Annotated in this window: 49 protein-coding genes and 1 pseudogene (1 of these 50 running past the window's edge); 24 read left to right on the forward strand and 26 right to left on the reverse strand. The window is 61.2% G+C overall.

Annotated elements, in window-relative coordinates:
• The coding region (locus tag K5E37_RS08370; protein WP_221533581.1) for an ABC transporter permease at positions 1-1,290 on the reverse strand (1,290 nt) is incomplete at its 3' end.
• A gap of 303 nt (positions 1,291-1,593) precedes the next feature.
• On the opposite strand from K5E37_RS08370, the gene K5E37_RS08375 reads away from it, so the two are divergent.
• Complete coding sequence (locus K5E37_RS08375) at positions 1,594-2,607, forward strand: ABC transporter substrate-binding protein (RefSeq protein ID WP_011331920.1); 1,014 nt, start codon at positions 1,594-1,596, stop codon at positions 2,605-2,607.
• A 39-nt stretch (positions 2,608-2,646) separates the two neighbouring features.
• Here K5E37_RS08375 and K5E37_RS08380 read toward each other — a convergent pair whose 3' ends face one another.
• Positions 2,647-3,567 carry a LysR family transcriptional regulator gene (locus K5E37_RS08380; protein WP_085608580.1) on the reverse strand — a complete coding sequence of 307 codons (921 nt, stop codon included), beginning with the start codon at positions 3,565-3,567 and terminating at the stop codon, positions 2,647-2,649.
• A 180-nt stretch (positions 3,568-3,747) separates the two neighbouring features.
• Here K5E37_RS08380 and K5E37_RS08385 point away from each other — a divergent pair, with 180 nt between their 5' ends.
• A complete protein-coding gene (locus K5E37_RS08385; RefSeq protein WP_221533582.1) occupies positions 3,748-4,668 on the forward strand; it encodes a TauD/TfdA family dioxygenase in 921 nt (306 codons plus the stop codon).
• A gap of 137 nt (positions 4,669-4,805) precedes the next feature.
• Here the strand turns inward: K5E37_RS08385 and K5E37_RS08390 are convergent, their stop codons facing one another.
• Both K5E37_RS08390 and K5E37_RS08395 read right to left on the reverse strand, forming a co-directional pair.
• Positions 4,806-6,416, reverse strand: coding sequence for an alkaline phosphatase family protein (locus K5E37_RS08390; RefSeq protein ID WP_007952789.1), 1,611 nt, complete (start codon positions 6,414-6,416; stop codon positions 4,806-4,808).
• A gap of 190 nt (positions 6,417-6,606) precedes the next feature.
• Entirely contained in the window at positions 6,607-7,551 is a 945-nt protein-coding gene (locus K5E37_RS08395; RefSeq protein WP_221533583.1) for a LysR family transcriptional regulator, read from the reverse strand.
• A gap of 165 nt (positions 7,552-7,716) precedes the next feature.
• Here K5E37_RS08395 and K5E37_RS08400 point away from each other — a divergent pair, with 165 nt between their 5' ends.
• The 13 genes from K5E37_RS08400 (at position 7,717) to K5E37_RS08460 (ending at position 20,595) form a co-directional block, all read left to right on the forward strand.
• On the forward strand, positions 7,717-10,077 hold the full coding sequence (locus K5E37_RS08400; RefSeq protein WP_221533584.1) for a TonB-dependent receptor: 2,361 nt from the start codon (positions 7,717-7,719) through the stop codon (positions 10,075-10,077).
• 23 nt (positions 10,078-10,100) lie between these two features.
• Positions 10,101-11,444, forward strand: a complete 1,344-nt coding sequence (locus tag K5E37_RS08405; protein ID WP_221533585.1) for an aryl-sulfate sulfotransferase — start codon at positions 10,101-10,103, stop codon at positions 11,442-11,444.
• A 181-nt stretch (positions 11,445-11,625) separates the two neighbouring features.
• Positions 11,626-11,952, forward strand: coding sequence for a hypothetical protein (locus K5E37_RS08410; RefSeq protein ID WP_039764506.1), 327 nt, complete (start codon positions 11,626-11,628; stop codon positions 11,950-11,952).
• Between the two features lie 379 nt (positions 11,953-12,331).
• Positions 12,332-13,144, forward strand: a complete 813-nt coding sequence (locus tag K5E37_RS08415) for an energy transducer TonB (RefSeq protein WP_221533586.1) — start codon at positions 12,332-12,334, stop codon at positions 13,142-13,144.
• A 45-nt stretch (positions 13,145-13,189) separates the two neighbouring features.
• Complete coding sequence (locus tag K5E37_RS08420; protein ID WP_221533587.1) at positions 13,190-13,915, forward strand: MotA/TolQ/ExbB proton channel family protein; 726 nt, start codon at positions 13,190-13,192, stop codon at positions 13,913-13,915.
• 1 nt (position 13,916) lies between these two features.
• Positions 13,917-14,318: a biopolymer transporter ExbD gene (locus tag K5E37_RS08425; RefSeq protein WP_003220570.1), complete on the forward strand. Its 402-nt coding sequence runs from the start codon at positions 13,917-13,919 to the stop codon at positions 14,316-14,318.
• A 168-nt stretch (positions 14,319-14,486) separates the two neighbouring features.
• Positions 14,487-15,068 carry an alpha/beta hydrolase gene (locus K5E37_RS08430; RefSeq protein WP_007952774.1) on the forward strand — a complete coding sequence of 194 codons (582 nt, stop codon included), beginning with the start codon at positions 14,487-14,489 and terminating at the stop codon, positions 15,066-15,068.
• Between the two features lie 57 nt (positions 15,069-15,125).
• On the forward strand, positions 15,126-16,058 hold the full coding sequence (locus K5E37_RS08435; RefSeq protein ID WP_085608587.1) for a sigma 54-interacting transcriptional regulator: 933 nt from the start codon (positions 15,126-15,128) through the stop codon (positions 16,056-16,058).
• 166 nt (positions 16,059-16,224) lie between these two features.
• A complete protein-coding gene (locus K5E37_RS08440; RefSeq protein WP_011331930.1) occupies positions 16,225-17,022 on the forward strand; it encodes a MetQ/NlpA family ABC transporter substrate-binding protein in 798 nt (265 codons plus the stop codon).
• A gap of 598 nt (positions 17,023-17,620) precedes the next feature.
• Positions 17,621-18,286 carry an amino acid ABC transporter permease gene (locus K5E37_RS08445; protein ID WP_007918712.1) on the forward strand — a complete coding sequence of 222 codons (666 nt, stop codon included), beginning with the start codon at positions 17,621-17,623 and terminating at the stop codon, positions 18,284-18,286.
• Complete coding sequence (locus K5E37_RS08450) at positions 18,267-18,926, forward strand: amino acid ABC transporter permease (RefSeq protein WP_221533588.1); 660 nt, start codon at positions 18,267-18,269, stop codon at positions 18,924-18,926. Before K5E37_RS08445 ends, K5E37_RS08450 begins: the two co-directional genes overlap by 20 nt.
• Positions 18,923-19,720 carry an amino acid ABC transporter ATP-binding protein gene (locus tag K5E37_RS08455; protein WP_085608589.1) on the forward strand — a complete coding sequence of 266 codons (798 nt, stop codon included), beginning with the start codon at positions 18,923-18,925 and terminating at the stop codon, positions 19,718-19,720. The genes K5E37_RS08450 and K5E37_RS08455 overlap by 4 nt, the downstream gene beginning before the upstream one ends.
• Positions 19,717-20,595, forward strand: a complete 879-nt coding sequence (locus K5E37_RS08460; RefSeq protein WP_221533589.1) for a transporter substrate-binding domain-containing protein — start codon at positions 19,717-19,719, stop codon at positions 20,593-20,595. Before K5E37_RS08455 ends, K5E37_RS08460 begins: the two co-directional genes overlap by 4 nt.
• A 73-nt stretch (positions 20,596-20,668) precedes the next feature.
• Here the strand turns inward: K5E37_RS08460 and K5E37_RS08465 are convergent, their stop codons facing one another.
• Positions 20,669-21,829, reverse strand: a complete 1,161-nt coding sequence (locus K5E37_RS08465) for an AAA family ATPase (protein ID WP_085608590.1) — start codon at positions 21,827-21,829, stop codon at positions 20,669-20,671.
• A gap of 144 nt (positions 21,830-21,973) precedes the next feature.
• Here K5E37_RS08465 and K5E37_RS08470 point away from each other — a divergent pair, with 144 nt between their 5' ends.
• The 3 genes from K5E37_RS08470 to K5E37_RS08480 are packed head-to-tail and all read left to right on the forward strand — an operon-like array spanning position 21,974 to position 27,188.
• Positions 21,974-23,077 (forward strand): efflux RND transporter periplasmic adaptor subunit, encoded by a 1,104-nt coding sequence (locus tag K5E37_RS08470; protein WP_221533590.1) that lies wholly within the window; start codon positions 21,974-21,976, stop codon positions 23,075-23,077.
• Entirely contained in the window at positions 23,074-24,138 is a 1,065-nt protein-coding gene (locus K5E37_RS08475; protein ID WP_127796597.1) for an efflux RND transporter periplasmic adaptor subunit, read from the forward strand. The genes K5E37_RS08470 and K5E37_RS08475 overlap by 4 nt, the downstream gene beginning before the upstream one ends.
• Entirely contained in the window at positions 24,135-27,188 is a 3,054-nt protein-coding gene (locus K5E37_RS08480) for an efflux RND transporter permease subunit (protein ID WP_221533591.1), read from the forward strand. Before K5E37_RS08475 ends, K5E37_RS08480 begins: the two co-directional genes overlap by 4 nt.
• A gap of 26 nt (positions 27,189-27,214) precedes the next feature.
• Here the strand turns inward: K5E37_RS08480 and K5E37_RS08485 are convergent, their stop codons facing one another.
• Positions 27,215-27,844 (reverse strand): bifunctional 2-polyprenyl-6-hydroxyphenol methylase/3-demethylubiquinol 3-O-methyltransferase UbiG, encoded by a 630-nt coding sequence (locus K5E37_RS08485; RefSeq protein WP_085608594.1) that lies wholly within the window; start codon positions 27,842-27,844, stop codon positions 27,215-27,217.
• A gap of 217 nt (positions 27,845-28,061) precedes the next feature.
• Here K5E37_RS08485 and K5E37_RS08490 point away from each other — a divergent pair, with 217 nt between their 5' ends.
• A complete protein-coding gene (locus tag K5E37_RS08490; RefSeq protein WP_221533592.1) occupies positions 28,062-29,465 on the forward strand; it encodes a hypothetical protein in 1,404 nt (467 codons plus the stop codon).
• A 30-nt stretch (positions 29,466-29,495) separates the two neighbouring features.
• On the opposite strand, the gene K5E37_RS08495 is transcribed toward K5E37_RS08490, so the two are convergent.
• The 11 genes from K5E37_RS08495 to K5E37_RS08545 all read right to left on the reverse strand — a co-directional run bounded on the left by K5E37_RS08495 (position 29,496) and on the right by K5E37_RS08545 (position 41,000).
• The gene (locus K5E37_RS08495) at positions 29,496-30,140 is read right to left on the reverse strand and encodes a methionine ABC transporter permease (protein WP_007952752.1); all 645 of its coding nucleotides are present in this window, start codon (positions 30,138-30,140) and stop codon (positions 29,496-29,498) included.
• Entirely contained in the window at positions 30,130-31,254 is a 1,125-nt protein-coding gene (locus K5E37_RS08500) for a methionine ABC transporter ATP-binding protein (protein WP_221533593.1), read from the reverse strand. The genes K5E37_RS08495 and K5E37_RS08500 overlap by 11 nt, the downstream gene beginning before the upstream one ends.
• 2 nt (positions 31,255-31,256) lie before the next feature.
• Positions 31,257-32,066 carry a MetQ/NlpA family ABC transporter substrate-binding protein gene (locus K5E37_RS08505; protein ID WP_007952748.1) on the reverse strand — a complete coding sequence of 270 codons (810 nt, stop codon included), beginning with the start codon at positions 32,064-32,066 and terminating at the stop codon, positions 31,257-31,259.
• 149 nt (positions 32,067-32,215) lie between these two features.
• Positions 32,216-33,568: an LLM class flavin-dependent oxidoreductase gene (locus K5E37_RS08510; RefSeq protein ID WP_085608598.1), complete on the reverse strand. Its 1,353-nt coding sequence runs from the start codon at positions 33,566-33,568 to the stop codon at positions 32,216-32,218.
• A complete protein-coding gene (locus K5E37_RS08515) occupies positions 33,568-34,761 on the reverse strand; it encodes an SfnB family sulfur acquisition oxidoreductase (protein WP_221533594.1) in 1,194 nt (397 codons plus the stop codon). Before K5E37_RS08515 ends, K5E37_RS08510 begins: the two co-directional genes overlap by 1 nt.
• A 38-nt stretch (positions 34,762-34,799) precedes the next feature.
• Positions 34,800-36,041 carry an SfnB family sulfur acquisition oxidoreductase gene (locus tag K5E37_RS08520; protein WP_085608600.1) on the reverse strand — a complete coding sequence of 414 codons (1,242 nt, stop codon included), beginning with the start codon at positions 36,039-36,041 and terminating at the stop codon, positions 34,800-34,802.
• A 266-nt stretch (positions 36,042-36,307) separates the two neighbouring features.
• On the reverse strand, positions 36,308-37,072 hold the full coding sequence (locus K5E37_RS08525; RefSeq protein WP_221533595.1) for a hypothetical protein: 765 nt from the start codon (positions 37,070-37,072) through the stop codon (positions 36,308-36,310).
• A gap of 457 nt (positions 37,073-37,529) precedes the next feature.
• Positions 37,530-38,279 (reverse strand): L-cystine ABC transporter ATP-binding protein TcyN, encoded by a 750-nt coding sequence (tcyN, locus tag K5E37_RS08530; RefSeq protein WP_085684197.1) that lies wholly within the window; start codon positions 38,277-38,279, stop codon positions 37,530-37,532.
• Positions 38,280-38,283: 4 nt separating this feature from the next.
• A complete protein-coding gene (gene tcyL / locus K5E37_RS08535; protein ID WP_007952735.1) occupies positions 38,284-38,949 on the reverse strand; it encodes a cystine ABC transporter permease in 666 nt (221 codons plus the stop codon).
• The gene (tcyJ, locus tag K5E37_RS08540) at positions 38,949-39,749 is read right to left on the reverse strand and encodes a cystine ABC transporter substrate-binding protein (RefSeq protein WP_221533596.1); all 801 of its coding nucleotides are present in this window, start codon (positions 39,747-39,749) and stop codon (positions 38,949-38,951) included. Before tcyJ ends, tcyL begins: the two co-directional genes overlap by 1 nt.
• Before the next feature lie 246 nt (positions 39,750-39,995).
• Positions 39,996-41,000 carry a D-cysteine desulfhydrase gene (locus K5E37_RS08545; RefSeq protein WP_085608604.1) on the reverse strand — a complete coding sequence of 335 codons (1,005 nt, stop codon included), beginning with the start codon at positions 40,998-41,000 and terminating at the stop codon, positions 39,996-39,998.
• 190 nt (positions 41,001-41,190) lie between these two features.
• Here K5E37_RS08545 and epsC point away from each other — a divergent pair, with 190 nt between their 5' ends.
• Positions 41,191-42,117, forward strand: coding sequence for a serine O-acetyltransferase EpsC (epsC, locus tag K5E37_RS08550; RefSeq protein WP_221533597.1), 927 nt, complete (start codon positions 41,191-41,193; stop codon positions 42,115-42,117).
• 288 nt (positions 42,118-42,405) lie between these two features.
• Positions 42,406-44,367 (forward strand): choline transporter BetT, encoded by a 1,962-nt coding sequence (gene betT, locus K5E37_RS08555; RefSeq protein ID WP_162831787.1) that lies wholly within the window; start codon positions 42,406-42,408, stop codon positions 44,365-44,367.
• 24 nt (positions 44,368-44,391) lie between these two features.
• Here betT and K5E37_RS08560 read toward each other — a convergent pair whose 3' ends face one another.
• Both K5E37_RS08560 and K5E37_RS08565 read right to left on the reverse strand, forming a co-directional pair.
• The gene (locus K5E37_RS08560) at positions 44,392-44,652 is read right to left on the reverse strand and encodes a hypothetical protein (protein WP_221533598.1); all 261 of its coding nucleotides are present in this window, start codon (positions 44,650-44,652) and stop codon (positions 44,392-44,394) included.
• Between the two features lie 113 nt (positions 44,653-44,765).
• The gene (locus K5E37_RS08565; protein ID WP_221533599.1) at positions 44,766-45,803 is read right to left on the reverse strand and encodes a LacI family DNA-binding transcriptional regulator; all 1,038 of its coding nucleotides are present in this window, start codon (positions 45,801-45,803) and stop codon (positions 44,766-44,768) included.
• 206 nt (positions 45,804-46,009) lie between these two features.
• On the opposite strand from K5E37_RS08565, the pseudogene K5E37_RS08570 reads away from it, so the two are divergent.
• The 3 genes and pseudogenes from K5E37_RS08570 (at position 46,010) to mgrA (ending at position 50,633) form a co-directional block, all read left to right on the forward strand.
• A pseudogene (locus K5E37_RS08570) lies at positions 46,010-48,235 on the forward strand (TonB-dependent receptor).
• A 1-nt stretch (position 48,236) separates the two neighbouring features.
• Positions 48,237-49,556 (forward strand): LLM class flavin-dependent oxidoreductase, encoded by a 1,320-nt coding sequence (locus tag K5E37_RS08575; protein WP_221533600.1) that lies wholly within the window; start codon positions 48,237-48,239, stop codon positions 49,554-49,556.
• Positions 49,557-49,595: 39 nt separating this feature from the next.
• On the forward strand, positions 49,596-50,633 hold the full coding sequence (gene mgrA / locus K5E37_RS08580) for an L-glyceraldehyde 3-phosphate reductase (RefSeq protein ID WP_221533601.1): 1,038 nt from the start codon (positions 49,596-49,598) through the stop codon (positions 50,631-50,633).
• Positions 50,634-50,687: 54 nt separating this feature from the next.
• On the opposite strand, the gene tauD is transcribed toward mgrA, so the two are convergent.
• The 7 genes from tauD to K5E37_RS08615 form a co-directional block, all read right to left on the reverse strand.
• Positions 50,688-51,530 carry a taurine dioxygenase gene (gene tauD / locus K5E37_RS08585; protein WP_221533602.1) on the reverse strand — a complete coding sequence of 281 codons (843 nt, stop codon included), beginning with the start codon at positions 51,528-51,530 and terminating at the stop codon, positions 50,688-50,690.
• A 57-nt stretch (positions 51,531-51,587) separates the two neighbouring features.
• Complete coding sequence (tauC, locus tag K5E37_RS08590) at positions 51,588-52,427, reverse strand: taurine ABC transporter permease TauC (RefSeq protein ID WP_064382739.1); 840 nt, start codon at positions 52,425-52,427, stop codon at positions 51,588-51,590.
• Positions 52,424-53,218 carry a taurine ABC transporter ATP-binding subunit gene (tauB, locus tag K5E37_RS08595; RefSeq protein WP_221533603.1) on the reverse strand — a complete coding sequence of 265 codons (795 nt, stop codon included), beginning with the start codon at positions 53,216-53,218 and terminating at the stop codon, positions 52,424-52,426. Before tauB ends, tauC begins: the two co-directional genes overlap by 4 nt.
• 16 nt (positions 53,219-53,234) lie before the next feature.
• The gene (gene tauA / locus K5E37_RS08600) at positions 53,235-54,212 is read right to left on the reverse strand and encodes a taurine ABC transporter substrate-binding protein (protein ID WP_007952702.1); all 978 of its coding nucleotides are present in this window, start codon (positions 54,210-54,212) and stop codon (positions 53,235-53,237) included.
• A 299-nt stretch (positions 54,213-54,511) separates the two neighbouring features.
• On the reverse strand, positions 54,512-56,095 hold the full coding sequence (gene gshA, locus K5E37_RS08605; RefSeq protein WP_085608612.1) for a glutamate--cysteine ligase: 1,584 nt from the start codon (positions 56,093-56,095) through the stop codon (positions 54,512-54,514).
• 317 nt (positions 56,096-56,412) lie between these two features.
• Entirely contained in the window at positions 56,413-56,796 is a 384-nt protein-coding gene (locus K5E37_RS08610; protein ID WP_007952699.1) for a PaaI family thioesterase, read from the reverse strand.
• A protein-coding gene (locus tag K5E37_RS08615; protein ID WP_221533604.1) for a Tex family protein crosses the window boundary here: on the reverse strand, positions 56,796-57,344 show its 3' end. It continues 1,776 nt past the right edge of the window; the window shows 549 of its 2,325 coding nt (coding positions 1,777-2,325); its start codon lies beyond the right edge, outside the window — the gene reads right to left on this strand; the stop codon is at positions 56,796-56,798. Before K5E37_RS08615 ends, K5E37_RS08610 begins: the two co-directional genes overlap by 1 nt.

Here is a 57,344-nt window from a genome sequence, read left to right on the forward strand (position 1 = left end):
GAGTTGCGGCGAGAGGTTGGCGACGCTGCGTTGGGTCGCGACAAACAACGGAAAGAAAGCGGCGAGGGCGACGAATACCCACTTCGCCAGTTCGCCCAGCCCGAACCACGCGGTGAGCAGAGGCACCCAGGCAAAAATCGCGATCTGGCGCAGGGCGGCGAGGGTCGGGCCGAGTACGCGTTCGCTGGTGCGCGACAGACCCAGCAATAAACCCAGCACGAGGCCGAGGCCGCCGCCAATCAACAGGCCACCAAGTGTGCGGCCCAGGCTCAGGGCCATGCCGGAGATCAACGTGCCGTCGAGCAATCCGTTTTTCGTCGCCTCAAGCACCACCCACGGGCTGACCAGAATGTTGGCATCGATCCATTGCTGATCGACCGCCAGTTGCCACAATGCAAACAGCGCCAGCGGCAGCAGCCACGGCTGCACGCGTTGCCAGCCTTCGTAGCGCGGGCCGCGACGAATCTCCGCCGTGGCTGGGTGCGGCCAGTGCACCAGTTTCCTGTCCAGCAGACCGATGCCGCGATCCATCGCCACACCGATCAGGCCGATCACTACGATGCACACGAAGACGATGTCGAGCATGAACAGCTGACGCGCCCAGACCATCAGGTAACCGATGCCTTCGCTGGAGGCCAGCAGCTCGACGGCAAGCAACGACGTCCAGCCAGCGGCCAGTGCCAGACGCACGCCGGCCATGAACGCTGGCAGCGCGGCGGGCAGCACCAGTCGGCGGATCAACAAGCGTGGCGGCAGACGTAAAACCGCGGCGGCTTCACGCAGTTTGGGTTGCGCATCGCGTACGCCGACCAGTGTGTGCAAAGTCACCGGCACCACGATGGCCTTGACCAGCACCACCAGTTTCAGCGTTTCGCCGATGCCGAAAAACACCATGAACAGCGGAATCCACGCCAGCGTCGGCACCTGGGCCAGGCCGGCGAAGGTCGGGAAGATCAGGCGTTCGAGACGACGGCTGAAGCCCAGCGCCGCACCGAGTACCGCGCCGGCGGTAACGCCCGCCAGCAGGCCCCAGAACAACCGTTGCAGACTGATCCACAAATGGCTCCATAACTCGCCCTGGGACAACTCGATCGCGCTGTTCCACACCAGCGATGGCGCCGGCAGGATCTGTTCGCTCATCCATTGATTGCGCGCCGCCAGCCACCATAGGGCGAACAGTCCGAGCGGCAATATCCAGGGTAAAACGCGGTGGCTCAGGCTTGGCCAGGTTCGCCGGCTTTTCAACGGCGGTGCGGCCAGTGGCAGGCTGAGCAGGGATTCACGGGCCATGGTGACCTCCGTTGTCGGGTTGGATCGAGTCAGCGGAATTAGCTAAAAACAAATTGTTATAAGTGAGTTGGAAAATAATCATTTTGGAGATAAGCAGCGCCATTTAAGGCCTCCAGCCCGGCGCGCATCCAATGCATTTGAAGAATATTTTCGATGCTCTCCATGCATACGGCTCTGCATGTCCCGACTTTGCTGGCTTAGCTTGAAAAGCTATAAAAATGTGCTTTTTAAGTATTTAAACGCTGATACGGATTGCGCCTACTTTCGGCTCCTCAATGCCCGCCGTGATCAGGAGCCGCACCCATGAACCTTCCCTTCAAACGTGTCATCAGTCTGTTTGCCGCGCCGGCGCTGGCGGGTCTGCTGGCGTTCTCTGCCCAGGCCGACGAGCTCAAGGAAATCAGGATTGCCGTGCCTGATCTGAGCGCGGGTACTCAACACAGCGGCGGGGGCATCGTGGACGTGCTGCGCGATCAGCAGATCTTCGAAAAGGCCTTCGCCGATCAGGGCATCAAGATTCAGTGGAGCTTCTTCAAGGGCGCCGGGCCGGTGATCAACGAGGCGTTCGCCAACGGTCAGGTGGATCTGGCCTATCTCGGAGATCTGGCGGCCATCATCGGCAAGTCCAACGGTCTGGATACGCGCCTGCTCAGCGCCAGCGCCCGGGGTGTGAAGCAATACCTGGGCGTGGTGCCGGGTTCGGGGATCAAGACGCTGCAGGATCTCAAAGGCAAGCGCGTGGCGATCTTCCGGGGCACCGCGACCCAGCTGTCGTTCGATGCGGCGCTGGCCAGCGTGGGCCTGAGCGAGAAGGACGTGAAAGTGATCAACCTCGATTTCAACGCAGCGGTTGCGGCGCTGGCGGCGAAGCAGATCGATGCGTCGTGGGGCAGTTCCGGGCTGACTGCATTGCAGGCCAAAGGCCTGGCCGAGTTGCCGCTTAACACCAAAGACCTCGGTGGCGCCGGTAGTGTGCAGTCGGTGCTGGTTGGTACCGGCAAGTTTGTCGACGGGCATCCGGAAGCCGTGGCGAAGCTGCTCAAGGCGCAGCAGCAGGCGGTGGAGTGGCTGACTCAGGACAGCAACAAGGACGCTTACGTGCAGCTTGTGTCGGGACTCGCGAGCTATCCGCCAGTGATCCTGACCCAAGATCTGAAGGATCAGAATCTGAGCGAAGTGTTCCCGTCGACACTGGACCCGCTGTTCCTCGAAAACCTGCAGGGCAAGGTGGATCTGGCGGCGCAGCAGAAGCTGATTCGCAAGCCGTTCAAGGTGAACGAGTGGGTGGCGCCTGAGCTGGCGGCCGCGAAGCTCTGAGTCATGCAGTCATTCCCGCGCAAGGCGTGGGAATGACCCTCAAACCGCGACGCTGATCGCCTGTTTATCCACCGCCACCAGCGTCTCGATCATCGCCCGCGCCGCCGGTGACAGCCGGAATCCCGTGCGGCTCACTATCCCGCATCGCGCATTCATGCTCTCCAGGTTCTGCGGCAGATTGCGCCAGTGCAGCAGCGCCAGCGAGCCTTGGGCGATGTCCTCGACAAACGCCTCTTCAGTGCCCACGCCAATCGCGTCGGATTGCAGCACCACTTTCACCAGCGCTGGAAAATGCTCGGTCTCGATGGTCGGTGAGAAATCGATCCGCCCGCTGAGATTTGCCAGCAGTTTGCGAATGCCCGGCGGGATCAGCGTGGTCGCCAGCGGGTAGTCGAACATGTCGTTGGTCGACAGGCTTTCCTTGGCCAGCAGCGGATGCCCCGGCCGACAGAAAAACACCCCGCGCTTGGGTGTCAGCGGCTGGGTCTGGAAGTTCGGGTCGGACTCGAAATGGCGGATGTCGGCGATGAAGAATTCGATCTCTTCGCGGCTCAGGGCGCGGCTGAGTTTTTCCCAGTTATCCACCTGAAAACAGGTGCGCACTTTCGGGTGCGCATTGATGAATTGCGCCACCGCGTCCGGCACCAGTTTTACCGCCGGCGCCGGGCCGCAACCGAAGTGCAGTTCGCCAGCGTCGAGCTTGGTCATCTGCGTCACTTCGGCGCTGAGTAATGCGGCGCCCTGCACCAGGGTCAGGGCGTGTTGCAGAACCACCTGGCCTTCGGGCGTGGGGCGCAGATCCTTGTTGCCGCGATCCACCAGCACGCAGCCGAACTCCTGCTCCAGCCCCTGAATACTGCGGCTGAACGCCGGTTGAGTGATGCCCATGGCGTCAGCCGCACGGACAAAACTGCGGTGTTCGTTGAGGGCGATGAAGTAGCGCAACTGGCGAAGATCCATATGCTTTTCCGGCATCCTAAAAATAGCTCGAAGGCATTTGCGACGAGGTTGCTTGAGGTTTTAAATGCAAGCTCTTATTCCGTCAACGAAGCATGTGAATATCTATTAGATGTAAATGGAATATAGATAGAGCGTTGTTTCGCTGCCGTCCAACCGCAAGCAGTCGATGAGGGTCTACCCATGAGCAATGCCGCACTCGCTGTAAAACCCGCTGTCCACGCGCTGGACATTCATCCGGTGGCCGGTCGTATCGGCGCCGAAATCCGTGGCGTGCACTTGTCCGGTGAACTGGATGCCGCGACGGTTGAAGCCATTCAACAGGCGCTGATTCAGTACAAGGTCGTTTTCTTCCGCGAGCAGACCCAGCTTGACGATCAACGTCAGGAAGCCTTCGCGCATCTGCTCGGCGAGCCCGTGGCGCACCCGACCGTGCCGTCCCGCGAGGGCACCCGTTATCTGCTGGAACTGGACGGCGCCGAAGGGCAGCGCGCCAACTCCTGGCACACCGACGTGACCTTCGTCGATGCCTACCCGAAAGCCTCGATCCTGCGCTCGGTGGTGGCTCCGGCGTTCGGTGGCGACACGCTGTGGGCGAACACCGCGACCGCGTACAACGAACTGCCGACGGAATTGCGTGAGCTGGCAGACAAGCTGGTGGCCGTGCACAGCAACGAGTACGACTATGCCGCCGTGAAGCCGGACGTGTCGGCGGAGAAGCTCGAGCGTTATCGCAAGATCTTCACCTCGACCGTTTACGAGACTGAACATCCGGTGGTTCGTGTACACCCGATCAGCGGCGAAAAGAGCTTGCTGCTGGGGCACTTCGTCAAACGCATCAAGGGTCACTCCCAGGCTGATTCGGCGCACCTGTTCGGCTTGTTGCAGAGTCATGTGATTCGTCAGGAAAACACCGTGCGCTGGCGCTGGAAGGCCGGTGACGTGGCGATCTGGGATAACCGCTCGACGCAGCATTATGCGATTGATGATTACGGCACTCAGGATCGTGTGGTGCGTCGGGTGACGCTCAAAGGGGAAGTGCCGGTCGGGGCGAATGGGCAGCGTAGCCAGACCATCAAAGGCGCAGAAATCGTCGGCGTCTGACTGATCGTTCCCACGTCGAGGCGTCGAACCGTCTGCGTGGGAATGCCTCAAGGGACGCTCTGCGTCCGCTTTGGGACGCGGAGCGTCCCGGGCTGCATTCCCACGCGGAGCGTGGGAACGATCAACAACAATCTCAATCACCAGACGCCAATCTGAACGAGCTTCTCGGTCTCCGGCTCCCCATAACGAAACCGCTGCCCACGCAAATCAATCTCCTGATGACTGATGGTCGTGCGCCGCTTCAACCCGCGCACCCACTCGAACAGATACCCCGCATGCTCCTCGCGCACTGCCGCATACGCCGGATCAGCGCCCAGATCCTGCAGCTCCTGCGGGTCATTCAACAGATCGAAAAGCTGCGGCCGGAAGCCGTCGTACGCCAGGTATTTCCAGCGCTCGCTGCGCACCATGGTCATGCGGCAGCGGTCGATCGGCTGGCCCAGTCGCTCACGTGCCGGGGCCTGGAAGGCATAGTCGTATTCGCTGATCGCATAGCGGCGCCAGTCAGGACTTTCACCGTGCAGCAGCGGAATCAACGAGCGACCCTCCAGTCGATGCTCGGCGCCCCTCACACCCAGCGCTTCGAGAAAGGTCGGCACGCCGTCGATGGTTTCCGCCAGGCGTTCGTCCACCGTGCCCCGCGTGACATCCGCCGCCGCACGCGGGTCGCGCACGATCAGGGGGACGCCCACCGCCTGCTCCAGCAAAAACTCCTTCTCGCCCAGCCAGTGATCGCCCAGAAAGTCGCCGTGATCGCTGGTGAACACGATCAGCGTGTCCTCCCAGCGACCGTTGCTTTGCAGGAAATCGAACAGCCGCCCCAACTGATCATCGACCTGTTTGACCAGGCCCATGTACGTCGGGATTACGTTCAGTCGTACCGGATCTTTGGAGAAATTCAGGCTTTCCTCATGCTGGCGAAAGGCCTGATAGACCGGGTGGTCGCTTGGAGAGGCATTACGTACCGGTTCGAGAATCGATTTCGTACTGTACAAGGTGTGGTATGGCGCCGGTACGATGTAGGGCCAGTGGGGTTTGATATAGGACAGGTGTAAAAACCACGGTTTTTCACCTTGCTCACCGATGAAGTCGATGGCTCGATTTGTAGTGTAGACAGTCTCTGAATGTTGCTCGGGAATTCGCGCTGGCAAATGGGCATTGCGCATTTTCCAGCCGCTGAGGATTTCGCCGTTGTCGCCTTCGGCCGCGTTGGCCCAGTCGTGCCAGGGGTTACGCCCTTCGAAACCCTGCTCGCGCAGGTAATGGGTGTAGGGCGCGGATTCGCGCTTGTCATCGAACAGCGGGTCGTCGGGGAAGATGCCGTCGTGACGAAAGTACGGTTCGAAGCCGACTTCGTTGAGCACTTCGGCCTGGGCGCTTTCGGGGTTGATCGCCAACCGCTGCAAGGCGTCCACATTGGCCGTGGCGTGGGTCTTGCCGACCAGTGCAGTACGAATGCCGTGGGGCCGCAGGTAATCGCCGATGGTCAGTTCTTCCAGCGGCAGCGGCACCGCGTTCCACGCCACCTGATGGCTGCTGACATAGCGCCCGGTGTAGGCCGACATCCGCGACGGCCCGCAGATCGTGCCCTGTGTATAGGCGCGGCTGAAGCGCACACCGGCGGCGGCCAGGCGATCGATGTTCGGGGTGTGCAGGTGCGGGTGGCCGTAGCAGGACAGGTAATCGCGGCGCAGCTGATCGCACATGATGTACAGCACGTTGCGCACAGGGTTTTGCGGGTTGGACATGGGGTTCACCAGTCAGAAAGACAGGCGAGGTTTTTCGCTTTCGGCGAGGGTGTTCGGCAAGTGCATTCGGGGAATGTGTTTCATGCAAGAAATGCATTGGCGCCTGTACCGGCCTCTTCGCGAGCAAGCCCGCTCCCACAGGAGTACGCGTTCCAGATGTGGGAGCGGGCTTGCTCGCGAAGGCGGTGCGTCAGACGGCAAAATTGTCCAGTGAACACAGTTCTTCTTCCACCGCATCGATCGCCTTGATCTGCTCGATCATCGCCTCGGCCAACGGTGACAAGCGATACCCGGCGCGGCTGACAATTCCGTAACGGGTGTAAAGCTCCTCCAGATCATCCGCCAACCCTTCGACCTTCAAGCACACCAGTTCACCTCGGGCTTGATGCAGTGCATCCGAATAGGCGCCAACGATGCCGATCGCATCGGAGCGCAACACCACGCCGAGCAGACTGGCGCTGTTCTCGCACTCCACGTTCGGGACGAAATCCGGGCGGCCACTAAGATCGACGATGACCTTGCGCAGGTTTGGCGGACGAATGCTCACGGCCAGTGGATAACTCATCAATTGCTCGGCCGTGACCCGATCCGATGCGGCCAGCGGATGCCCGGCGCGGCAGCAGAAATGCCATTTGCGCGGTCGCAACCGGTGGGTCAGATAATCCGGATCTGCCTCGAAGTGGCGGGTGTCGGCGACGAAGAATTCGAACTCTTCGCTCAGCAGCCGTTTGCTCAGGCTCTGCCAGTCATCGACCTGGTAATGCACCCGCGCTTTCGGGTAGCGGCCGATGAAGCTGCCGATCGCTCGCGGGATCAATCCTGCCGCCGGCGCCGGGCCGCAACCGAAGCGCAATTCCCCCGCCTCCAGCCCGTTGAACTGGCTGATCTCGTTGGCCATCTGCTGCGCACCGCTGACCAGTCGCCGCGCATGTTCAAGCAGCACCTGGCCCTGTTTGGTCGGTGGCAATTCCTTGCGCCCGCGATCCACCAACTGACAACCGACGCTGTGTTCCAGCGCCTGAATGCTGCGGCTGAATGCCGACTGCGACAGGTTCACCGCCTGCGCGCCGGCGACGAAGCTGCGTTGTTCGGCGAGGGCGATGAAGTGTCTGAGCTGGCGCAAGTCGATATGCATTTTTCACATAAAAAATATCCGGGAAATGCATTGGATATGCATTAGGTCGACTCCTTATAAAGGCAATCTCTTATGCAGTAAATCTTTGTAAAAACATAAATAAATAACTTAAAAGAATATGCAGCACGGAAGATGTCTGCGTGTTTTTTGACCAGGAGCAGCCCCATGAGTCCGTTGAACCTCGCTTCACCGCCGCCGCCACGACGGCTCAAACGTCTGCCTCTGGCCCTGTTGCTGGCGGGGAGTGCCAGTTGGACTCACGGCTACGCCGCTGAGACAGAAACTCCCGCGCCGGCACCGACAGGCAAGACCGCGACCGCCACTTCGCAACTGGAAACCGTGACCGTCACCACCCGCCGTCGCGAAGAAAGTTCTCAGGACGTGCCGACGCCCATGAGCGTGGTCAGCGGCCAGACTCTGGAGACGCAGCGCGTCTACCGGATTCAGGATCTGCAGCAACTGGTGCCCAGCGTCAACGTCGCCTACATGCATGCACGCCAGTCCAGCGTGTCGATCCGGGGCCTGGGCAACAACCCGGCCAGCGACGGTCTGGAAGGCAGCGTCGGGCTGTACATCGACAACGTTTATCTGGGCCGTCCGGGGATGGCGGTGTTCGACCTGATGGACATCGAACAGCTCGAAGTCCTGCGCGGGCCGCAGGGGACTTTATTCGGCAAGAACACCACCGCCGGGGTGATCAACATCAGTACCCGCGCGCCGAGTTTCACCCCGGAGCGCAGCATCGAGACGTCGGTCGGCGAGGACGGTTACTTCCAGACCAAGGGCACGCTTTCCGGGCCGCTCAACGATCAGTTGGCCGGACGCATCTCTGCCTATCGCACCCGCAGCGACGGTGACATCAAGAACGAATTCAACGGCCATGACCTGAACGGCGGATCCCGCGACGGCTTCCGTGCGCAGCTGCTGTTCAAGCCCAACGAAAACTTCAATCTGCGCTGGATCGGTGACTACAACGAAGAGGATTCCAGCGCCGGTACGCGCGTGCTGTACAACACCGGGCCGACCATCAATGGCGTCAATCTCTACTCGGCCCGCGCCGCCGCTGCCGGTGCGACGCTGGTCAACGGCTCGCACCGCAAGGTCAATCTGGACAGCGACCAGCACGTCACCGTGCATCAGGGCGGCACGTCGGTGGAGGCCAACTGGACCCTGCCGAGCGACTTCACCCTGACCTCGGTCAGCTCGTACCGCTTCTGGAATTTCACCCCGCGCAACGACGATGGCCTCAACGTGCCGGCGACCTACAACGCCGGGGTGTCGGTGGAGGACAAACAGTATTCCCAGGAATTTCGCCTCGCGTCGCCCAAGGGCGAGTTCTTCGATTACGTCCTCGGTGCCTACTATTTCGGCTCGGACCTGGACAACAAATCCTTCGCCTATTACGGCCCGCAGGCAGACATCTGGAACGGCACGCCACGGGGTGCACTGGCCAACGTCAACAGTGTCGGCCGTGGCCATATCAAGACCGACAGCTTCGCGCTGTTCGCCCAAGGCACCTGGCACCTGACCCCGCGTCTGGATTTCACCGCCGGGGTGCGTGGCACCTATGAAGAGAAGAACGCCTGGGTCAATCGTGATGCGCCGGTCGGTGGCGCCGCTGTCACGGGTGCCGCCGCCACCGCGCGACGCGGCCGGACCGGCGCCTACGATTCCGGCGACCTGAATCAGTACAGCTCCAGCCCGTCCGGATTGCTCAACCTCAGCTATCGCTTCACCGATGATCTGCTCGGCTACGCCACCTTGTCTCACGGCGAAAAATCCGGCGGGGTCAACCTCGTGGTCGGCTCGGCCCCGACCGCTGGTGCCGACTCGTTGCTGATCGGCACCGAGCGCGCCAACAACGCCGAACTCGGCTTCAAGAGCACGCTCTGGGATCGGCGTTTGCAGCTCAACGCCAACGTGTTCTGGACTCAGGTCAACGCTTACCAGACCAACGCCTACGACGACGTCAACCGTGTGCAATACCTGACCAACGCCGGTTCAGTGCGCTCGCGCGGCGTGGAGTTCGAGAGCACCGTGATCCCGTTGCGCGGCCTGACGCTGAACTTCAACGGCTCGTACAACGACGTCAGTTACCTCTCGTACAAGGACGCGCCGTGCCCGCCGGAAGTCAGCCAGGCACCGGGTGCTCCGGCCTCGTGCGACCTCAGCGGTCATCAGGTGGTCGGCGCCTCGAAATGGATCGGCAACGCCAACGGCAAGTACGAATGGAATCTGGATAACGGCCTGCAACCTTACGTCACCGGCAGCTACGCGTTCCGCTCTAAAGCGGTGGGCACGGTCGAAGATTCCGACTATGGCCAGATCCCGAGCTATGCGGTGGTTAATCTCTCCACCGGCCTGCGCGGCGATTTCAATCAGGGTCAGTGGGACGTCTCGCTGTGGCTGAAAAACGCCTTCGACAAAACCTACTACACGACCCTGTGGACCGGCGGCAACGGCGGTTACGAAGGCCTGCTCGGTACGCCGCGCACCCTTGGCGTCACCGGTCGCTATGACTTCTGATCGACCCTTCAAGGAGCTGCATCATGTTGCGCATCAAAACCGCTTTACCGGTGTTGTTGTCCGGCGCAGTGCTCAGTGCCGGGGCGCTCGCCGCGCCCAGCGTCTACCCCACCGGCGTCACCCGTTACGACCCGGCCAAGGCCTTCAATCAATATGTGATCTTCAGCGGTGCCGACAAGCAGACGCACCTGATCGACATGAACGGCAACGAGGTCAGGAACTGGCCGCAGTCGGGTTTCCCGTCGGCGATCATCGACCCGAAACTGGTGGGTGGCGAGCGCGGCCATGTGTTGCTGCAACTGAGCGAAAAGGATCCAGGCAAGCTCGGCTCCGCCGGCAATGGCCTCGGCAATCAGAGCGTCGGCGAGCTGGACTGGAATGGCAAAGTCGTCTGGCAGTGGGGCGACAAGGCGCCCGGTGGTGCGGCGCAACAGCATCACGATCAGCGTCGCCTGAGCAACGGCAACACCGTGGTGCTGGCGAACAAGGTGCACAAGGTCAAAGGCTTCAAGGTGCCCGAGGTGATCGATGACGCGATCTATGAAGTCAGCCCCGCCGGTGCGGTGAAATGGCAGTGGCTGGCGTCGGATCACTTGAACGAATTCGGCTTCACCGCCGAGCAGTTGAAGCTGGTTCGCGCCAGTGAAAATCCGGATTACTTGCACATCAACAACCTCAGCCTGGTCGGGCCGAACAAGTGGTTCGATGCCGGCGACAAGCGCTTCAACCCGGACAACCTGCTGATCGATTCGCGCAACGCCAACTTCATCGCGATCATCGACAAACACAGCGGCAAGGTGGTCTGGCGCCTGGGGCCGAATCTGCCGTTGGCCAATCCGAAAACCGCGCAGAAAATCCCGCGCCCGGTGGACCAGTTCGTCGGTCAGCATGACGCGCACATCATCCCGGCCGGATTGCCCGGCGCGGGCAATCTGCTGGTGTTCGACAACCAGGGTTCGGCGGGTTACCCGAACGTCACGCTGGGGCTGATTTCCGGTTCGCGGGTGCTGGAGATCGACCCGGTGAAAAATGAAATCGTCTGGCAGTACAGCGCCGCCAATTCGAAGCAGCCGGGGTGGGCGTTCTACAGCTCGTTCATCAGCAGCGCGCGGCGCTTGCCCAACGGCAATACGCTGATCGATGAAGGCATGAACGGGCGGTTTTTCCAGGTGACGGCCAGTGGTGAAAACGTCTGGGAATACGTCAGCCCTTATCTGGGCAAGGCGCCGGGCAGCGACGCGATCAGCAACTGGGTCTATCGGGCCCTTCCTGTGAGTTATGACTGGGTGCCGGCAGGAACGCCGCGCTCGGAAACGGCAGTGATTGCGCCGGCCATTGGTGTGCAACAAACCAATGCCAGTCGTTAGTTATTAAGAGTCTTCCGAATCGAAATAAGTTATGAGCGACATGAATAGTGCATATAGCAATTTCGTTGAAAAGTCGCGTGGACAATAAATGAATGTCCAACCATCCTGAGTGTCGTGAGTTTCCAGGAGGAAACTTGCTCTCATCGGAAGACACTTATCCAACGATAAAGGAAATCTCGTTATGTCGAGCATTAATGGCACTTATGTAAATGCCAACTCTGGCGCCAAGCTGGTTATCACCGACGGTAATGATTCCAATGGCAGCTTCAGCGGCACCCTCAGCCAGGGTGGCGTGAATTATGACATCCGTTACGGGAACTACCACTTCCAGAACAGCACCGGCAACCCGACTACAATCGCGGTGCTGGCTCAGAACGGAAATAGTGGTTATCAGACCTGGACGCTGTTTTCGCCTGATCACAACTACGCGAAACTCCGGGCTACCGGCTCGCGCGTGAACTTCGATGGTGAAGTTGTGAATTTGGGTGGTGAGTTTCTGAAGCAATAAGAAATTCCGTAAATCGAAGGCCGATGCATTAAACATGCATCGGCCTTTTTATTTACCTCTTAAAAAGCTCGTCAACTATCACCTTGGCATTAGTTGTCACTGAATCCCGGGTCATCGATAACCCAATGCCTTGGATGAATACTTTTTATGCCAGGAAAGCATGTCGATTTCGGCGAATCGCTGGAAGCCTTGCAGGCCGTGGCTTTGGCGGAAATGACCGTTTCATATATTCCATAAGCGTCTATTCATAACATGAAAGATTACTTTCGGAGATAAGCGTCTAGCCCAATGATTGACCCATCGATCACGCCGTGGGGGATTCAACAAGCGGCGAATCGGCTACGCGAAAAAACGCAAAGAGACCGCAGGGAGTAAATCAATGGGCAATGTCCAGACCGCCGCCAGTGCACAGGAGGTGCTGTGGCGCCAGGCGCCGAGCGGCGAGTTGGTCGATCTCGGCCGGCCCCATCGTGTGCCGTTGGGGCAGCTGCGTTTGCAGCGCGCGCCCAAGGGCATTCTGAGCCGCCGCGAAACGATTCTGCTCGGCGTTCTGGCGCTGGTGGTGCATGGCGCGGTGATCTACTGGATCAACCAGCATCCGACACCGGCGCTGCCGATCGTGCCGCCGGAAATTCCACCGATGACCATCGAGTTTTCGCGCCCGGCGCCACCGGCACCACCTGTGGTTGTACCGCCACCACCGGCGCCTGTGGTCGAGCCTCCGCCACCGGTGGAGGACGAACTGGCAACCAAGCCACCACCGAAACCGAAGCCGATTCCCAAACCGAAACCGGTCGCCAAACCTGTATCGAAACCAGCGCCAAAAGCCGTCGAGCAACCCCCGGCTCCGCCACAACCGGCCGCTCCGGTCGCCGCGCCAGCGCCACCTGCACCACCGGCGCCTGCTCCGGTGACGCCGGCCTCGGCCAACGCCGCGTACCTGAAGAACCCGGCGCCGGAGTATCCGTCGCTGGCCCAGCGTCGCGGTTGGGAAGGCACGGTGTTGCTGCGGGTACACGTGTTGGCCAGCGGCAAACCGGGCGAGATCCAGATTCAGAAAAGCAGTGGCCGGCAACAGCTCGACGACGCGGCGCTGGACGCCGTGAAGCGCTGGAGCTTCGTGCCGGCCAAGCAGGGTGATGTCGCCCAGGACGGCTGGGTCAGCGTGCCTATCGATTTCAAGATTCATTAAACCGAAACCAATTTCGCGCTAAACGTTTACACGAGGGAACACATCATGACGTTACTGGCATCTCCACTGGAATCCATCGAAAGCGCGGTGATCTGGCTGCTGGTGGTCTTCTCTGTCGCCACCTGGGGCCTGGCATTGCTCAAGGCGCTGCAGTTCGGCCGGTTGAAGGCGCAGGACCGCAAATTTCACAAGCGCTTCTGGGCGGCGTCGAGTCTGGACTCCGCCGCCGAGTTGAGCGAAACCCAGCCCGGCGCGGCAGCGCGGGTGGCACAGGCCGGTTATGCGGCGATCCAGGTGGGCGAGGCGCTGCAGGCCAATGACCTGAGCCAGGCGATCAATCATCAGGATCGTCTCGAACGTGCCTTGCGCCAGCAGATCGTCCGCGAACGCCGTTCGCTGGAAACCGGTCTGGCAGTGGTCGCGAGTATTGGCAGCACCTCGCCGTTCATTGGTCTGTTCGGCACGGTGTGGGGAATCATGGAAGCGTTGAAAGGCATCAGCGCGGCAGGTTCGGCGAGCCTCGAAACGGTCGCGGGCCCCATCGGTGCAGCGCTGGTCGCCACCGGGGTGGGGATCGCGGTCGCGGTGCCGGCGGTGCTGGTTTACAACTACTTTTTGCGTCGTCTGAAACTGACGGCGGCGGATCTGGACGACTTTGCCCACGACTTCTACAGCCTGGCGCAAAAGAGCTCGTTCCGCGTGTTGATCCACCCGACCGCGCACAAGGCTGCGGCCCAGGGCAACGCAACAAAAGTGAAGGAGGCGTCCTGATATGGCCTTCTCCACGCAAGACAGCGACGAGGTGCTGAGCGAGATCAACGTGACGCCGCTGGTGGACGTGATGCTGGTGCTGCTGGTGGTGTTCATCGTCACCGCGCCGCTTTTGACCAACGCGATACCGATCAACCTGCCGAAGACCGAAGCGGTGGCGCCGGTCGAGCAGAAAGACCCGTTGGTGGTGAGCATCGACGGTGCTGGAAAACTATTTATCAACAAGGACGAAATCCAGCCGGACCTGCTGGAGTTCAACCTCAAGTCGGCCAAGGCGAAGGACCCGGAAGTGCGCGTGCAATTGCAGGCCGACGACGGGGTGAATTACGGCGAAGTGGCGCGAGCCATGGCTTCGATTGAGCGGGCGGGCATCACCAAGCTGTCGGTGATCACTGCACGATAAGGGTTTCACGTTTTTCCGGGGCCGTCTCCTTGGCAGGGTGCGGCCCCTTTTTTGCCCAATGCTTAATATTCTTTTCAGGTCTTAATAAATAGCTTCTTATTCCTTAACGAATATAAATCCCGTCCCTATACTCGTTCAGGAACAGACACGACGCAGGAGAGCTCCCCCATGCGCAACGAATCAATCCGTTATCTGATTGTGCCGGGCTGGCAAGGATCGCCAGAAGATCATTGGCAAACCCACTGGCAGAACAGCCTGCCCAACAGCGCGCGGGTGGAGCAGGCCGACTGGCTGACGCCGCGTCGTGAAGACTGGGTCGCTGCGCTGGCTGAGGCAATTGCTGCCGACAGCTCGCCGGTGATTCTCATCGCGCACAGCCTGGGCTGCATCACTGTGGCGCACTGGGCGGCCACCGCGCCGCTGCATCATTTGCGTCAGGTACGCGGGGCGCTGCTGGTTGCGCCAGCGGATGTCGAGCGTCCGGCGTGCGTGCCGGCACTGCGTAATTTCGCGCCGATCCCGACCGATCTGCTGCCCTTCCCGAGCCAGGTCGTCAGCTCCGACAACGACGCCGCCGTCAGTGCGCCGCGTGCGCTGGAACTGGCGCGCAACTGGGGCGCCGAGGCGGGGATTCTCGCGGGCGCCGGCCATATCAACGTGAAGTCCGGGCATCAACGCTGGGAGCAGGGATTCGCTTATCTGTATCGCCTGCAAAACCGCATGGAACATCACGCCCGGCGCCGTGCCTGATCACTTTTATTTTTTTCAACGCCCCCGTCTCCCGGCGATTTGGGGCGGGAGTCTGCCATGAGTTTTGAAACCTTCGGTCAGCCGTTGCTGACCTTTCCCGATGCGGAAAAAAGTCCCCTGAGCATCCGCGCCAAGGCGCTGGTGTTCGTCGATCCACGCTCGCGTCAGTTGCGCGAGGAAATGGCCCAGCTCGCACCGCGCTCGACCTCTGTGTTGATTCACGGCGAGACCGGCACCGGCAAGGAATTGCTCGCCCGCCACATACACCGCGCCAGTGATCGCAGCGGGCTGTTTGTCTCGGTCAATTGCGGGGCGATCAGCCCGACCTACGCCGATGCGGAGTTGTTCGGCTACGCCGCCGGCAGCTACAGCGGATCGGCCAGCAGTCGCGCCGGCTGGTTCGGTTCGGCCAACGGCGGCACCTTGTACCTGGACGAGATCGGCGACCTGCCGCTGCCGATCCAGATCAAATTGCTTTCCGCCCTGGAAAACCACGAAGTCACCCGCGTCGGTGCACATCAACCAAGCCCCGTGGACGTGCGCCTGGTCGCTGCGACCAGCATCGATCTGGCCCAAGCAGTGGCGGCGGGGAAATTCCACGAGCGGCTTTATCACTATCTCAGCGAAGGGCATCTGGAACTGCCGGCATTGCGCGCGCGGGTCGGCGACATTCTGTCGTTGGCCGAGTACTTCCTTGGCATCTACAGCCAGCGCCTGGATCTGCCGGTGCCGCTGATCAGCGAAGCGGCGCAACAGGTGCTGGAGCAGCACAGCTGGCCGGGCAACACCCGGGAGCTGGAAAACGTCATTCATTTTGCGCTGCTGGTGAGTACCGGCGACGAAATTCTGCCAGAACACCTGAACCTGCCCGAGGTGTCTGGGCCGCTGGTTCAGATCGAACGTCAAGTGGCGAACATCAGCCTCAACGGCACCGTCGACGAACGTAAGGCATTGAAAGAATTGCTGTTGAGCCTGAGCGAGGCGTTGTAACCATTTTGTTCAACATGAACAAAATGGAATATGAAGCTGAATAAACGTTATTGTCCGGGAATAAAAAATCCCGGTATTGTCCGCTTCACGCCAGCAGTAGCACATCGCTGGCACACGTATTAATGCCGTCGTCGATGACGACCGTGATTTTCGATAAGGACACTGCATGAAAAAGGTTCTGTTGTTTACCGCATTGGCGGCTGCTCTGACTGCTTCCCTGGCCCAGGCCGGCGAGAAACTGGTGGTTGCTGCGACGCCGGTACCGCACGCCGAGATCCTCGAACTGATCAAGCCGACCCTCGCCAAAGAAGGCGTGGATCTGGAAATCAAGGTCTTCACCGACTACGTGCAGCCGAACGTACAGGTGGGCGAGAAGCGTCTGGACGCCAACTACTTCCAGACCAAGCCTTACCTGGACAGCTTCAACGCCGGCAAATACAAGGACGACAAGGCCAAGTACCTGGTGACCGTGCAAGGTGTTCACGTTGAACCGTTCGGTGGCTACTCGAGCAAGTACAAGACCCTGGCCGAACTGCCGGACGGCGCCACCATCGCCATTCCGAACGAAGGCAGCAACAGCGGTCGTGCACTGATCCTGCTGCAGAAGGCTGGCCTGATCGAGCTGAAAGATCCTAAGAACGCTCTGGCCACGCCAAAAGACATCGCCAAGAACCCGCACAACTTCAAGTTCAAGGAACTGGAGTCGGCCCTGCTGCCGCGCGTTCTGAAAGAAGTCGATCTGGACATGATCAACACCAACTACGCGCTGGAAGCCAAGTTGAACCCGACCAAGGACGCCCTGGTGATCGAAGGCGCGGATTCGCCTTACGTGAACTTCCTGGTCGCCCGTGAAGACAACAAGAACAGCGACGCCATCAAGAAACTGGCCGCTGCCCTGACCAGCCCTGAAGTCAAAGCGTTCATCGAGAAGAAGTACAACGGCGCGGTACTGCCGGCGTTCTGATCCGACGCAACAGCAACCCCCTTCAAGGTTGAAAAAAACGCCGATGATCAGCGATGGTCATCGGCGTTTTTGTGTGTGCGTTTGCGATGATCGTTCCCACGCTCTGCGTGGGAATGCCTCATCGGACGCTCTGCGTTCGGCTCTTGATGGGACACGGAGCGTCCCGGGCTGCATTCCCACGCGGAAGGTTCGACGCCTCGACGTGGGAACGATCGAAGTGGGGGCTACGCAGCGCTGGTTTTCAACGCCCTGCGCAAGGCCACCAGCCATTTCACGAAATCCTGCGGGTCCGGTCGCTGCGGCACTTTTACGTCCATGTTCTCTTCCTTGTTATGGGGTCGGCCGGGGGAGTCTGGCCAAAAGCTGTTCGTCCTTGGAGGGCTTTTACGAAAAAAAGATCCGTCCTACAGCGAAAGGAAAAATAGCCTTCTTATTCTGTCGGGGCAAACCCGCAGGATAGTTTTTTGCGTGATATCAATATGCTTTAACGGTATTTAAATTCTTTTTCTTATACCTTTAAAGTCGGTGCCTGCCGGACAGTTACCCGCTGTCCATGGACTGCACCACCGTCGCTTACCGAGCGGCGTCAGGATGTTTCATGACCTTCGATTACGCATTTATCCTCAGCACCCTGCCGGCGTTTCTCAAAGCCGTGGGCGTGACGCTGCAGGTCGGTTTGATCGCCATTGGCACCTCGCTGCTGGTGGCATTGCTCAATGCGACGATTCTGGTGTTCCGCACGCCTTACCTGCAAAAACTGGTCGGGCTGTATGTGGAGCTGGCGCGCAACACGCCGCTGCTGATCCAGTTGTTCTTCGTCTACTTCGCGCTGCCGGCGCTGGGGATCAAGGTTTCCGGTTTCACTGCGGCGATCATCACCATGACTTTTCTCGGCGGCGCCTACCTCACCGAAGTGCTGCGCGCCGGCGTCGATGCGGTGCCTCAGGCGCAACTGGAATCCGGTCGCTCCATCGGCTTGTCCCACGGCCAGTTGCTGCGCTACGTGATCCTGCCGCAAGCCGGAATCCTCAGCCTGCCGTCGCTGTTCGCCAACTTCATTTTCCTGCTCAAGGAGACCACCGTGGTCTCGGCCGTGGCGGTGCCGGAAATTCTCTACACCACCAAAAGCTACATCGCGCTCTACTACAAGACCTACGAAATGCTCGCCGTGCTGACGCTGATCTGCGTGCTGTTGTTCCTGCCGCTGTCGCTGCTGTTGAGCCGTCTGGAAAGGAGGCTCCAACATGGCCAGTTCGGGTCTTGAACTGCTCTGGGTGTCGTTGCCGCAGTTGGCAAAAGGCGCCGGGCAAACCCTGTCGATCTCGTTCCTGAGCATCGCCATCAGCACCGTCGGCGGCGTGCTCTACGGCGTGCTGCGCACACTCAACGTGCGATGGCTGAACGCGCTGCTGCGGATCTATCTGGAACTGTTCCGGGCGATCCCGGTGCTGGTCTGGTTGTACCTGCTGTTTTTCGGTCTGCCGATTTTCTTCGGCCTGAGCCTGCCGAGCTTCTGGTGCGCGGTGCTGGTGCTGTCGCTGTGGGGCGCCAGCGAGGTGGGCGAAGTGGCGCGCGGTGCGTTGCATTCGTTGCCGCGCGGGCAGCGTGAGGCGGGGCTGTCGATCGGTCTGAACGCGGCGCAACTCTACGGTTACGTGCTGCTGCCCCAGGCGCTGAAGCGCATGACGCCGCCGACCATCAACGTCTACACGCGGATCATCAAGACCAGTTCGCTGGCGGTGCTGATCGGCGTGGTGGATGTGATCAAGGTCGGCCAGCAGATCATCGAACGGACCTACGAATCAGTGCTGATCTACGGCGCGCTGTTCCTGTTTTTCTTTTTCATCTGCTACCCGCTGTCGGCCGCCTCGCGTGCGCTGGAGCGGCGCTGGACGCAAGCATGAGCGCATTGATCGAGTTTCAGGGCTTCAACAAATTCTTCGGCGAACAGCAGGTGCTCAAGGGCATCGACCTGCAAGTGAAGTCCGGCGAAGTCATCGTCATCCTCGGCCCCAGCGGCTGCGGCAAAAGCACCCTGCTGCGCTGCCTCAACGGTCTGGAAACCGCCCACAGTGGCTCTCTGAAATTCGCCGGCCGCGAATTGCTGGATAAGGCCACCGACTGGCGCGAAGTACGTCAGCAGATCGGCATGGTGTTCCAGAGTTATCACCTGTTTCCGCACATGAGCGTGCTCGATAATTTGCTGCTCGGCCCGCTCAAGGTGCAGAAGCGCGAACGCCGCGAAGCACAGCAGCAAGCTGAAGCGTTGCTTGAGCGCGTGGGCCTGTCGGACAAGCGTGACGCCTTCCCGCGCCAGCTCTCCGGTGGCCAGCAGCAACGCATCGCCATCGTCCGCTCGTTGTGCATGAACCCGCGGGTCATGCTCTTCGACGAAGTCACCGCCGCCCTTGATCCGGAGATGGTCAAGGAAGTGCTGGAAGTGATTCAGGGCCTGGCCCGCGAAGGCATGACCCTGCTTATCGTCACCCACGAAATGGCCTTCGCCCGCGCGGTGGCCGATCGCATCGTGTTCATGGATGCCGGGCGCATCCTTGAACAGAACCCGCCCGAGCTTTTCTTTACGAACCCGCAAACCGCACGCGCGCAGCAGTTCCTGGAGAAGTTCTCCTACGTTGAAGCACTGCCTTCAACGACTTCGCCCAAAACGACTCAACCCAAGGAACTGGAACTGCCATGAAAACTGCCAAAGCCCTATTTGCTTTACCGCTGATCAGCCTTGCGCTGCTGGCCGGCTGCAACAAGACCGAAGAACCGGCCAAGCCGAAAGTCGCCAGCGAAAGCACCGCGCCGGCCGGTTACCTGGACAAGATCAAGGCCCGCGACAAACTGATCGTTGGCGTATTCACCGACAAACCGCCGTTCGGTTTCGTCAACGAAGCGGGGCGTTACGTCGGCTTCGATACCGACATCGGCCGTCAATTCGCCAAGGATCTGCTGGGCGACGAAAACAAGGTCGAGTTCGTGGCCGTCGAGCCGGCGAGCCGCATTCCGTTCCTGCAAAGCGACAAGGTCGACCTGATCCTCGCCAACATGACCGTGACCCCGGAGCGCAAGGAAGCGGTGGAATTCACCAATCCGAACCTCAAGGTCGCGGTGCAGGCGTTGGTGCCCCAAGGCAGCGAAGTGAAGAAACTGGATGACCTGGCGACCCGCACCACCATCGTCACCACCGGCACTACCGCCGATATCTGGCTGACCAAGAACCACCCGGACTGGAAACTGCTGAAGTTCGAGAAAAACTCCGAGTCCCTGCAAGCCCTGGCCAACGGCCGTGGCGATGCCTACGCGCAGGACAATCTGGTGCTGTTCAGCTGGGCCAAGCAGAACCCGGGCTACCGCGTGCTGGACGAAAAACTTGGCGCCGAAGCGCCGATTGCCCCGGCGGTGAAGAAGGGCAATATCGAATTGCGCGACTGGGTGAACACCGAACTGGCCAAGCTGGGCCAAGAGAAATACCTGCTCAAGCTGTATGACCAATATGTGCGCAAAGAGCTGAGTGATGACACCAAGCCAGAGAGCGTGATTGTTGAAGGCGGGAAGTGGCAGGGTTAACTCCCTGACAGATGATCGTTCCCACGCAGAGCGTGGGAACGATCAGATACGGTGTGGGATCGAGAGTGTGAGGCTAATCAGGCCAATTCCACGCCGGCTCATCCAGAATCCTCTGCCCGACGATCCCGGTCTGGCCGAGGTTTTTTTCCAGCACGATGCAATTGCATTCCGGGTCTTCCTGCAACGCCGAAATCAAGCGCCGGGCATGGGACACCACCCACACCTGACACTGCTCCGACACGCGGATGATCAAGCGCGCCAGCGCTGGCAGCAGGTCCGGATGCAGGCTGGTTTCCGGCTCGTTCAGCACCATCAGCGATGGCGGGCGTGGCGTCAGCAGCGCGGCGACCAGCAGCAGATAGCGCAATGTGCCATCCGACAGTTCCGCCGCCGACAACGGCCGCAGCAATCCTTCCTGAAAAAACTCGATGGCAAAGCGTCCGCCCGCCAGCGGTGCGATATTCAGCCGTGCGCCGGGAAAGGCGTCGCTGATCGCCGCCTGCAACGCCTCGGGATCGCCGATCTCGCGGATGGTCTGCAACGCCGCTGCCAGATCGCGCCCGTCGTGGTGCAGCACCGGCGTGCGCGTGCCCAGTTGCGGCTGGCGTACCGGGGCGTCGGCGTCGCTGCGAAAGTGATCGTAGAAGCGCCAGCGGCGGATGAACTCGCGCATCTGGAACACTTCCGGCGAGGTGCGCAGGCTGCCGACCTGATCGAACAGGCTGTCGAAGTTCGGCGTGTATTGCGCCAGAACATCCCAGCCACGACCTTCACGGGCACGGATCATCGGCCCGTCGCGATCCACCAGCAGGCTGGCCGGACGATAGAGCGGCCCGGCCCAGATGCATTCCTTTTTGATTTCCGGGTCGAGGGAAAAGAACGAGAGGCTTGGCTCCGGCAATCCCAGGGCGATCGAATAGCTGAAATCTTCCCCGGCAAAGCCCAGACGCAGGCGTTTGACACCTTGGCGCACCGTGGACTGGATCGGCACTTCACCGTTGCGCATGCGACGGCTGATGGTTTCCGGCCCGGCCCAGAAGGTCGAGTCGAGCCCACCCTCTCGGGCCAACGCATTGACCACGCCGCCCTGAGCGGTTTCCGCCAACAGCCGCAGCGCCCGGTAAAGGTTGGACTTGCCGCTGCCGTTGGGGCCGGTGATCAGGTTCAGACGGCCCAGCGGGATTACCAATTTATTGATCGAGCGGTAATTGGCCACCGCGAGGGTCTTGAGCATGAAAATCCTTCTTGAGTGCCCCGAAATCCGGGTCAGGATACTCGCTGCACAGAAATGCATATATCGCCCGGACGAAGGTTGAACCCTGTTCTAAGCTCATAGTCGTATCGTCACTTGCACGTTCGTACACAGGAAGGAGTCTGCATGGCGAGTCCCGGATTGAAAACAGCGGTCATGCTGAGTCTGTTCGCTTTGTTGAGCGCGTGCGGCGAGAAAAAGGCCCCCGCCGAATACCTGCCCCGGGTCTTCGTGCAGGAGGTCAACCCCGCCAATTACGCCGCCGCTGTGACCCTCACCGGCGATGTTCAGGCCCGCGTGCAGACCGAACTGTCGTTCCGGGTCGGCGGCAAGATCATCCAGCGCATGGTCGATGTCGGTGACCGGGTCTCGGCCAAACAAGTGCTGGCCAAGCTCGATCCGAAGGATTTGCAGACCAACGTCGATTCCGCCCAGGCCCAGGTGGTGGCCGAGCAGGCGCGGGTCAAACAGAGCGCCGCCGCGTTCGTCCGCCAGCAGAAACTGTTGCCCAAGGGCTACACCAGCCAGAGCGAATACGATTCGGCGCAGGCCGCCTTGCGCAGCAGCCAGAGTGCCTTGAGTGCGGCCCAGGCGCAGTTGGCCAATGCCAAGGATCAACTGAGCTACACCTCGCTGATTGCCGATGCGCCGGGCGTCATCACTGAGCGTCAGGCTGAAGTCGGCCAGGTGGTTCAGGCCACGGCACCGATTTTCAGCTTGGCCCGGGACGGCGACCGTGACGCCGTGTTCAATGTTTACGAATCCCTGCTGGCCGAACGGCCGGCGGAGCGTTCGATCGTCGTCAGTCTGCTCGACAACCCCGCCATCAAGACCACCGGCACCGTGCGTGAAATCACCCCGGCGGTGTCTGCGCAGTCCGGCACGGTGCAGGTCAAGGTCAGCCTCGACAGCCTGCCGCAGGGGATGCAACTGGGCTCAGTGGTGAGCGCCACGGCCAAGGGCACCGGCAAGTCGGCGGTTGAATTACCGTGGTCGGCGCTGACCAAGAACGTCAGCGATCCGGCGGTGTGGATGGTCGACGATAAAGGTGAAGCGCAGTTGCACAACGTCACCGTCAGCCGCTACCTGATCGGCAAGGTCATCATCAGCGAGGGCCTCAAGGGCGGGGAAAAAGTCATTGTTGCGGGTGGGCAGTTGCTGCATCCGGGCATGAAGGTCGAAATTGCCGAAAACACCTACAAGGATCTGCAACCGGGAGTACAGCCATGAAGCGTCTGGGGCTGTTATCCATTGGCGTGTTGCTGGCCGCCTGCTCGAAAAGCGAGCCACCGCCGGAACCGGTACGGCCGGTGTTGTCGGTCAAGGTCGAAGCCATGAGCGAGGAAAACCTCGGGCGTTTCGCCGGCAGCATTCAGGCGCGCTATGAAAGCAACACCGGTTTTCGTGTCGGCGGGCGCATTGCCAGCCGCAACGTCGACGTCGGTACCGAGGTGCAGAAGGGCACGCTGCTCGCCACCCTCGATCCGTCCGATCAGCAAAACCAGCTGCGTTCGGCCCAGGGCGATCTGGCCAAGGTTCAGGCACAACTGATCAACGCCCAGGCCAATGCCCGCCGTCAGCAAGCGCTGTTCGACCGGGGCGTGGGTGCGCAGGCGCAACTGGACATTGCCATGACGGACCTGAAAACCACCCAGGCCTCACTGGATCAGGCGCGCGCGGCGGTCAATCAGAGCAAGGATCAACTCGACTACACCGAGCTGCGCTCCGATCACAAAGCCGTGGTGACCGCGTGGAACGCCGAGGCCGGGCAAGTGGTGACGGCGGGCCAGCAAGTGGTGACCCTGGCGCAACCGGACATCAAGGAAGCGGTGATCGATCTGCCGGACACCCTGGTCGATGAGATCCCGTCCGACGTGGTGTTTCTGGTGGCCGGGCAGCTCGACCCGAGCATCAACACCACGGCCACCCTGCGCGAGATTGAACCGCAGGCACAAAGCGCGACGCGCACTCGACGCGCACGGTTGACCCTGGCCAACACGCCCGACGGCTTCCGCCTCGGCACGGCGATCAGCGTCACCCTCAGCTCGGCGATCAAGCCGCGTATCGAATTGCCAGCCACGGCGTTGCAGGAGGTCGACGGCAAACCGCGGATCTGGGTCATCGACACCCAGAGCAAAACCGTCAACCCGCGCGACGTCAGCGTGATCAGCCGCACCGACAGCAGCGTGGTGCTCGCAGGGGGCGTGAAGAACGGCGAGCGTGTGGTCAGCGCCGGCGTCAACAGTCTCAAACCCGGACAATCCGTGAAACTTGACGAGGACAGTCAATGAAAGGCTCTTTCAATCTCTCCGAATGGGCCCTCAAGCATCAGTCTTTCGTCTGGTATCTGATGTTCGTCGGATTGCTCATGGGGGTGTTCTCCTACTTCAATCTGGGGCGCGAGGAAGACCCGTCGTTCACCATCAAGACCATGGTGATCCAGACCAAATGGCCGGGCGCGACCCAAGAGGAAACCCTCAAGCAGGTCACCGACCGCATCGAGAAAAAACTCGAAGAGCTCGACTCCCTCGACTACGTGAAAAGCTACACGCGCCCCGGCGAATCGACGGTGTACGTGTATCTGCGCGACACCACCAGCGCCAAGGACATTCCGGAAATCTGGTATCAGGTGCGCAAGAAGATCGACGACATTCGCGGGCAGTTTCCGCAAGGCATTCAGGGGCCGGGATTCAACGACGAATTCGGTGATGTTTTCGGCTCGGTCTACGCCTTCACCGCCGACGGCCTGACCATGCGTCAGTTGCGCGATTACGTGGAACAGGCGCGGGCCGAGATCCGCAATGTGCCGGGGCTGGGCAAGATCGAAATGATCGGCCAGCAGGACGAAGTGATCTATCTGAACTTCTCGACCCGCAAACTCGCGGCGCTGGGCATTGATCAGCGTCAGGTGGTGCAGAGCCTGCAATCGCAGAACGCGGTGACTCCGGCCGGTGTCATCGAGGCGGGGCCCGAGCGGATTTCCGTGCGGACTTCGGGGCAGTTCGCTTCGGAGAAAGACCTGGCCGAGGTCAATCTCAAACTCAACGACCGTTTCTATCGTCTGGCGGACGTGGCCGACATCACCCGTGGTTACGTCGACCCGGCCACACCTGAGTTCCGTTTCGACGGCAAGCCGGCGATCGGTCTGGCGATTGCCATGCAGAAGGGCGGCAACGTTCAGGAGTTCGGCAAGGCCCTGCACAAGCGCATTGATGAGCTGACCGCAGATCTGCCGGTCGGCGTGGGCGTACACACGGTGTCCGATCAGGCGGTGGTGGTGGAGGAAGCCGTTGGCGGCTTCACCAGTGCCTTGTTCGAAGCGGTGGTGATCGTGCTGGTGGTGAGCTTCATCAGCCTTGGCGTGCGCGCCGGGCTGGTGGTGGCGTGCTCGATTCCGCTGGTGCTGGCGATGGTGTTTGTGTTCATGGAATACAGCGGCATCACCATGCAGCGGATTTCCCTCGGCGCTCTGATCATCGCCCTCGGCCTGCTGGTGGACGACGCGATGATCACCGTGGAAATGATGGTCACGCGCCTGGAAATGGGCGAGAGCAAGGAGGAGGCGGCGACGTTCGCCTACACCTCGACCGCGTTCCCGATGCTCACCGGTACGCTGGTGACGGTCGCCGGTTTCGTCCCCATCGGTCTCAACGCCAGTTCTGCCGGCGAGTACACCTACACGCTGTTCGCGGTGATTGCCGTGGCGATGATCGTGTCCTGGATCGTGGCGGTGTTCTTCGCCCCGGTGATTGGCGTGCACATTCTCAGCACCAACGTGAAACCCCATGAAGCCGAACCGGGGCGTGTTGGCCGTGCATTCAATGGCGGTTTGCTGTGGTGCATGCGCAATCGCTGGTGGGCCATCGGCATCACCGTGCTGTTGTTTGTGCTGGCGGTGTTCTGCATGCGGTTTGTGCAGAATCAGTTCTTCCCGTCCTCGGATCGACCGGAAATCCTGGTCGACCTCAACCTGCCGCAAAACGCCTCGATCGACGAGACCCGCAAGGCCGTCGACAAGCTTGAGGCCACGCTCAAGGGCGACCCGGACATCGTGCGCTGGAGCACTTACATCGGTCAGGGTGCGATCCGTTTCTACCTGCCACTCGACCAGCAATTGCAGAACCCGTACTACGCGCAACTGGTGATCGTCAGCAAAGACTTCGAAGCCCGCGAGGCCCTGAGTCAGCGTCTGCGCGAACGGCTGCACAAGGACTTCGTCGGCATCGGCAGCTACGTGCAGGCGCTGGAAATGGGCCCGCCGGTGGGGCGTCCGATCCAGTACCGGATCAGCGGCAAGGACATCGATCAGGTGCGCAAGCACGCCATCGATCTGGCGACTGAGCTGGACAAGAACGAGCACATCGGCGAGATCATTTACGACTGGAACGAGCCAGGCAAAGTCCTGCGAATCGACATCGCCCAAGACAAGGCGCGCCAGCTCGGGCTGTCGTCCGAAGACGTGGCGAACCTGATGAACAGCATCGTCAGTGGCGCGCCGCTGACCCAGGTCAACGACGACATCTACCTGATCAACGTGGTCGGTCGCGCGGTGAGTTCGGAACGCGGTACGCCGGAAACCCTGCAGAACCTGCAGATCGTCACGCCCAATGGCACGTCGATTCCACTGCTGGCCTTCGCCACGGTTCGGTATGAACTGGAGCAGCCGCTGGTGTGGCGCCGTGACCGCTTGCCGACCATCACCATCAAGGCGTCGGTGCGCGACGAGATTCAGCCGACCGATCTGGTGAAACTGTTGAAGCCGTCCATCGACGCATTCGCCGAAAAACTGCCCGTTGGCTACAAGGTCGCCACCGGCGGTACGGTCGAGGAGAGTGGCAAGGCCCAAGGGCCGATTGCGAAAGTGCTGCCGCTGATGCTGTTCCTGATGGCGACCTTCCTGATGATCCAGCTGCACAGCGTGCAGAAGCTGTTCCTGGTGGCCAGTGTCGCGCCGCTGGGACTGATCGGCGTGGTGCTGGCGCTGGTGCCGACCGGCACGCCGATGGGCTTCGTGGCGATCCTCGGGATTCTGGCGCTGATCGGCATCATCATCCGCAACTCGGTGATCCTCGTGACCCAGATCGACGAGTTCGAGCGCAAAGGTTATGCGCCGTGGGATGCGGTGGTGGAAGCCACCGAGCACCGACGGCGCCCGATCCTGCTGACCGCCGCCGCGGCGAGCATGGGCATGATCCCGATCGCCCGGGAAGTGTTCTGGGGGCCGATGGCCTACGCGATGATTGGCGGGATCGTGATTGCGACCTTGCTGACGCTGCTGTTCCTGCCGGCGCTGTACGTGGCCTGGTACAAGATTCGCGAGCCGAAGAAAGAGGCGCAGTAAGGCGAGCGCTTTGCGCTCATCGCCAACTACACGATTTTGCGCCAGACACTCGCCAGCCAGGGCTGCTGCTCACGCGGCAGCCCCGCCGGCCGGTAGTAATGTTCCAGCTCGACGAACCCGGCAGCGGTCAACAACCCGCGCCACGCTTCAAGATCGTGATACGAGCCATAACGCGGCCCGTTCCAGCCTTCACGGTTATCCCCACGCGGATTGGAGCTGAACAGCACGCCGCCCGGTTTCAATGTCCCGTGCAACTGCTTCAAGACCCGGGGCAACTCCTGCAACGGCACATGAAACAGCACCGCATTGGCGAAGATCCCGTCGAAGCGTTCTGCCGGCAGATCCAGCTTCAGAAAGTCCTGGCACCACACTTCACAGCCACTGTCTTCCCGCGCCATCTGCGCGAATTTTTCCGCGCCGTCGAGGCCGACGGCGACGTGTCCCATCCGGGTGAATGTCTGCAAGTCCCGACCCGGTCCGCAGCCGAAATCGAGAATGGAAAACGGCGCCTCAGCCTGGATGTGCCGCAGCAGGGCGTCGATGTTCTGGCTGACATCGTGATCGCGGGTGCCTTCACGAAAATCCTCGGCCACCGAGTTGTAATGGCCGAGGGTGGTGGCGGTGATCTGTTCGAGGTCGGTAGAGGTCTGCTTCATGGTCGTCATGGGCTGAAAGGAAGATCGGCAGACTATAAGCGCTTTCGCGGTTCAGAGGATCCAGATCCGGACAAAGCACAAAACGCCGGCTCAAGTGCAATACATATTTACCGCACCTGACCGTTCCCGATCGGTTGCAATAGCGCCCACGCGATAGACGACTAGCGCGATGTCTGCCCGATTTTTTCAGGGAGATTTACTCAACAAGGATTTTTTCATGGGCAATACTCGCAAAACCTCCACCGCGTCCTCCAGCCACTGCCTGGCAGACGCCATTGCACTGCGTAAAAGATCCGGTGCTGACTTTCCCGAGTACGAACCTGCGCACAAGAGTTTTCGGGACATGGATCAAATGGATGTGGAGGCTTTTCGCCAACCGGATATGCCAGACGCCGCAGTTATTGTTTCATCCCTGCCGACCGCCGAGGTCCTGTCGGGTCGTTTCGGGGGCAGGGCGCTTGCGGACTATCGCCTGAAAGCGCCGGCCACCCTGCCTGCGCCTGATGCACTGGGGTTGAGGGTTATCAAGGGACGCACGTTCGTCGATGTCGCCCCCGGCGAGATTGTCCAGGTTCGGCAAACCGCAGCAGGCGGTGAATATCGCGCGACCTTGATGTCCGAGTGGACGGCTTCGGGACCGGTCCTGTTCTTCGATCCGCACAGCAAGAAATGGTCGCCGGAACGGGCTCGGTCATCCGGCGACGCAGGCAATGTCATCGATATCGACATCGATGAGCTCATCCGCAATATCAGGAAAGATTCGGAAAAGCACAGTCGGGTTCACACCGGTATTGATGACGCGATCGAGCACGAGACTGCAAAGGAAGCCACGCTGATTGCACGGGGGCTGAAGCAGTTTCCACCGGAGCAGGCCGCATTGATTCGCACAGAGTTGCGAGTGGTCGAAAGCGTTTTCGCTGATGCCGTTCACGCCATTGGCTTGAAATACGACGGTGCCAGCGCGGTTTACGAAAGTTTTTTTGGCGCAGGGCACCAGGCCGTGGCGCAGCAGTTCTCTGACTCGGTGGCGCGAGGTCTTGCGCTTTCCAGGGAGTACCAAGGGACTTGGGGCGAGGAAAAATTCTTCGCAGTGGAAACTGAAAACAACAGCGCCGCCTGGATGTACAAGAAGGATTTCCATGGCCGCTTCTTCCTCAACCGCAAGTACATGCAGCAAGAGATTCTAGGCATGTCCCTGGGCCATGAAATGCTGCATACCAACCGCATCGATCGCTTCAGGACCATCGGTCCCAACGCCGCGGATTTCTTCTATCTGGGTGACAGCCAGCGTGGCTTGCTGAGTCTGGAGCCGCTGACCGTCTACGACATTCCGGAGCGCAGTGTTTCCGAAGTGATCATGCGCGGTGGATTGACAGTCGAGTACGTGAACGCTTTTACGGACGATCACGACAACCTGCTGTTCGGGATCAGTGATTATCTGGGGATCGGCGACGATCTGGATCTTCAGACGGCGGTCGGCCTGTTCAATGCAAATCCGGCGCTGCGCGCGCATTTGGCCGCGAACAACGCCGACAGCATTGTTTACGCGGCAAAAAGCATGCAGGCGCTACATCGAAGCAAAACTGAATACGCGTGGCTCGACAGCCTGATCGATGATTGATGCCGGGGAGGGCAGCGCTCATCGATTGTTCTAGCGCTTGTTCAGCCCTCGCGCCAGGCGATCGCCGCCCAGTTGAATCAGCGCCACCAGCGCCACCAGCAGCACGATCACGGTCAGCATGATCTGGCTGTCGAAGCGCTGATAGCCGTAGCGATAGGCGATGTCGCCCAGGCCACCGGCGCCAATCGCCCCGGCCATGGCCGAGGAGTTGATCATCGTCACCAGGGTGATGGTGAAACCGCCGACGATCCCCGGCAGCGCCTCGGGCAACAGCACATGCCAGACGATGTGCCAGCGCCGGCAGCCCATGGCTTGCGCAGCTTCGATCAGGCCATAGTCGACTTCACGCAGGCTCACTTCGGCGATCCGCGCAAAGAACGGCGTGGCCGCGATGGTCAACGGCACGACGGCTGCCCAGACGCCGTAGGTGGTGCCGACGATCAGCCGGGTAAACGGAATCAGCGCGACCATCAGAATCAGAAAAGGAATCGAGCGAAACAGGTTCACGAACGCACCCAACGCGCGATTGAGCACCGGCGCTTCGTAGATCCCGCCCTTGTCGCTGGTGACCAGAATCACTGCCATCGGGATACCCGCCAGCAGTGCGATCAGCGACGAAACGCCGACCATCAGAAACGTGTCGATAAAACCCTGCAGCAAGCGATCAAACCACATAACCCAGCACCTCCGTGCGTTGTGCCCACTGGCTGGCACGCTGACGCAATTCCTCGGCGTTCAGCTTTGATCCCGCCACCGCCAGCAGCAATTGCCCGAGCGCGTGGCCCTGAATCCGTTCCACGCCGCCCTGGAGCAATTTCACCCGGCCACCGAGCGCGGCGAACAGCGCGGCCAGATCCGGCTCATCCTGCTGGCTGCCGGTGAACTGCAAACGCAGCACCACGGCCGCGTCGGACGACGACGGTTGCGCCTGCAAACGGCTCTGCAATTCTTCGGGCAAGGCGTGTTGCAGCGGTGCGAGCAAGGTCTGGCTGACCTCGTGCTGCGGGTTGCCGAACACTTCCCAGACCGGGCCCTGCTCGACAATGCGGCCATGTTCCAGCACGACGACGCGGTCGCAGATTTCCCGGATCACCGCCATCTCGTGAGTGATCAGCACGATGGTCAGGCCCAGGCGTTTGTTGATCTCGCGCAGCAGGCCAAGGATCGACTGGGTGGTTTCCGGATCGAGGGCCGAAGTGGCTTCGTCACACAGCAGAATGTCCGGGTCGTGCACCAGCGCGCGGGCGATGCCGACACGCTGTTTCTGCCCACCGGAAAGCTGCGCCGGATACGCCTTGTGCTTGGCTTGCAGGCCCACCAGTTCCAGCAGTTCGCGAACCTTTTTCTCCCGTTGTTCTTTCGGGACACCGGCGACTTTCAGTGGCAGTTCGACGTTCTGCCACACCGTTTTCGCTGACATCAGGTTGAAGTGCTGGAAGATCATGCCGATCCGTCGGCGCAGGGCGACCAGGCGATCCTCGTCGTACTCGCCGATGTCCACCTGATCGATCAGCACCCGGCCCGAGGTCGGTTGTTCGAGGCGGTTGATGGTGCGGATCAGCGACGACTTGCCGGCGCCGCTGCGGCCGATGATGCCGAACACTTCACCGCGCTGGATCGCCAGGTCGATGCCTTGCAGGGCGGCGACCGGGCCTTGTTTGCCGACGTAGGTTTTGCCGAGCCCGACGAAGCGCACATGGGCGCGGTTCAGTTCTGGATGCAGTTCGGTGCGCTGTGCCAGCGCGGGTGGCTCTGGAAGATCCAGTCGCCGTTGAATGGCTGCCGTCATCCTCAGCTTTCCCAACCGGCCTGGTACAGCTTGCCGTGGGCCTTATCCAGTGCGGCGCGAACGGCCGGCGAATGCTGGTAGATGTCGACGAACTTGATCAGGCGCGGGTCGGTTTTGCTCTTCGGCTGGATCACGAACTGAATCACGTATTCCTTGTGGTCGAGGCCGTCGAACAGCAGCGCGGAGCCCGCATCGAACGTCTTCGCCAGACGGATGTAGGCCGGGTAGCCCTGGACCAGATCGGCGTCATCGTAGGCGCGCACCAGTTGCACGGCTTCGACTTGCAGGATCTTGATCTTCTTTGGGTTGGCGACGATATCGTCTTCGGTGGCCTTGTAGCCGACGCCCGGTTTGAGGGTGATCAGACCGGCCTTGGCCAGCAGTTGCAGACCGCGACCGCTGTTGATCGGGTCGTTGGCGATGGCGACGCTGGCGCCCTCAGGCAGCTCGTCGAAGCTTTTGTATTTCTTCGAGTACAGGCCGACGTTGTTGATGATGCCCGGGGCGAATGGCACCAGGTCGAAGCCGGAGGCGGCCTTGGCGTTTTCCAGGAACGGGATGTGCTGGAAGTAGTTCACGTCGATGTCACCGGCGGCGAGGCTGACGTTCGGCGCGATCCAGTCGGTGAATTCCACCAGCTCGACTTTCAGGCCTTGTTTGGAGGCCTCTTCGACGGCGGCTTCCAGCGGAATCGCGAAGGCGGCGGTGGTGCCGATTTTCAACGGGGCATCGGCGGCGAACACCGCCGAGCTGAACAGGCCGAAGGCCAGGGCCAGTGCTTTGACTGGGTGGGACAGGAGCTTCTTGGTCATGGTGGTTTTCCAGTCAGTGAATTTAGCCTGATCGCTCCCACGCTCCGCGTGGGAGCGCGCCTCAATGGACGCTCTGCGTCCGCTGTCGGGACGCAGAGCGTCCCAAGGCTGCATTCCCACGCAGAGCGTGGGAACGATCAGTGCCGGGGTTAGTGTCGGTAGTGGGCGCCGGTGTGTTGCTGCGGCAAATGCGCTTCGCCGTGAAACAGTTTTTCCCGCAGGCTGCCGGTGTCGTACGCGGTCTTGTACGAGCCGCGCCGTTGCAGTTCCGGAATCACCAGATCGATGAAATCCACATAGCTTTCCGGGGTGACGATGCGGGTCAGGTTGAAGCCGTCGAGGCCGGTTTCGGCGATCCACGATTCCAGTTCATCCGCCACTTGCTGCGGCGAGCCGACCACGGTGATGTAGCGTCCGCCGAGGGCGTGCTGGTCGAGCAATTTGCGCCGGGTCCAGTCGTTGTTCTGCAGGTTCTTGGTGGCGGACTGGATCGCGTTGCTTTTGACGTACTGGATCGGTTCGTCGATTTCGTACTGGGAAAAATCGATCCCGGTGGACGCCGAAAAATGCGCCACGCCCGCTTCGGCGCTGGCGTAGCTCAGGTATTCGGCGTGCTTGGCCCAGGCCGCGTCTTCGGTCTCGCCGACGATCACGTTCAGGCCCATGAACACCTTGATGTCCTCGGGATTGCGACCCGCTTCGACGGCGCTGGCGCGGACCTTGTCCACCTGCACCTTGGTCGACGGCTTGTTCTGGCCGCTGATGAACACGCACTCGGCATGCCGCCCGGCGAACAGCAGACCGCGATCCGAACTGCCGGCCTGGAACAGCACCGGCGTGCGCTGCGGTGACGGTTCGCACAGGTGATAACCCTCGACCTGATAGAACTCGCCCTTGTGTTCGACCTTGTGCACCTTGTCCGGCTGCGCGTAGATCCGCTGCTGTGGATCGTTGAGCACCGCGCCGTTTTCCCAGCTGCCTTCCCAGAGTTTGTAGAGCACTTCGAGGTATTCGTCGGCCTGGTCGTAACGCCGGTCGTGCTCGACCTGTTCACTCAGGCCCATGGCCTTGGCGGCGCTGTCCAGATAACCGGTGACGATGTTCCAGCCCACCCGTCCGCGGCTCAGATGATCGAGGGTCGACATGCGTCGGGCGAACAGATACGGCGGCTCGTAGGTGAGGTTGGCGGTCAGGCCGAATCCGAGGTTTTTGGTCACCGCGGACATCGCCGATACCAGCAGCAGCGGATCGTTGACCGGCAGCTGGATCGACTCTTTCAGGGTGACGTCCACCGAGTTCTGATAGACGTCGTACACGCCGACGATGTCAGCGATGAACAGCCCGTCGAACAGCCCGCGCTCCAGCAGTTGCGCCAGTTCGGTCCAGTACTCGATGGTCTTGTACCGGGTCGAGGTGTCGCGGGGATGCGTCCACAACCCGTGGTTGATGTGGCCGATGCAATTCATGTTGAACGCATTGAGCAGGATCTTTTTCTTGCTCATCAGATGGTCCCCCGCAGCGGAGGGTTTTCATCGTTGAGGTAGTAATTGCCCACCGCGTGATACTTCCAGCGCACCGGGTCGTGCAGGGTGTGCACCCGGGCGTTGCGCCAGTGGCGGTCGAGGCCGTGCTCGATCAGGGTGGCCTGGCTGCCGGCGAGTTCGAACAGGGTGCTGCCGGCGGCCAGGGAGATTTCGGTGCTGATCGCCCGTGCTTCGGCGACGGCAATCGAGGCCGCTGCAACCGTCTCGGCGTTGGTCTCGGCCTGGGCCGCGTCGAGGAATTCGCCGGCGCGTTCGAGCAGCGCTTCGGTGGCGTGCAGGCGAATGCTCAAGTGGCCGAAACTCTTGAGGGTCAGCGGGTCTTCGGTGGCCTTGTCGTTACCCGAATCGATCCATGGCCGGGTCTTGCTGCGCACGAAGTGCAGCGCATCTTCGTAAGCGGCGCGGGCGATGCCGGTGTCGATGGCGGCGTGAAGGATCTGCGCCAGCGGGCCGACCGGGGTCGGGCGTTCGAAGGCGCTCTGGAAAGGGATGACATCTTCGGCGGCGACGTACACGTCTTCGAACACCACCGAGCCGCTGCCGGTGGTGCGCTGGCCGAAGCCGCTCCAGTCGTCGATCACGGTCAGGCCTTTGCTGTCGCGCGGGACGAAGGCCAGTTGTTGCACGCCGTTTTCATCGACTACCGACGTTGGAATGCGTTGGGCGTAAATGGCGCCGGTTGCGTAGAACTTGCGACCGTTGATGCGATAACCGCTGCCGTCGCGTTTCAGGCTGGTAACACGGTCATGGGCAGTCTTGGTGCCCAGTTCTGCCAGGGCATTGCCGAAGCGCTGGCCGGCGAGAACTTCGGCGTACAGCCGTTGTTTCTGCTCGTGGCTGCCGTTCACCCGAAGCACTTCGAGGGCATAGAAATGGTTCTGTGGAATCTGCCCCAGCGAGCCATCGGCCCGGGCGATCAGGGCGATGACTTTGGCCAGGGTCACATTGGACACGCCAGCGCCGCCGTATTCCTTGGGCACGCTGATGCCCCACAGGCCGGAGCGGGAAAACACGTCGAGTTCCGGCAGCGGCAGGCGGCGTTCGCGGTCGCGCAGGTTGCTGTCGCGCTGGAAGTCTTCGGCCAGGTCGCTGGCGACGATCAGGGCTTGCTCGTCGCTGGTGATGACCGCGACGGGATGGGAAAAAGTCATGTGTTTCTCCAGAGATCTGGTCAAAAGTGTTCTGGTCGTCAGATCCAGGAATGGCGAGCCGGCAACTTGCCGTTGAGGCGATAGGCGCCGACCGCGTGATACTTCCAGCGCACCGGGTCGTGCAGGGTGTGCACCCGGGCGTTGCGCCAGTGACGGTCGAGGTTGAATTCGGCGAGGGTGGCGCGGCTGCCGGCCAGTTCGAAGAGCTTTTCGCTGGCCAGCAGCGAGATCTCGGTGGTCAGCACTTTGGCTTCGGCCACGGCAATCGAAGCGCGGGCGGCGGACTCGGCAGTCAGTGGCGCGGCGTGCACCTGATCCAGCACCTGCCCGGCCTTGCGCAGCAGCGCCTCGGCGGCGTGCAGTTCGATTTTCAGTTTGCCGATGTCGGCGATCACGTAGAGGTCATCGCTGGCGCGCTCGACGTTGGCGTCGACCCACGGCCGGGCGCGGGTCTTGACGAATTCGATGGCGTCATCGATGGCGCCACGGGCGATGCCGGCGTCGATGGCCGCTTGAATCAGCTGCGACACTGCGCCTTGGGTGTTGGGCTTTTCGTTGATCTTCCAGTTGTCCACCACGAGGCCGGCATCGACCCGCACGTTGTTCAACAGGATCGTGCCACTGGCGGTTGTACGCTGGCCGAAACCCGACCAGTCATCGACGATGCGCAGACCTGGCGTGCCGCGACGAACGAAAGCCAGGACTTGCTTGCCGTCATCGTTGAGCGCCTTGACCGCCACCCAGTGGGCGAACAGTGCGCCGGTGGAATAGAACTTCTGGCCGTTGATCACGTAGTCATCGCCGTCGGCGGTGATGCGTGCTTTCAGTTCGAGAGTGTCCTTGGTGCCGCGCTCAGGCCCGGCGTTACCGATGCGCCAGCCTTCCAGAACGCTCTGCAACAGCAGTTTTTTCTGCTGTTCGGTGGCGCTGCCGAGGATCAGGTTGATGATGCCAAACTGGTTCTGCGGGATCTGCCCCAGTGCCGGGTCGGCGGCGGAAATGATCGCGAACACCTCGGCCAGGGTGACGAAGGAAACCTGCGGGCCGCCGTACTCGCGCGGAATCGCGATGCTGCCGAGGCCGCTGCGGGTGAACTGTTCGATTTCCGACCACGGCAGCTTGCGCTGGCGATCACGTTTGGCGGCCTGCACGCGGGCGACTTGCGCCAGTTCGTGGGCGGCCTTGATGGCTTGAGCGTCGTTGCGCAGCACTTGCGCGGGCAACAACAACGGGGCGATGTCCAGGTCACTCTGGACGTTTGCGTCTGCCAGACTGGACATCAGTGCCGCTCCTTGGCTGCACGCAATGCCCTGGCGATCTGCACTGGGGTGATTGTGTTCCGGACCATGTTACCTACCTCACATCTCATGAAAAACGCCGCAAAAGTGCGGCGAACGAAAGAATGTCCGGTGGTCCGGTTCATATACCCTAAGCGCGTATAAAATTTAAATAAACTAACTTTTAGGAATATGTATAGAAGGGGTCGTGGTCGGTCTGGTTAAGCGTGCGGTGGCGAAGGAATTCGTCCCTCGCCGACCGTCGATGCTCATTTTTTTCGCGGCTCTGCTGCCTTCAGCGTTTCCTTGAGCGGCACCTTGAGATAGGGATTCACGCAACCGATCTTCAGCGTTCGCGGCGGCGCCCATCGCGAGTTGTTGCCGACCCGGTCGAGGATGCAATAAGTCACGTCCAGCCGCAGGTCCTCGCCGGCCTCGGTGATGATCGCCGGCGGCACCCAGACCTGAATCGGCTTGCCGATATCGGCCGGGGTGATGCGCGCCAGGTCCATCCGCACATCGCCCCAGCGCAGGGTGATGGCGTCGCCTTCGGCCATGTTCAGATAGGGCTCGATGGTCAGTGGTACGCCGCGTCTGATCTGGTTCGCGTTGACGCCTTGACGGCGAATGGTCTCGGGCAGGGTCACAGGAGCCAGTTGCTGGTTTTCGTCGCCACACAGCGCTGGAGGCTGTCCGCCGGGGCAGTCGAGTTTGACCGTGACCTGCGCGGCTGCCGACAGCGATGGCCCGTGACCCACCCGCATGACCCGATAGTGGATGCGTGACGAGCCGCTGGCGATGAAGCTTTCCGGCACTCGCAGGCTGACTGGGGTTGCGACGTCCTGTGCTGTCAGCACGTGAGAGGCGACGTAGCAGTTGTCCCAAAACAGTTCGATCAGATCGCCGGTGTCCATGTCCTGATAAGGGGGCACATCGACCAGCAGATGGGCCGCTGCCGCAAGGTTGATGCCGTTGTTTTGGAATGGCGCCAGGCTCGGCGCGGCCAGTTCGGGGATGTGCGAAGTGCGGGTCATGAAGTCCTCTCCTTGAAGCCTTGCAGCGAAATCCGTTTCTGAAAGTTCAAATGGCGTGAATTGCCCGGTAATAAAAACAGGGTCGTTCGGCCATTCGTTATCGGGTCTAGGTAATGTTGTGGGGGCGCGATGAGTGACTAGATAAAAGTTCGCTGAATGGCGTGTCAACGGAGAGGATTAGTTAATTGAAGAATTACGGATTTATCAGAAGCTTCCTACGCGGATAAGGCACTCTACCTATTCTGCATAGCGAATCGGGCCACAGCTTTTGCCGGATTTTATTGTTCTGTCGTCGGTCGGTTTGTACAGCTGGAAATTTGCAGGGCGCGAACTTTAATCGCGGCGAGACTGTTGCAGGACATATATATGTAATGCAGTCGCTGGATTAAGTTTTTTATTGGGGGGGTGTAAGCGAAACTTCCATCCATGGAAGTTTTTATTCGAGAAAGTTAACGGATCAGCCGTTGTTTCTGAACTTGCTGAGGAACTGTCGAGTGCGTTCTTCTTTCGGATTGGCAAACAACGCTTTCGCTTCACCTTGTTCGACGATCACGCCCTTGTCGAAAAACACCACGCGGTTGGCCACGTCACGGGCGAACGCCATTTCGTGGGTGACGATCACCATGGTGCGTTTCTCTTCGGCGAGGCCGCGGATGGTCGCCAGCACTTCACCTACCAGCTCCGGATCGAGGGCCGAGGTTGGTTCGTCGAACAGGATCACTTCCGGCTCCATCGCCAGCGCCCGGGCAATCGCCACGCGCTGTTGCTGGCCACCGGACAGGCGCCGTGGGTAGGCGTCTTCCTTGCCCGCCAGGCCGACCTTGGCCAGCAGCTTCTTGCCCAGGGCAATGGCTGCATCGCGGGGCGTCTTCTTGACCACGATCGGGCCTTCGATGACGTTTTCCAGGGCGGTGCGGTGCGGGAACAGGTTGAAGTTCTGGAACACGAAGCCCACATGCTGGCGCAGGTTGCGCACCAGGCTCTGCTGCTGGTTCAGCGGGCGGCTGGTATCGATTTCGATCTCGCCGACCTTGATCCGGCCGCTGGTGGGTTGCTCGAGGAAGTTCAGGCAACGCAGGAACGTGGTCTTGCCCGAGCCGCTGGGACCGATGATTGCCACGACCTCGCCTTCCTTCACCTCCAGATCAATGCCGTTGAGCACGACTTGACCCTTGAACTGCTTTGTCAGTTTTTCCACGACAATCATGGGGTCAGGACTCCTGGTCGTGCCGATTGACCCGCTCTTCCAACTTGTTCTGGAAGTGCGACAGCACCGTGGCCAGAATCCAGTAGATCAGCGCGGCGGCAAGATACATGGTGAAGACTTCGAAAGTCCGGGCGGTAATCAGCTGTGCCTGACGGAACAGCTCCGGCACCTGAATGGTGGCGGCCAGTGCGGTGTCCTTGACCAGCGAAATGAAGCTGTTGCCCAGCGGCGGCAAGGCCGTGCGCATCGCTTGCGGCAGGATGGCCCGGCGCAGGGTCTGCGCGCGGGTCATGCCGATGCTCGCAGCGGCTTCCCACTGGCCGCGCTCGATTGAACCGATTGCGGACCGCAGGATTTCACAGGCGTAGGCGGCCATGTTCAGCGAGAAGCCGATCAGCGCCGCCGGCAGCGGGTCGAGTTCCATGCCCAATTGCGGCAAGCCGTAATAGATCACGAACAGTTGCACCAGCAACGGCGTGCCGCGAAAGAACGACACGTAGATGCGGGCCAGCCAACTGACCGACTTGAAACGCGACAGGCGCATCAACGCCAGGCCAAAGCCCAGCAGCAGGCCGAAAAACATGCCGCCGAGGCTGAGGATTACCGTGTAGTACGCGCCCTTCAACAGGAAGGGCGCGGAGTCCAGTGCGAGTTGGAAAGCTTCTTCCATTATTGGGTGACGTCAGCGTTGAAGTATTTCGTGGACAGCTTCTCAAGGGTGCCGTCGGCACGCAGTTCGTCGAGGGCCTTGTTCACGGCGGCCAGCAGTTCAGGCTCGCCTTTGCGCAGGGCAATACCGGCTTCCTGACGCGAGAAGGCTTCACCGGCGGCGACGGTTTTCGGCGCTTTCTTGGCGTATTCCAGTGCCGCCAGACGGTCGATCAGGATCGCGTCGGTACGGCCGTTGTTCAGGTCGGCGAACTTGGTCGGATCATCGTCGTAGGTGCGCACGTCGGCACCCGGCACGTTGGCGCGGACCCATTGTTCGTAGTTGGTGCCCAGACCCACGCCGACTTTCTTGCCGGACAGGTCAGCGGCGGATTTGATGTTCAGCGCGGCTGCCTTGTCTTTCAGCACCAGCGCCTGAATCCCGGAAACGGTGTACGGCTCGGAGAAGTCATACTTCTTCTTGCGCTCTTCGGATATGGTCACTTGGTTAACCACGACGTCCAGACGCTTGGATTCCAGGGCTGCGAGGATGCCGTCCCACTTGGTCGGCTGGATCTTGGCCTTCACGCCCAGCTTCTTGGCCAGGGCTTCGGACAGCTCGACTTCGAACCCCGACAGCTTGCCGTCGGCATCGACGAAGCTGAACGGTGGGTAAGTGCCTTCCAGGCCGACGTTGATAACGCCCTTGTCCTTGATCTGTTGCAGTTGCTCACCGGCAACCGCCTGCCCCAGCAGACCGGCGCTCAGTGCCAGGCCCAGCGAACCTACCAGCAGATTTCGACGTAGTGCGGAAAGAATCATGACAAGCCCCTGTGTTTTCTTATGGAAGACGCTTAAGGAAAGTTGGCGAATCCGGGAATTGGACGACAGCGCTATCCTGCCTTAAAGCAGCTTATGCGTCTCTCGCGAAATTCGCCTGCGGCGAGACTATATGACGGTTCTTTTAGAATGGAAAATAATGAATTTTCCGTTTGTTATTCTTTTAATGAATATGTATTCGAGCTGACGCTGAGCGTTCCCACGTCTGGCGCGGGAACGCGCTCAGGCCTACAGAAAGTCCTTGTACGCGAACAACGCCGGGGCGCCGCCGGTGTGCAGGAAGATGATCGGGCCGTCGTCGAAACGTCCGCGACCGATGCCGTCGAGCAGCCCGGCCATGGCCTTGCCGGTGTAGACCGGATCGAGCAGCACGGCATCCTGACTCGCCAGCAGCTTCACCGCCGCCAGGGTTCCGGCGTTCGGCTCGCCGTAGCGCGGGCCGAAGTATTCGTCCCACAACTCGACCTTGAAGCTGTCCGGCAGCGCCACACCCAGAAGGTCGGCGGTGCGTTCGGCCAGGCCCTGGACTTTCGGACGCTGATCTTCTTCGCTGCGCGAAACCGTCACGCCGATCACCGGCAGTTGCGGCAGGGCTTCGCTCAAGGCCAGCGCCAGACCGCTGTGAGTGCCGGCGCTGCCCGAGGCCAGAACCACGGCGGAAAATTGCAGGCCGGTGTCCTTGATCTGCTCCGCCAGCTCCAGGCCGGCGCGCACGTAACCCAGCGCGCCGAGGGCGTTGGAGCCACCGATCGGCACCAGATACGGCTTCTTGCCGTTGCTGCGCAGGCGCACGGCGAGGGCGGCCAGTTGTTCGTCGGCGTTGTCGAGGTTGTCGACCAGCTCGACCTTGGTGTCGAACAGATCCAGCAACAGGCGGTTGCCGTTGCCGGTGTAGTTGCTGTCGTCGGTGCCCAGCGGATTTTCCAGCAGGGCCACGCAGCCCAGACCCAGTTTCGCGGCCAGCGCGGCGGTCTGGCGAACATGGTTCGATTGCAGTGCACCAGCTGTGATCAGCGTATCGGCGCCTTGGGTGAGGGCATCGGCGGCGAGGTATTCGAGCTTGCGCAGCTTGTTGCCGCCCATGGCCAGAGGCGTCAGGTCATCGCGCTTGATGTAGACATCGCGGCCGAGCCAGGTGGACAGGCGCTCGAGTTTTTCCAGTGGGGTCGGTTGGCCGAGCAGGTCGAGGCGGTTAAAGCGATCCAGCTGTTGTTTGATCGGTTGTGTGGACATGGTTCCGTACTGATGCAAGGAGATGTCAGGACTATAGGCACGCCGATTTACCGGGGCAACCGCCAATCGCTTATAGCCAAATGTGCTTAGCCCAGCACTATCGGTTCTTAATTCGCCCCGGTGGGGTTGCCGTAAAGTAGGCGCCGTTGACGCGGCCAGACAGTCCGGCCGCCCGTGAGGAGTCTTTACCGTGAGCGAGCGTTCCAGCCATTGGCAATTGCAGACCATCGTCAGTCAGCTGCGTACCGCGCGGGATCAGTGGCGGGCACAAAATGGCCGTGCTTCCGGCGAGCAGGGCGGGCGCGAATTGCCGTCCCGTGATGCGATGGCGCAGATTCTCGAAGCCCTGTGCGGCGCACTGTTTCCGATGCGGTTGGGGCCGGTGGATCTGCGTGAGGAAAGCGAAGATTTTTACGTCGGCCATACCCTCGACGTTGCCTTGAATGCATTGCTGGCCCAGGCACGACTGGAACTGCGTTATGCAGCCCGCCACAGCGCCCAGGCTGACACTGAAGTCGAGGCGCAGGCGATCAGGATCATCCAGGATTTCGCCCTCGCGTTGCCGGGCTTGCGCAGCCTGCTCGACACCGATGTGCTGGCCGCGTATCACGGCGATCCGGCGGCGCGCAGCGTCGATGAAGTGCTGCTGTGCTATCCGGGGATTCTGGCGGTTATTCACCATCGTCTGGCTCACCATTTGTATCGCGCGGGCCTGCCGCTGCTGGCGCGGATCAGTTCGGAAATCGCCCACTCGGCGACCGGCATCGATATCCATCCGGGCGCGCAGATCGGCCGCAGTTTCTTCATCGACCACGGGACCGGCGTGGTGATCGGCGAGACCGCGATCATCGGCGAGCGCGTCAGGATCTATCAGGCGGTGACCCTCGGCGCCAAACGCTTCCCGGCGGACGAGGACGGCCAGTTGCAGAAGGGCCATCCACGCCATCCGATCGTCGAGGACGACGTGGTGATCTACGCCGGGGCGACGATTCTCGGGCGGATCACCATCGGCAAAGGCTCGACCATCGGCGGCAACGTGTGGCTGACCCGCAGCGTACCGGCCGGGTGCAACCTGACCCAGGCCAACCTGCAGCATGATGACGGGACGCAGAAGTAATTTTTCTATCCGATCGTTCCCGCGCAACGCGGGAACGATCGCTCTCACTAAAGCGTCATACCTCTCCTTGAGCTAGCGTACGAAAAGTACCGCTGAGCCCTGCGATTAGTCCTGAGCGTACTATCCATGTTTAACTTGAACGTTCATTCAAGTTAAACCGGCGGTTCGCTGCCCGCTCACAACAGGAGGCTTGCCTTTGCTGAGTCCGATCATTTCAGCCATTTTCCAATCTCTTGAGGTGCACCGTTCATGAGTGCATCGTCCACCCCCGCCAGCGGTCTGGTGCGCATGAATCCGCCGGTGTTCTGGTTCGCCGCGACGGTGATCCTGCTGTTCGGCCTGACAGTCATCGCCATGCCGGAACAGGCCGGCGCCTGGCTTCTCGAAGCGCAAAACTGGGCGGCCAATACGGTCGGCTGGTACTACATGCTCGCGATGACCCTGTATCTGGTCTTCGTGGTGGTCACCGCGTTATCGGGCTACGGCAAGATCAAACTCGGTGCCGACCACGACGAACCCGAATTCAGTTACCTGTCCTGGGCCGGCATGCTGTTCGCCGCCGGGATCAGCATCACGCTGTTTTTCTTCTGCGTGTCCGAGCCGCTGACCCACATGCTTCAGCCGCCGCAAGGCGAGGCCGGCACCGCGGAGGCGGCGCGTCAGGCGATGCAGATTCTGTTCCTGCACTGGGGCCTGCACGGCTGGGGCGTGTTCGCCTTCGTCGGGATGGCGCTGGCGTATTTCGCCTACCGGCATAACCTGCCGCTGGCCCTGCGTTCGGCGCTGTATCCGCTGATCGGCAAGCGCATCAACGGCCCCATCGGCTACGCGGTGGACGGCTTCGGCATCATCGCCACGGTGTTCGGCCTCGGTGCGGACATGGGCTTCGGCGTGCTCCATCTCAACTCCGGTCTGGACTACCTGTTCGGCATCGCCCACACCCAGTGGATTCAGGTCGGCCTGATCACGCTGATGATGGGCGCGGCGATCATCGTCGCCGTCTCGGGTGTGGATAAAGGCGTGCGGGTCATGTCCGACATCAACATGCTGCTGGCCTGTGCGCTGCTGCTGTTCGTGTTGTTCGCCGGCCCTACCCAGCATTTGCTCAACACCCTGATCCAGAATCTGGGCGACTACCTCGGCGCGTTGCCGATGAAGAGTTTCGACCTCTACGCCTACGACAAACCGAGCGACTGGCTCGGCGGCTGGACAGTCTTTTACTGGGCCTGGTGGATTGCATGGTCGCCGTTCGTGGGCTTGTTCATCGCACGTATTTCCCGTGGCCGGACCATCCGCGAATTTGTCTTCGGCGTGCTGCTGATTCCGCTCGGTTTCACCCTGGCGTGGATGTCGATCTTCGGCAACAGCGCCATCGACCAGGTGCTCAATCACGGCATGTCGGCACTGGGCATGTCAGCCCTCGACAACCCGTCGATGACGCTTTACCTGCTGCTGGAAACCTATCCGTGGAGCAAGACTGTCATCGCGGTGACGGTGTTCATCAGCTTCGTGTTCTTCGTCACCTCCGCCGACTCCGGCACCGTGGTGCTCTCGACCCTGTCGGCCAAGGGCGGCAACCCGGATGAAGACGGTCCGAAATGGCTGCGGGTGTTCTGGGGTGCGATGACCGCGCTGGTGACCAGTGCGCTGTTGTTCTCCGGCAGCATCGATGCGCTGAAGTCGGCGGTAGTGCTGACCTCGTTGCCGTTCTCGCTGATTCTGCTGCTGATGATGTGGGGTCTGCATAAGGCGTTTTACCTGGAGTCGCAGAAGCAGATCGCGCAACTGCATTCGCTGGCGCCGGTGTCCGGTTCACGGCGGGGCAAGGGCGGCTGGCGTCAGCGTCTGAGCCAGGCCGTGCACTTCCCGTCGCGCGACGAGGTGTACCGCTTCATGGACACCACGGTGAAACCGGCCATCGAAGAAGTGACGGCGGTGTTTGCCGAGAAAGGCCTGAACGTGGTCACCCAGCCGGATCCGGCGCACGACAGCGTCAGCCTGGAAATCGGTCACGGCGAGCAGCACCCGTTCATTTATCAGGTGCAGATGCGCGGCTATTTCACGCCGTCGTTCGCGCGAGGCGGCATGGGTTCCAAGCAGTTGAACAATCGCCGCTACTACCGCGCCGAAGTGCATCTGAGCGAGGGCAGTCAGGACTACGATCTGGTTGGTTACACGAAAGAGCAGATCATCAACGACATCCTCGACCAGTACGAACGGCACATGCAGTTCCTGCATCTGGTGCGTTGATCGGGGCAGGGCGCCGGGACGGACTCAGGTCTCGGCGCTCAGCACCATGAACAACACCATCGCCGCCAGCGGCACACCATACACGGCACTGCCGATCGCAATCTCCGCCCCCAACGGCTGCCCGGCGTGCACCACGCCGACCGCACCATTGATCACCGTCAACGCCAGCCACAACGCCGCGAAGCCGTAGGCCAGCGTCTGTCGACTGAAGCCGATGCGCTCGCCGATGTAAAACATCAGCGCCAGCAGGATCAGGCCGAAGAAGATGATGATTGCGGTGTGCATGGATGTGCCTGCGGGATGTGCGGTGTTTGATCGGACGCTTTCGCGGGCAAGCCCGCGAAGGCGCCACCTCGGTTTCATTTAGAGCATAGCCAAACCAGCCCACGCCATATTCGTCAGGTACTTTCCCGCTCTATGACCGTGCACTGCAGCAGATTCAACCGCTGCACCTCATCGCTCGGCAACACGCCAAGGCTTTCCAGCACCCGCGTTGCCGCCAGCACGCCGATCTCCAGCGCCGGCGGTTTGATGGTGCTCAGGCTGGGCAGCAGCATCTCGGCGAACGGGTAGTCGCCGAAACCGAGGACGGCGCAGTCTTCGGGGATTTTCAGGCCGGCGCGTTGCCCGGCGAGCAGGCCGCCGGCGGCGAGGTTGTCGTTCGCGAAGATGATGGCGTCCGGGCGGGGTGAGGCATTCATCAGCGCTTCCATTGCTTGCTTGCCGGCCTCGAACGGGGCGCGATCGGCGTCGGGTGCGAATACCCAGGGCTCAAGTCCTAGCTCACGCACGGTCGCCGCATAACCGTCCCGGCGCTCCAGTGCGCTGAAGTCGCCGGGTGCGCTGTTTTGCACGAAGGCGATGCGCCGATAGCCTTTGTCGTGCAGATAACGAGCGGCGCTGACACCCACTTCAAAGTGCGAAAAACCGATCTGCATCGGCTCGCGATCCGGTTGGTAATCCCAGGTTTCGATCACCGGGATATCCGCCTCGGCGAGCATCTTTTCCGTGCCCGCGCTGTGGAAGTGACTGGTGACCACCAGCGCCGCCGGCGACCAGCCGAGGAATGCCCGCACGGCGTTTTCTTCCTGTTCTGTGCTGAAGTAACTCGAGGCCAGCAACAGCTGATAGCCGTGACGGCTGAGGGTGTCGCTGAAACCCTGAATGGTGTTGGCGAAGATCGGCCCGGAGATGTTCGGGATCACCATGCCGACGATTTTCCCCCGCGCCGAGGCGAGCCCGCCGGCCACTAGATTCGGCACGTAACCCAGTTCGGCGACCACGGCCGCGATCCGTTCGCGGCGTTCGGGCGAGACCTGTTCCGGCTGGTTGAAGTAGCGCGACACGGTAATCGCCGAAACACCGGCCTGGCGCGCTACCGCGTTAAGGGTCACGCGGCCGGCACCACGGCGTTTGCGGGGCTTTTCTTCGCTCAAGGCTCGATCCTTCTTAAAAACCAAAACGCATATAAAAGTAATTTTTCAGTATTGGACGGTCTATGTCCGACTTGCCAATACTGGCGATGTTAGCGCTAACAAGGCGCGTTGTCTGCTACTCGCTCGAGCGAATGCCCAAGACACCGAGACAGGCGCTGTCGTCGCAGAACGGCAGCGGTTCAGGGCAACTTTTCGAGCGGGCAAACATGCACAACATTCCTGGGGCGACACACAAACTGGCGCAATCGATCCGCGCTGCGGGCTGGCTACTCACCGGGCTGGCCGCGCTGCCGCTGCCGGCCGCGTTCGCCGCCGACAGCTCCGATCAGGAGCCGACACTCAAGTCCGTCACGGTCACTGCCACCCGCCGCGAAGAGTCGCTGCAAAAGGTGCCGGTGGCGGTGTCGGTGATCGACGGTGAGCAGCTGGAGCGCGACAACCGCAACAGCGTGGCGAGCATCGTCCAGCAAGTGCCGTCGCTGAATTTCCGCACTGGCGCGTCGAACAAGGACACCTCGCTATTCGTGCGTGGCGTGGGGACTATTTCCACCTCGCCGGGCGTCGAGCCGACCGTGGCCACGGTAATCGATGGCGTGGTCTACGCCCGTCCCGGCCAGTCCACTCTCGATCTGCTGGATCTGGAACGCGTCGAAGTCTTGCGCGGCCCGCAAGGCACGCTGTTCGGCAAGAACGCCTCGGCCGGCGTGCTGAACATCACCAGCAAGGCGCCGACCGCCGAGACCCACGGCTACATTGATTAGTCGTACTACAGCGGTAACGAAAGCCGCACCCGTTTCGGCATCGGCGGCAGCCTGATTCCGGACACGCTCAAGGGCTCGATCAGCACCTTGTTCGGCACTTACGACGGCAACGCCGACAACAAGCACAACGGTCAGGAGGTCAACGGTTACAACCATCGCGGCGTGCGCGGCAAACTGGAATTCACTCCGAATGACGACATCACGTTCACCCTGATCGCCGACTACATGCAGTCCCACGATGACGGCCCCAACGGCGTCGTCACCAAGGCTCTGACCCCGGCCTTCGCCAATGCGCTGAGCCCGGTCGGCGCGACCAGCCACAACCGCGACATCAACACCGACACCCGTACCCACGTCGAAGACACCAACAAGGGCCTGTCCGGCCAGCTCGACTGGCAACTGGGGGATTACACCCTGACCTCGATCACCGCGTGGCGCGGCTGGGACAACACCCAGTATCAGGACGGTGACCGCCTCGGCACGGTAACGGCGGCGTTCCCGGGCACAGCGGACAAGGGCGATCTGGCCTTCGACCAGTACTCGCAGGAGCTGCGTCTGGCGTCGCCGAAAGGCGAGTTCCTCGAATACGTCGGCGGCCTGTTCTACATGCACGGCAAGGATGACGAGACCTATCAGCGCACGCTGACCACCACCACACGAACTGATCGCGGCGTCGCCGATTACAGCACCACCAGCGACAGTTACGCGGTGTTCGGCGAAAGCACGCTGAATTTCACTTCGGACTTCCGTGGCATCGCCGGCCTGCGCTACACCCACGACGATCTGGAATACGATCACCGTCGTGTTTCGACTTCCGCCACCACCGTCAGCGGCATTCAACCGGCCACCCGCAGTTCCGGTTCGGTGGATGAGGACGGCTGGTCGGGCCGGCTCGGTTTGCAGTACGACCTGAGCGATACCGTCACCACTTACCTGACCTACTCGCGTGGCTACAAAGGCCCGGCCTACAACGTGTTCTTCAACATGCAGCCACGCGATACCGAAGCGCTGAAACCGGAGACTTCCAACACCTGGGAGGCGGGGATCAAAGCCTCAAGCTGGAACAATCGCCTGACCACCAACCTCGCGGTTTTCCACAGCGACTACGACAACTATCAGGCGAACTTTTTCGACACCGTCGCCGGGCAAGTCGTAACGCGCCTGATCAACGCCGGCAGCGTCAGCACCGAGGGTGTGGAACTTGATTTCGCCCTGCAGGCGACCCAGCAACTGAAATTCTCGGGTGCGCTGGCCTACACCCGCGCCCGCATCGACGAGTTCGCCTGCCCGGCAGGCGCGGCGGCGTCGTGCAACGTCAACGGTAAACCGCTGCCGTTCAGCCCGGACTGGAAAAGCTACGTGCGGGCCGATTACACCATCCCGCTGGAGAACGGCCTGGATATCGAACTCGGCACCGACTACAGCTGGCAGAGCGAAGTGCAGTACGACATCAGCCAGAACGCCGACACCAAACAGGGCGCCTACGGCCTCTGGAACGCCAGCGTGGCTCTGGCCGATTACACCAACGGCTGGCGCGTGGCGTTGCTCGGCAAGAACCTCACCGACAAGTCGTATTCGCCATTGCTCGCCAGCGGTGGCAACTACATCTACCGCGCTGTGCCTCGCGACGACGAGCGCTACTTCGGCGTGCAACTGCGCAAGGACTTCTGAGATGAGCAGACAGCTGAAACTCGGCGCGTTCCTCATGGCCACCGGGCACCACGTCGCCGCGTGGCGTCATCCGGACGTACCTGCCAACGCCGGGCTGGATTTCGCCCATTACAAACGCCTGGCGCAAATTGCCGAGGCAGCAAAATTCGACACGTTGTTCGTCGCCGACAGCGTCGCTGCGCCGACCCAGGACATCGCCAGCCGCATGGCCCGTTCGGATCACTTCGAACCGTTGACCTTGCTTTCGGCCTTGAGCGCGGTGACCGAGCACATCGGCCTGATCGCCACCGCCACCACCAGCTACAACGAGCCGTACCACGTGGCGCGTAAGTTCGCTTCGCTCGATCACCTGTCCGGCGGGCGAGCGGGGTGGAATCTGGTGACCTCGGACAACGCCGCCGAAGCGCAGAATTTCGGCCGCGACGAACACATCGGCCATGCCGAACGCTACAGCCGCGCCCGGGAATTTCATCAGGTGGTGACCGGGCTCTGGGACAGTTGGCAGGACGACGCCTTCATTCGCGACAAGGCCAGCGGCGCGTATTACCACCCGGAAAAACTGCACGTACTGAATCACGTCGGCGAGCACTTCAAGGTCAAAGGCCCGTTGAACGTCGCGCGTTCGCCACAGGGGCAGCCGGTGATCGTGCAGGCCGGCTCGTCGGAAACCGGGCGTGAACTGGCGGCGCAGACGGCCGAAGTGGTGTTCACCGCGCAGACCTCGCTGGCCAGCGCCCAGGCGTTTTACGCCGACCTCAAGGGACGCTTGCCGAAGTACGGACGCAGCGCCGATTCGCTGAAAATCATGCCCGGCGTGTTTGTCGTGGTCGGGCAGACGGAAGCCGAAGCGCAGGAAAAATGTGAAACGTTTCAGCAATTGGTCGAACCCGAGGTTGGCGTCGCCCTTCTTGGGCGTATGCTGGGCAACTTCGATCTGTCGAAGTACCCGCTGGACGGGCCGCTGCCGGAATTGCCGCTGACTGACAGCGGCCAGCAAAGCCGACAGAAACTGCTGACCGAACTGGCCGGCCGGGAGCATCTGACCCTGGCCGAACTGGGCCGCAGAATCGCCGGCGGTCGCGGGCATTACAGCGTCGTCGGCACACCGTCGCAGATTGCCGACCGTTTGCAGGAATGGTTCGAGCAGGGCGCGGCGGACGGCTTCAACGTGCTGGTGCCGCACCTGCCTGGCGGGCTCGAAGACTTCGCCAATGGCGTGGTCCCGGAACTGCAACGGCGCGGACTGTTCAGAACCGGATACGAGGGCCGGACCTTGCGCCAGAACCTTGGCCTCGCCCGGCCCGGCAATAGATTTGCGTAGCAATCGACACCCGATTCAAGACCGACAAGAGAGGATTCGATGACTTACACCGCTGCCGAGAATCGCTACAACTCCATCCCTTACCGCCGCGTCGGACGCAGCGGTCTGGTGCTGCCGGCGCTGTCCCTGGGCCTGTGGCACAACTTCGGCGACAGCACGCCGATCGACACCCAGCGCTCGTTGCTGCGCACGGCGTTCGATCTGGGGATCAACCACTTCGACCTAGCCAACAACTACGGCCCGCCCTACGGCAGCGCCGAGACCAATTTCGGTCGTTTGCTACGCGAAGACTTCAAGCAGTATCGCGATGAACTGATCATCTCCAGCAAGGCCGGCTGGGACATGTGGCCCGGCCCTTACGGCCAGGGCGGCGGCTCGCGCAAATACGTGCTGGCCAGCCTCGACCAGAGCCTGCAACGCCTGGGCCTGGACTATGTGGATATCTTCTATTCGCACCGCTTCGACCCGGACACCCCGCTGGAAGAAACCGCGAGCGCCCTGGCCACTGCGGTACAGCAGGGCAAGGCGCTGTACATCGGTATCTCGTCGTACTCCGGGGTGAAAACCCGCGAAATCGCCGCGTTGCTCAAAGAGTGGAAAGTGCCGCTGCTGATTCACCAACCGGCGTACAACCTGCTCAACCGCTGGGTGGAAAAGGACCTGCTCGACACCACCGACGAACTCGGCACCGGCGTGATTGCCTTCACCCCGCTGGCGCAAGGATTGCTGACCGACAAATACCTCAACGGCGTGCCGGCGGATGCGCGGGTCAATCGTCCGGGCGGCGGCTCGTTGCTGTCTTCGCACTTGTCCGAGGCGAATATTGCTCACGTCCGGGCGCTGAACGAAATCGCCAAGCGTCGTGGGCAGAGCCTGGCGCAACTGGCGTTGGCGTGGACGCTGCGGGATCCGCGAGTGACTTCGGCACTGATCGGCGCGAGCCGGCCGGAGCAGATTATCGAAAACGTCGGGGCGTTGAAGAACTTGAGCTTCAGTGCGGAAGAGCTGGCGGAGATTGACCGGTTTGCCCAGGAGGGCGGGATCAATCTTTGGGAGAAGCCTTCGACGGCTGAGTAATGACACACTGATGATCGTTCCCACGTAGAGCGTGGGAACGATCAACGTAAAGGCTCAACGAAAAAACGGCACATCCCCCAACACCGTAGCTCGCTGCATCACCCGCCGCGCCGGCCGGTAATCATCCACTGCGTAATGCTGCGTCACGCGGTTGTCCCAGAACGCAATGTCATCCTTCTGCCAGCGCCAGCGAATGGTGAATTCCGGCCGCGTAGCGTGGGCGAACAGAAACTTCAGCACCGCTTCGCTCTCGGTTTCCGACAGCTCATTGATCTTCGACGTGAACCCTTCACTGACGAACAGCGAACGCCGTCCGCTCACCGGATGCGTGCGAATCACCGGGTGCGACAACGGTGGATTCTTGCGCCGTGCCGCTTCCCACTGCGCCAGTGCTTCAGGCGTGTTGCCGTAGCGCTCCAGCGGAAATGAGCGGGTGAAATCGTGAGTCGCGGTCAGCCCTTCAAGCATGGCTTTCATCGGCGCCGACAGCGCTTCATACGCGGCAATCCCGCTGGCCCACAATGTGTCGCCACCAAACTCCGGCAACAGCTTGGCGCTGAGCACCGCGCCCATGGCCGGGGTCGGCAGGAAGGTCACGTCGGTGTGCCAGATCGCGTTGTCGCGCACGTCGGTGACGGCGGTGTCGAGGATCAGCACTTCCGGCTGTTCCGGCACGTTCGGGTAGATCGGGTGAATGTGCAGGTCGCCGAAATAGGCGGCAAAACGCGCCTGCTGCGAAGGCTCGATCGGCTGATTGCGGAAGAACAACACCTGATATTTGAGCAATGCCTGCTCGATGGCGTCGCGCTGTTCCAGGTTCAGCGGTTGGCTGACGTCGACGCCGCTGATCTGTGCGCCGAGGGCCGAGCTTAAAGGGGTGATGTTCAGGCTGCTCATGGTGGTTCTCTTCAATTCCGGGGCCCCGAAACTGTCGGGGTAGTCAGTGCTGAAAAATCAGTGGGCCTGGCCGTGCCACGGCACCAGTTTGCGTTGCAGGGCGCGCAGGCCCATCTCCATCGCGAAGGCGATCAGGGCGATGACCAGAATCCCCAGCACCACCACATCGGTGACCAGGAACTGCGCAGCCGACTGCACCATGAAGCCCAGGCCGCTGGTGGCCGCGATCAGTTCGGCGGCGACCAGAGTCGACCAGCCGACACCCAGACCAATGCGCACACCGGTCAGAATGTCCGGCAGGGCGCTTGGCAAAATCACGTGGCGGATCAGTTGCGCGCGAGTGGCGCCCAGCGACTGCGCGGCGCGCAATTTAGCCGGGTCGACAGTGCGCACACCGGTGGCGGTGGCAATCGCGATCGGGGCGAAAATCGCCAGGTAGATCAGCAGCACTTTCGACAACTCGCCGATGCCGCACCAGATCACGATCAGCGGCAGATAAGCCAGTGGCGGAATCGGCCGGTAGAACTCGATCAGCGGATCCAGCACGCCACGGGCGATGCGGTTGGCACCGATGGCAATGCCCACCGGCACCGCAGTCAGAATCGCAAAACCAAGGCCCAGGCCGATGCGGCTCAGACTGGCGCCCAGGTGCTGCCACAACGTCGAATCCATGTAGCCCGTGGTCGCCAGCAACCAGCCTTTTTGCAGCACGGCGGACGGTGGCGGCAGGAACAGCGGTTCGATCAGGCCGGTGGCCGTGACGGCCCACCAGATCACCAGCAACGCGAACAGGGTCAGCAGGCTGATCCAGCGGGTGCTGAGGCTGCGGCGTACGGGAATCACCACCGACGTGGCGGCGGGTTTTACTGCGGTGGCGGAAACGTCGTAACTGCTCATGCGCGCTCCTGCCGCTGAACGGCGCTGCGTTGCGAGAACACTTTGGCCAGCACGTGCTCGCGGGTTTCGATGAAGCGCGGATCGGACTTGATCGACCGCGCCGATTCGCCGGCGGCGTAGCGCTGGCCGAAGTCGAGGTGCAGGCGCTCGACGATCTGCCCCGGATTCGGCGCGAGCAGAATCAGGTCAGTGGCGAGGAACACCGCTTCTTCAATGTCGTGGGTAATCAGGAACACCGGTTTGGCGGTGCGTTGCCAGACTTGCAGCAACAGCTCCTGCATCTGTTCGCGGGTAAAGGCGTCGAGGGCGCCGAAGGGCTCGTCCATCAGCAATACGCGCGGATCGGCTGCGAGGGCGCGGGCCAGGCCAACACGTTGCTTCTGGCCACCGGAAAGCTGCCAGATCCGACGATGTTCAAAACCGGAAAGGTCGACCAGCGCGAGCATTTCCCGGGCGCGCTGTTCGCGTTTGTCCTTGGCCACACCGGCCAGTTCCAGGCCGAAAGCGACGTTGGCCAGCACGTCCTGCCAGGGCAGCAGGGCATCGTCCTGGAACACCACGCCGCGCTCGGCGCTCGGGCCTTTGACCGGCACGTTGTCGAGGGTGATACGGCCGGCGCTCGGTTCGACGAAGCCGGCAATCAGGTTCAACAGCGAAGTCTTGCCACTGCCGGACGGGCCGAGGGCCACCAGCAATTGCTGAGGGCCGAGGGTCAGGGAAATGTCGGACAGTACCGGTTCCGGGCTGTCGGGGTACTGTGCGCTGATGCGCTCCAGCTGTAGCAAGGCCATCGCAATTAACTCCCGATCAGTTGGTGATGTACTTGGCGCTGACGTACGGCGCGTAGTCCGGCAGTACCGCTTCGACCTTGCCTTGCTCCTTGAGGAACGCAGCGGTGTCGGTGATGGCTTTGGTGGTCGGCGCGCCGAGGTCACTGACCTGATCCGCCGCCAGCGGGTAGACGTTGCCTTGCAGCAGCAATGGGATGTCGCTGGCCTTGGCGCCGGAGAGCTTCACCAGCTTGTCGACGTTGCTCTGGTTGGCGAGCCAGGCTTTCGGATCCTTGCGGTAGTCGGCGTAGGCGTCGAGGGTGACCTTGGCGAATGCGGTGACGATTTCCGGGTGCTTCTCGGCGAAGTCCTTGCGCACGATCCAGGCGTCGAAGGTCGGCGCGCCGAACTTGGCCAGTTCACCGGAAGTGATCAGCACTTTGCCGTTTTCCTTGGCCACACCCAGCGCTGGATCCCAGACGTAGGTGGCGTCGATGTCACCGCGTTTCCACGCAGCAATGATCGCTGGTGGGGCGAGGTTGAGGACGGTGACTTTCGACGGGTCGATGTTCCAGTGCTTCAGTGCGGCCAACAGGCTGTAGTGACCGGTGGACACGAACGGCACGGCGATTTTCTTGCCGACCAGATCCTGCGGCGTCTTGATGCCGGAGCCGTCGCGGGCGACCAGCGCTTCGGCGGCGCCGATCTGGGTGGCGATGAGGAAGGTTTCAACTGGGACTTTGCGGGTGATCGCAGCGGTCAGCGGGCTGGAACCGAGGTAGCCGATCTGCACGTCGCCGGAGGCGATGGCGGCAATGATGTCGGCACCGTTATCGAATTTGCGCCAGTTGATGTCGGCCTTGGTGGCTTTTTCATAGGCGCCGTCGGCCTGGGCGACTTTCGCCGGGTCAACGGTGGTCTGGTAGGCGACGGTGAGGTCGGCGGCCTGAGCCAGGAAACTCGCGGCAGCCAGAGAGGCCACGGCCAGCAGGCGAAGCGGGAAGTTCAGTTTCATTGAAGAGCTCCATATCAGGCGACCGAGCGTCGGCGTGAAAGGAGACTAAATGATCTAAGAATCTAAAAATAAATAACTTTTTAGAATGAGCTTATGAGCGGAAAAATCTAAGCCGGGGGTATTTGATAGTTCCCACGCTCTGCGTGGGAATTCAGCTTGTGACGCTCCGCGTCACTGGGACGCAGAGCGTCCCTTGAGGCATTCCCACGCAGAGCGTGGGAATGATCATCAGCGTGAGGCGTTACCACACAGGCGGTTCGATGCCTCGACGTGGGAACGATCAATCCAAAGACAAACGATCAGTTGCTGATCGCCAAAATACTCGCCTGATACGACCCGACAAACACGTCGAAATCGCCCACCTCGTTCTGCTCAAGGTCAGCCTGTTGCGCCAGCGACGAACGCGCCAGTTCTTCAAACTTCGCTTGTTCCTCAGCCGCCAACGGCTCGCTGCGGAAGAACTCGGCATGGGCCTGACTCTGGCGCAGGGAGAATTGCGCGAAGCTTTCCTTGTGCGCGGCCATCGCCGCCAGCACCTGGGCCGAAGGCGTCAGGGACGAATCCTTGACCTTGGCCAGTTGCGCATCGAGTGCCTTGCTGTGGGCATCGCCGCCGTGGCTTTGATCCAGCATCGCCGCCAGCGGAGCGATTTTTTCCAGCAGTTCGGCGGCCCATTCCTTCAGCTCGACCGGTTGGCCGTCGCGCTGCAATTGCAGGCCCGGACGGCGGCCTTCCTTGACCACGCTGAGGAAGTTGGAGGTGGCGTTGCCGCAGGAGTTATTGGTCAGCAGCGGGCTTTCGTTCAGCGCGCAGTACAGCAGGAACGCGTCGAGGAAGCGCGACTCGGTGAGGTCGATACCCATCGGCAGGAACGGGTTGATGTCCAGGCAGCGCACTTCGACGTACTGAATGCCACGGGCCATCAAGGCCTGGATCGGCCGCTCGCCGGTATAGGTCACGCGTTTCGGGCGGATGTTCGAGTAGTACTCGTTTTCGATCTGCAGGATGTTGGTGTTCAGTTGCACCCACTCGCCATCCTGATGCGTGCCGACTTCGACGTACGGCGCGTACGGCGTGGCCACCGCTTTGCGCAGGCTGTCGGTGTAGCTCGCCAGGTCGTTGTAGCAAGGGGTCAGGCCGGCCTGGGCGTTGCTCTGGTAACCGAGGTCGCTCATGCGCAGGCTGGTGGCGTAGGGCAGGTACAGGGTGTCCGGATCCAGCTGTTCCAGCTGGTGCGCACGACCGCGCAGGAAACCGGCGTCCAGCGCCGGCGAAGCACCGAACAGGTACATCAGCAGCCAGCTGTAGCGGCGGAAGTTACGAATCAGCGCGATATAGGACGACGACTGGAAATCCCGGTCGGTGCCGACGAAGCCTTCGGCTTCTTTCAGCAACGGCCAGAGCTTTTCCGGCAGGGAGAAGTTGTAGTGAATCCCGGCAATGCACTGCATGGTCTTGCCGTAACGCAGGGCCAGACCCTTGCGGTAGACGTACTTGAGCTGACCGATGTTGGAGGTGCCGTAATAGGCGATCGGGATGTCTTCCTCGGCCGGCAACGGGCACGGCATCGATGGACTCCACAGGTACTCGTTGCCGAGCTTGCTGTAGGCGAAGCGATGAATCTTGTCCAGGCTCGCCAGGGTGTCGGCCGGGTCTGGCAGGGCGGGCGTGATGAACTCCAGCAGCGACTCGGAATAGTCGGTCGTGATCTGTTCGTTGGTCAGCGCGGAACCCAGGGCTTCAGGGTGCGGCGTTTGGGCCAGGCGGCCTTCGCCGGTCACGCGCAGGCATTCACGTTCGATACCGTGAAGGCACTGCTCAAGCAGAGAGAGGTTAGCGCGCTCGCCGAGCAGAGCCAGGCGGCGGTTGAGAAGTTCGCTCAATTTGGATTCCTTCACGCGTCAGTCGCCCCAATATGGGGGTGGGCAGGACGGTCTACAAGGGTGAAGTTGAAACTGGCGTTTTCGCCTGGTTTTCGGGTGGTTAAACCCATGTTGGAAACGCCGACTTCAATCCTTGAATCTGGCTGATACACGCGAAGAAAATGAGATCCCTGTGGGAGCGGGCTTGCCCGCGAAAGCGGTGTGTCAGACAAGTTGATACTGGCTGATACGCCCCATTCGCGGGCAAGCCCGCTCCCACAGGAAACTCCGACGCTGCGATCACAGCGCCGAAATTAACTCAAAATGATGAACAACATCTACAGGACAGCGAACGTGCCTTGCGCTTTTGCGACCAGTTTGTCGCCCTGCATCACGTCGGCTTCGACCACCAGCGTGCGCCGGCCCGGGTGGATCACCCGCGCCGTGCACATTACCTCGCCTTCAGAGACGGCGCGGATGTAGTTGATCTTGCACTCGATGGTCGCGCTCTGCTGGTCGAAGCCGTGGGTGCTGGAACAGGCCAGCCCCATGGCGATATCCACCAGACTGAACAGCGCGCCGCCGTGCAGCTTGCCGCCGCGGTTGCGCAGTTCGGGTTCCAGCGCCAGGGCGACTTGCGCCACCCCGGTTTCCAGACTGTGCAGGCGGCAGCCCAACAGTTTGAAAAACGCGCTCTCGACGAGCCCGGCCGGAATATCCATCAGCGTTTCTTCAACTGCTTGGCGTTGGCAAACAGCGACGCCATCGCGTTATTTACCGGAGCCGCCGGAGTGCTTTCCTTGCGCGGAGCCGAACCCTGCGACTGGCGTGGTGCCGAGCCCGGACGCGAACCACGGGCGCCGTCGATCTTCTCGCCCGGAGTGTCGCTCATGCGCATCGACAGGCCGACGCGTTTGCGCGGGATGTCGACTTCCATGACCTTCACTTTCACCACGTCACCGGCCTTCACCGCTTCGCGCGGATCCTTGATGAATTTCTCCGACAGCGCCGAAATGTGCACCAGACCGTCCTGATGCACGCCGATGTCGACGAACGCACCGAATGCGGTCACGTTGGTCACCACGCCTTCGAGGATCATCCCCAGTTGCAGGTCCTTCAGGTCCTCGACGCCTTCCTGGAACTCGGCGGTCTTGAACTCCGGACGCGGGTCGCGGCCCGGTTTTTCCAGCTCTTGCAGGATGTCGGTGACGGTTGGCAGACCAAAGGTCTCGTCGGTGAACTTCTTCGGATCCAGACGCTTGAGGAACGC

The sequence above is a fragment of the Pseudomonas sp. RIT778 genome, assembly GCF_019718735.1.
In the GTDB taxonomy this organism is placed as follows: Bacteria; Pseudomonadota; Gammaproteobacteria; order Pseudomonadales; family Pseudomonadaceae; genus Aquipseudomonas; species Aquipseudomonas aphyarum.

What these genes read in the sequence shown, in the direction of transcription:
- K5E37_RS08375 (WP_011331920.1), top strand. Translation starts at nt 1,594, where the DNA reads ATGAACCTTCCCTTCAAACGTGTCATCAGTCTGTTTGCCGCGCCGGCG.
- K5E37_RS08380 (WP_085608580.1), bottom strand. Translation starts at nt 3,567, where the DNA reads ATGGATCTTCGCCAGTTGCGCTACTTCATCGCCCTCAACGAACACCGC.
- K5E37_RS08385 (WP_221533582.1), top strand. Translation starts at nt 3,748, where the DNA reads ATGAGCAATGCCGCACTCGCTGTAAAACCCGCTGTCCACGCGCTGGAC.
- K5E37_RS08390 (WP_007952789.1), bottom strand. Translation starts at nt 6,416, where the DNA reads ATGTCCAACCCGCAAAACCCTGTGCGCAACGTGCTGTACATCATGTGC.
- K5E37_RS08395 (WP_221533583.1), bottom strand. Translation starts at nt 7,551, where the DNA reads ATGCATATCGACTTGCGCCAGCTCAGACACTTCATCGCCCTCGCCGAA.
- K5E37_RS08400 (WP_221533584.1), top strand. Translation starts at nt 7,717, where the DNA reads ATGAGTCCGTTGAACCTCGCTTCACCGCCGCCGCCACGACGGCTCAAA.
- K5E37_RS08405 (WP_221533585.1), top strand. Translation starts at nt 10,101, where the DNA reads ATGTTGCGCATCAAAACCGCTTTACCGGTGTTGTTGTCCGGCGCAGTG.
- K5E37_RS08410 (WP_039764506.1), top strand. Translation starts at nt 11,626, where the DNA reads ATGTCGAGCATTAATGGCACTTATGTAAATGCCAACTCTGGCGCCAAG.
- K5E37_RS08415 (WP_221533586.1), top strand. Translation starts at nt 12,332, where the DNA reads ATGGGCAATGTCCAGACCGCCGCCAGTGCACAGGAGGTGCTGTGGCGC.
- K5E37_RS08420 (WP_221533587.1), top strand. Translation starts at nt 13,190, where the DNA reads ATGACGTTACTGGCATCTCCACTGGAATCCATCGAAAGCGCGGTGATC.
- K5E37_RS08425 (WP_003220570.1), top strand. Translation starts at nt 13,917, where the DNA reads ATGGCCTTCTCCACGCAAGACAGCGACGAGGTGCTGAGCGAGATCAAC.
- K5E37_RS08430 (WP_007952774.1), top strand. Translation starts at nt 14,487, where the DNA reads ATGCGCAACGAATCAATCCGTTATCTGATTGTGCCGGGCTGGCAAGGA.
- K5E37_RS08435 (WP_085608587.1), top strand. Translation starts at nt 15,126, where the DNA reads ATGAGTTTTGAAACCTTCGGTCAGCCGTTGCTGACCTTTCCCGATGCG.
- K5E37_RS08440 (WP_011331930.1), top strand. Translation starts at nt 16,225, where the DNA reads ATGAAAAAGGTTCTGTTGTTTACCGCATTGGCGGCTGCTCTGACTGCT.
- K5E37_RS08445 (WP_007918712.1), top strand. Translation starts at nt 17,621, where the DNA reads ATGACCTTCGATTACGCATTTATCCTCAGCACCCTGCCGGCGTTTCTC.
- K5E37_RS08450 (WP_221533588.1), top strand. Translation starts at nt 18,267, where the DNA reads ATGGCCAGTTCGGGTCTTGAACTGCTCTGGGTGTCGTTGCCGCAGTTG.
- K5E37_RS08455 (WP_085608589.1), top strand. Translation starts at nt 18,923, where the DNA reads ATGAGCGCATTGATCGAGTTTCAGGGCTTCAACAAATTCTTCGGCGAA.
- K5E37_RS08460 (WP_221533589.1), top strand. Translation starts at nt 19,717, where the DNA reads ATGAAAACTGCCAAAGCCCTATTTGCTTTACCGCTGATCAGCCTTGCG.
- K5E37_RS08465 (WP_085608590.1), bottom strand. Translation starts at nt 21,829, where the DNA reads ATGCTCAAGACCCTCGCGGTGGCCAATTACCGCTCGATCAATAAATTG.
- K5E37_RS08470 (WP_221533590.1), top strand. Translation starts at nt 21,974, where the DNA reads ATGGCGAGTCCCGGATTGAAAACAGCGGTCATGCTGAGTCTGTTCGCT.
- K5E37_RS08475 (WP_127796597.1), top strand. Translation starts at nt 23,074, where the DNA reads ATGAAGCGTCTGGGGCTGTTATCCATTGGCGTGTTGCTGGCCGCCTGC.
- K5E37_RS08480 (WP_221533591.1), top strand. Translation starts at nt 24,135, where the DNA reads ATGAAAGGCTCTTTCAATCTCTCCGAATGGGCCCTCAAGCATCAGTCT.
- K5E37_RS08485 (WP_085608594.1), bottom strand. Translation starts at nt 27,844, where the DNA reads ATGAAGCAGACCTCTACCGACCTCGAACAGATCACCGCCACCACCCTC.
- K5E37_RS08490 (WP_221533592.1), top strand. Translation starts at nt 28,062, where the DNA reads ATGGGCAATACTCGCAAAACCTCCACCGCGTCCTCCAGCCACTGCCTG.
- K5E37_RS08495 (WP_007952752.1), bottom strand. Translation starts at nt 30,140, where the DNA reads ATGTGGTTTGATCGCTTGCTGCAGGGTTTTATCGACACGTTTCTGATG.
- K5E37_RS08500 (WP_221533593.1), bottom strand. Translation starts at nt 31,254, where the DNA reads ATGACGGCAGCCATTCAACGGCGACTGGATCTTCCAGAGCCACCCGCG.
- K5E37_RS08505 (WP_007952748.1), bottom strand. Translation starts at nt 32,066, where the DNA reads ATGACCAAGAAGCTCCTGTCCCACCCAGTCAAAGCACTGGCCCTGGCC.
- K5E37_RS08510 (WP_085608598.1), bottom strand. Translation starts at nt 33,568, where the DNA reads ATGAGCAAGAAAAAGATCCTGCTCAATGCGTTCAACATGAATTGCATC.
- K5E37_RS08515 (WP_221533594.1), bottom strand. Translation starts at nt 34,761, where the DNA reads ATGACTTTTTCCCATCCCGTCGCGGTCATCACCAGCGACGAGCAAGCC.
- K5E37_RS08520 (WP_085608600.1), bottom strand. Translation starts at nt 36,041, where the DNA reads ATGTCCAGTCTGGCAGACGCAAACGTCCAGAGTGACCTGGACATCGCC.
- K5E37_RS08525 (WP_221533595.1), bottom strand. Translation starts at nt 37,072, where the DNA reads ATGACCCGCACTTCGCACATCCCCGAACTGGCCGCGCCGAGCCTGGCG.
- tcyN (WP_085684197.1), bottom strand. Translation starts at nt 38,279, where the DNA reads ATGATTGTCGTGGAAAAACTGACAAAGCAGTTCAAGGGTCAAGTCGTG.
- tcyL (WP_007952735.1), bottom strand. Translation starts at nt 38,949, where the DNA reads ATGGAAGAAGCTTTCCAACTCGCACTGGACTCCGCGCCCTTCCTGTTG.
- tcyJ (WP_221533596.1), bottom strand. Translation starts at nt 39,749, where the DNA reads ATGATTCTTTCCGCACTACGTCGAAATCTGCTGGTAGGTTCGCTGGGC.
- K5E37_RS08545 (WP_085608604.1), bottom strand. Translation starts at nt 41,000, where the DNA reads ATGTCCACACAACCGATCAAACAACAGCTGGATCGCTTTAACCGCCTC.
- betT (WP_162831787.1), top strand. Translation starts at nt 42,406, where the DNA reads ATGAATCCGCCGGTGTTCTGGTTCGCCGCGACGGTGATCCTGCTGTTC.
- K5E37_RS08560 (WP_221533598.1), bottom strand. Translation starts at nt 44,652, where the DNA reads ATGCACACCGCAATCATCATCTTCTTCGGCCTGATCCTGCTGGCGCTG.
- K5E37_RS08575 (WP_221533600.1), top strand. Translation starts at nt 48,237, where the DNA reads ATGAGCAGACAGCTGAAACTCGGCGCGTTCCTCATGGCCACCGGGCAC.
- mgrA (WP_221533601.1), top strand. Translation starts at nt 49,596, where the DNA reads ATGACTTACACCGCTGCCGAGAATCGCTACAACTCCATCCCTTACCGC.
- tauD (WP_221533602.1), bottom strand. Translation starts at nt 51,530, where the DNA reads ATGAGCAGCCTGAACATCACCCCTTTAAGCTCGGCCCTCGGCGCACAG.
- tauC (WP_064382739.1), bottom strand. Translation starts at nt 52,427, where the DNA reads ATGAGCAGTTACGACGTTTCCGCCACCGCAGTAAAACCCGCCGCCACG.
- tauB (WP_221533603.1), bottom strand. Translation starts at nt 53,218, where the DNA reads ATGGCCTTGCTACAGCTGGAGCGCATCAGCGCACAGTACCCCGACAGC.
- tauA (WP_007952702.1), bottom strand. Translation starts at nt 54,212, where the DNA reads ATGAAACTGAACTTCCCGCTTCGCCTGCTGGCCGTGGCCTCTCTGGCT.
- K5E37_RS08610 (WP_007952699.1), bottom strand. Translation starts at nt 56,796, where the DNA reads ATGGATATTCCGGCCGGGCTCGTCGAGAGCGCGTTTTTCAAACTGTTG.